Origin of the sequence: Natronoarchaeum sp. GCM10025321 (assembly GCF_042663585.1) — an archaeon.
In the GTDB taxonomy this organism is placed as follows: Archaea; Halobacteriota; Halobacteria; order Halobacteriales; family Natronoarchaeaceae; genus Natranaeroarchaeum.
Window position 1 is genome coordinate 1 of the sequence record NZ_JBHTAN010000001.1, and the last position, 57,671, is coordinate 57,671.

Here is a 57,671-nt window from a genome sequence, read left to right on the forward strand (position 1 = left end):
GATATTAACTACCCAGTGGATTGCACACGGTATTGGCAAAAGAATCCTACATAAAAAAAGACTCTATCGACGTCCTCCACGTTGACGACAACAATCAGATGCGGACGCTCTTCCAGGATAGCCTCGAACAGGTCGACGGGGCGTTTACCGTTACTTCCGTTGGGGATCCAGTTGCAGTCCTCGATAGGCTTGATACCGATATCGAGTGTATAGTCTCGGATTACGAAATGCCGACAATGAACGGCCTGGAGCTTCTCCGGGCAGTGAGTGCCGACCGGCCAGACCTCCCGTTTATTCTTCTGACGGGGAAAGGGTCCGAGGAGGTCGCCAGCGAGGCGATCTCAGCTGGGTTGACAGACTACTTTCGGAAGTCAGATATCGCACAGCAGTTCCCGGTGTTAGCTCAACGCATCGAGAACGTGGTGGAAGGCGAGCGAGCGGAAATGAGCTATCGCGAACTCTTCAAGCTTAGCCGCCGAGGGTTTCGCATTAAACCATCCCGAGACCGGAGCGTTTATCGACGCTAACCCGGCTTTCCTGGAGATTTTTGGCGTAGAGCGAGCGGAATTGTTGTCGATGGGTTTGAACGATCTCTGGAGTATTCCGCGACAGGACCATCAGGAAACGACGTTGAGCGATCACTTCCAGCGAGCGGCGACTGATGGAATGACCAGCACGGAGGAATGCTGTCAGCGAGCGAGCGGCGAGCGCTTCTGGGTGGAATTCAAGTTCAAACCAATCGAGGTGAAGGGTCGCTCGCTGGTCCTGACGCAGGCCCGCGACATCACTGACCGTAGGCGGTACGAACAAACGCTATCGGCGCTACATACAGCAGTCACTGATATCGTCGCCGCCGATCAATCGCGTCAGGTGACCGGAAGCGTCCTGTCCACGGTCGACAACCTGCTTGCTGCCGATCGAGGGGCAGTGTTCCGCCACGTATCGTCAAAAAATTGGTTGGAGGTCGTGGACGCGATGTCACTTCCGAGCGTTGCTAGCGAGGTCCCACTCGATCCGGATCACCCGCTTGCCCGTGCCTTCATCGACGGCCGTCCGATCGAGGTAGATGATGTGTCGACCTTTGGGTCCGCGGCAGGAGACGACACAGGTCACGGACTGACGTTGTTCATGCCGATTGGATCTGCAGGCGTGCTCGCGATCGGGTATGACGACAGGAGATCGGTTGCGCCCCACGATAGCGAGTTCGTGGAGATCCTGGCTAACGCCGCTGCGGCGGCGTTCGAGCGGTTCGAGAGGGAACAGGAGATCAATTCGGGCCAACAAGAGATCAGTCGACAGAGCGAGGAACTCCACCGTCTGGAACGTGTGAATGCAACGCTTCGAGGACTCAACGAGTCCCTGTTACGAGCCGAAACCCGAGACGAGATATTCGAGGCAGTTTGCGACCAGGTGAGCGATATCGAGGGCGTGAAGCTCGCGTGGATCGGCGTTCCGACTGAAGAGAGCGTGCTGGATCGTCGCGCGTGGGCGGGTAATATTCCACAGTATCTCGACAATATTACGTTAGAGCTCGATTCGAGCGAAGAGCCAGCGATAGTCGCCTTCCAGACCGGCCGCTCGGTTCGCGTCGCAAACACGGCGATCGATATCCGTCAACAGCCGTGGAAGCAAACCGCGCTCTCGTACGGTGTCGAATCCGTCGTTGCGATCCCGATCGAGGTAGATGGCGTTACGTCCGGCGTGCTCTCGGTTCTGTCGGCCGATCAGAACGCGTTCAGCGGGCGCTTCGAGAGAATGTTGTCGGCTATCGCATCCTCGGTGGGCGAAACACTTCAGTCCGTCGAGCAGCGTCACGCGCTCCAGTCGGGTGCCACAACTGAACTTGCGTTCGAGATCGATGGCGTTGATCATCTTTTCGGGCGGCTTGCCGCTGACGCCGATTGTGAACTCGACGTGACAGGGGTTATTCCCGAACCGGGTGCCACCTGTCGGGTGTTCGCTGCTGTCGAGGAGGCGTCGCTGAAGAGCGTAACGGAGGTTGCTGCCACGATGAGTGCGGTCCGATCGGCAACTATCGCGACCGACAACGGGCCAGACGGTGTCGTCGAGCTTCATCTCGAAACCCCACTTCTCGGAGCGCAGTTGCGGGAATACCCGGTCAGAATTTCGGAGCTATCTGCATCCCCGAACTCCGTTCAGGTCGGTCTGGAGATCGCACAGACGGATATCCTGCGGGATGTCGCGTCGGATATTCTGGATCGGTATCCGAGCGCACAGTTGGTCTCGAAAGGCACACAGAACGCCGACGGCAGCGATTACGAGCGACTGGTTGCGTTTCGCGAGTCGCTCACGACGCGCCAGCGCGAGGTCGTTCATACCGCGTATCTCAACGGCTATTTCCAGTCCCCGCGTCACTGCACCGGGAAAGAACTCGGGGAGAAACTCGGTATCTCTTCCCAAGCGGTGTACCAGCATCTCCGGGCCGCGGAGCGACAGCTGTTCGACGAGGCGTTCCGCCAGACCCGGACGGTGTCGGCGAACGACGAGTAAACTGTGCTGGCGGGTGATTCAGAGGGGTGGGGGTTTACTATCCAAGCATCTCGACGGCCGGCGCTTGGAACGTCAACGGAGACGCCTGTCCGTCTCCAGCTATAATGGGGTTGTATGCAACGAAGAGCTGTAATCGGAAGCATCGGAGCGATTCTCGGAACAAGCGTCGGTACGGCTGCATACACCAGCGCCAGCGTCACTCGAGATGCGTCTTTCACGGTCGCAACAGACGCTTCTACAGCACTCATCGGCCTCAACGCCGGGACGACCGACGGTATCACTGAAACCGGTGACCTCCTCAAGATCACGCCGGCCGATCTGAATACAGACGGTTCGTTCACTTTCGGCGACTCGACTAGCCTTGATACGGCTCACGCCTTCTCGATCACGAACAACGACGGTAGTGAGCGCAGCTTTACGCTCGGGTACGGAACCGCGGGTGTCACCTTTGATCTCTTCGAGGAGGGCACAAATGGGTGGACAGATGCTGTCTCTCTTGGTACGGTCGACGACACGACAGACGTAACGTGGACGGCCGCTGCCGCTCAGGAGGTCCGCGTTGTCATGACCGTTGACACTACAGGGGTAGCCTTGGGTGCGACAGATCTGGACGGGACACTCACCTTCACGGCGAACTAATTCGACGGTCCAGCGAATGATTCGTCGAGCGCTGGCGTTCGTAGCGGTTGGTGGTCTGCTCCTGCTCTTACTGCCAGGGACGCCGCTCCAGCTCTCGTACGTATACAGCGACAGTATGGAACCGACCATCGGGCAAGGTGACGGCTACGTCGTCGGTCCGACTGGCGACGTCACCTCGGGCGACATCATCGTGTTCGACTCCACAACCCGCGACGAGTACGTTACCCACCGTGTCGTCGCCCTTACCGACGAGGGGTATATTACCAAAGGTGATAACAATCCATCGACTGATCAGGATGCCGGCCATCCTGTCGTGACTGACTCCAGTGTCGTCGGCACAGTCCTCACCATCGGCAACAAGCCGATCGTTATTCCACGGCTTGGAAGCGTCGTCGCCGTGCTGTCGACGTACTGGCCACTCGGCGTGCTCGCGGTGATACTCGCCGGCGGATTCATCGAGCGGAACCCCCGTGCTCGCGATGTCGTTCGCGTCAACGATCTGATGACACCGCTTGTCATCACTGCTGTCCTCGGAAGTGCTCTCGCGCTAGCCTACGGGGCGCCGACCTACGAGATGGCGTTTACTGCGGTCACGACCGACGGTGGAGGCGGTGGCCGCATCATTCCGGTCGGAGAGTCGGTGACTCGGTCCGTCGAGGTGGCAAGCGCCCCACGATTCACCTACCAGTTCGTCGAGGGGGCTGGCGTTACGGTTCTCGATATCGGCGCGAACGGAGGCAGCTCCGACGTTGTCGTCAGGGTCCCCGCCCAGACGAGTACCGGCGCCCTCGAGGGTACGGTGAGTTCCCACTACTATCCGGCCGTCCTGCCCTATGGAATCATGAGCAGCCTTCATACGCTTCACCCAGTCGCGGCGGCGATCGCCTCTGTCGGCACGGTCGTCACACCGCTTTACGGGGTACATTGGCTCGTGGTGGATGGCAAAGCACCGATCGAATTGCGATCCCGGTCACGTACTTCGTGGTGGGAGTTCCGATGAGTAGCGGTCGTTCTCGGGCGCGGTCCCGCCGCGTACTTCCCGCTACCGTGTTACTACTGGTCGTGTTACTACTTGGCGCGACGCTGTTACCTGCGGCCTCGTATTCGACCGCGGATGTCGACCGGGGGGCGACCCTCGGCATCACTGACGACCCACAGGCTCTCATCGCGCTCGACACCGCGACAGGCGTCAGAATCGGTCACACGGACCAGCTCGTCGTCGTCACGAACAACCTCCAAAACACCGCCACGATGACGGTGACGCTAAACGACGCGTCGGCCACGAAAGCAGATCTCGTGGTCGACGGTATCTCTGTCGGGGACGAGTATACTGTCGATCTCGACGCGACCGAGAGTGTCGCTGTTGACGTTGCGATACCGGACGACGACACCTACGTCGATGAGAAAATCGTGTTCGATACATCCGCTGACAGCGTCGGTATCGACGCCGTCGCCACGAATCGGAGTGCAACGATCGAGGATACCACTCAATGATGGCCACTGGCGCCGCCAAAGTTCGATATCTCCTTTCAGAGAACGGCCGGATGCTTAGTCAACTCGGCGCTCTCTTGCTGTTAGTCGGCTTTATCGGTGTCGCCGTCACGATGGTGTTCCCGCCGACGATGGCTGTGACTGAGGTGACCGACCGGTCGCTCGTGGAAACAGGGACCACCACGACAGCGACGGTCGAGAACGACCACGCGATGTACCAGGCTGGCGAGGAGCTAACCAATGAACCTGTGTATCTCCGCGGAGTCTCCCCGAGTGTTACGGTGACCGCGACGACACGAGCACCGCCGGATGACGTCGTTGTCGACCAGCAGGTCTCGATCCTGTACACGGCATCCTCGACCGAGGACGGCGTATTTCGACGGCAGAAACACGCGATAACGTCTACATCCGGAACGATAGAAGGGAACGCCGCCACCGTCGATAGTGTGGCAACGGTTCAGAGCGCGGATCTCGCCGACACGCTGCGGGAGATGCGTGCGGAGATCGGGGATGCTGGCAGTGTCAACGCGTATCTCCACGTCGAAACCACTTATTCCAGTGACGATTATGAAGGATCTCTCGAGGATCGGGCCGAACTCACCGTCAGTCCTGACTCCTACCGTGTCCCAGTTCTTTCGGTTAGCAAGGAACACCGAACGACGGCGTCGTACGCCGCCCCAGTTAGCGACAAAGTGTTCCAGACGACGTCTCCGGTGGCTGGCTCCGTCATTGTCCCCCACATGACCCTGGTCTTCCTGGTCCTCTCGGTGATCGGTGGTGTGGTCCTCGGCGCCGCACGATACGGGCGCAGGGAGTTCGATGCTGATCGCGAGCGTGACAGGATCCATCGCCTGCGCTACGACGAGTGGATCTCTGGCGGAGACCTGCCGACAGCGTTCTCCAAGCATCTAGAAGTTATCCCGATGGATTCGCTCGAAGGCCTCGTCGATATCGCTATCGACTCCGAGACACGCGTGATCCACGACTCACAGCAGGGTCGTTATGCCGTTTTCACAGACGCGGCCGTGTTTGTCTTCCGTCCGGATACCACTGCCGGGTTTTTATTCAATAGGGAGGTGCAAGACACCGACAAATAACGGTATCGAGATCTCACTTCAGACTGCCGAGGCTGATGGACTGGATGCAAGCGATGAGCGTGCAGTACTTCAGTTCGGGACCTATGACGATCTCGTCGACAGCCTCACTCCGCTGCGCCTTGATCTCATCCAGGCGATCGCCAAAGAGCGTCCATCCAGCATGCGTGAGGCTACACGACTCGTCGACCGCGACGTCTCCGATATCCATGCAGATCTGAAACAGCTGGACGTGCTGGGTATCCTCGAGCTCAAGGAGGGAGGCCTTGGCGGAACGATCCAGCCAGTTGTCCCCTTCGATAAAATCGAGATGCACATCGATTACCCACTTCTCGACGACGTCGACGTAGACAGTACTCCCGCTAGCGCGGACTAGCCACTTGTTTTCACCCTCTGAAAGGGTGCGAGGGCTATCAGATGGCTCTCAGTGACACGACCAACGAACGGGAGGTGTCCAGAAAGGAAGCCACGGAACCATCCAGAGAGCGACTCGACCGTCAGCACTGCGAGCGATCAACTGCCCATCGATTCAGTACCCACGACTCGGTCCCTGATGAGACGTGGACGGGGCAACCGATCTGGGAGTGCCACGTATGTAGCACAGCTCGTCACGGGCCCGCTCGCGAATAGTGGAAAACGGACTCGTCGATTAACCAATAGAGACGAACGAGACCGCGTTTTGTTGGTTAACACTGCGAACGCCCGCAAGGCCGACGTCAGTCACGGTGGCCTATCCGCGCCGGCGAGCGGTGAGGCGCTTCCAGTGGAGCAACAGTTCCAACAGGGTAAACGGATGCACTGTGTGCTCAGCAATCTCAATCGGCTCGACGTCGACCGGTTGGACGACGCGGATCGAGAACGAGTCGAGATCACGAGAAGCCTCCTGGGAGAGGTGAGCCTTCTCACACGGCCGGATGCCGGAGACGAGACGAACATTCACGCGGACCCCTCACTGGCGTCTCCATCCACGCTCAGGGGAGGCGTTCCAGAGCCGGTACAACATCCCTCGATGAGGGTGTACGGAGCAGTCGACGCACGCTCGGCAGTTCCAGTATCGGAAAGCGATCCGGTGCGCGCGACACGGTCACGCGGGGTGTCCGGCAGCGTATTCTGCTATCATGTGGGTCGGTACCTCTTCACAGACTAACAGAGACCACAACGGTGCAGTCCCTCGATTAGTCCGAGTTAAACGGGATTAAAACCGTGAATCCGAGGGAAGACGACTGAATCCAGATACAGCGTTTGGACGGTTCATACGGGTTGGCGAGAGAGGTGGCGACATAATGAACACCGAACGTATCGCACTGGTCGTGGTCACGCTGGCGCTCCTCGTCGGTGGGGCCGCGACATTGTTCGCACCGACCATTCTTTCCGAGCCGGGTACCGCCCCCGGCCACGCGGAGGCAACGACCACCGCCGTCATGGATGGTGGGCTCGCGTCGTTGTTCGGATTCACGCTCTGGGGCGTGACGCTCCTTTTCGGGGCCACCGCACTCGTTTGGTTCGTCCTCACGACTGTCGTTGGGGCGGGCTACGAGGCGCCGCCGAACGAATACGGCCTTGAGAACATCCAAGTTCGAATTATGACTGTCGACGCCGCTGAGGTCGTCCAGGAGACCGTCGATTCCCTGCCCGAGGGGCTCGAGGACGTGCACGTGATCGCGGAATCGGCCATCGACGTGACTGGAGCGACAGTCCACGTCGTCCCAGAGGACTTCACGTGTCGTGCAGTCCGGAAGGGCCGCGCACAGGAGTGGGCGCGGCAGGCGCTGGACTGTCAGGAGGAGTTCGTGTTGTATCTCGACGAGGACAGCATCGTCGAGTCACTAGACGGGCTCCCGGATGCAGATATCGTCCAACTCCGCGAGAAACCTCGCCGCACGGGATCGAATCTGAGCTATCTGGCCGATATGTACCGGATGGGCGTCCAGTTCGAACAGCGCGCATTCGCGCGACTCTCGATTCCGCTGTTCGCGTGGGGTGGCGGGATCGCTGTTCGCACCGAGGTCGAAGAGAAGACGACATGGGATCGTGAGACGCTGGTCGAGGACACCGCGTTCGTCTGGGCAGCGTTTCAGGAGTTCGACGTGACGTTCGCACTGGCGGATGCGGTCTGCCGGAACGAGGCGCCGCCATCGCTGTACGAGATCCTGCAGCAGCGTCGCCGCTGGGCGGCTGGCAACGTGCAGGCATCGGCGATGCTCCCGCTGCGGTACGAGGTACTGACGCGGGTGCGGAACTACGCCTGGGCGCTCTCGCCGATCGTCACCCTGCTCGTCGTCCCGCTGTCGCTCCTGAGCGTGACGATCGTCTATAGCGGGTTGTTCTTTGTGGCGTCCATGGGACTAGCGCTGTGTACGCTCGGCTGGTTCCTTCTGGGTGTTATCTACTACGGTGACAACCACCGTCAGTGGATACTGGCACTCCCGCTGGCGCCGGTGATCACCGTTATCCACTCGATGGGGACAATCGCAGGTCTCCTCAACCCACCGGAGACGTTCCGCGTGACGACGAAGGTAGGTAGCAAGTGATCAATTACGTCCAGCAGCTGTCTTGATTTTCAGGCAAGCGACGCATCTGCGGGTTCGGTTGGCGTCGAGTGTGTCGGTATAGCTCCTGATGGGTGAGAGGCGCTGGCCTATCCCGCTCGTGTTCGATAGCGACGGACGAGACAACCGACCGAAAGGGACAACGATACACCAGAAATCGTCCACTGGTCAAACACGACAGCCACAAACGCCTGGTTATCGCTGAGTTGCTGGAGGGGGCGGAACAGACCGACGTACGGCGTCGAAGCCCTCCGCGCGGATTTCAGTTCCCCCGAACCGATCGACGAGTAGTGTTGTTCGTCCCCCGGAAGGGGTGCGGGGCGAACCAGTCGCGGGTTGCCCTGCAAGGTGATTGCTCGATGGGACATCGCGCACTCGTTGCGTACGAACGAACCGACGGACAGTACACGCTTCACTACAGTCACTGAGGTACTGAGAACCTGAAGCTGAAGCACCGAATCTCGGCTGAAACGCCGTTCGGTGGCGAGGACACCGACTCGAAGTGGGTAAAACAGCTCATCGCGGAACTGGCCGATGGCCTCGAGGCAGATGCCGTCGACGGCTACCTCGCCGGCGAAGACCGACCGGCAACTCTCGTCGAGCCGAAGCCCCGCACCACCGGCCTCACGCTGGAGGAGATCATCGCTGACCACCTCGACTACCTCCACCACGAGGCGTTCTACGTGGTGTCGACGACGTTCGAAGTGACTACGTATCGGACGCTGTGGTTCGGCCTCCAGTACGACTCGGAGACAGTCGAACAGGGAGAGACGGTCGGGAACGGCGCGCTTGCGACGGTGCGCTGGTACGACGGCGAGCCGGTCGGCGACGGCCACCTGAAAGGGCAGTTCGCGGCCCTCAAAGACGTCGGCGGCGACATAATCGACAAAGGCGTCTTCACACCGTCGGCGGCGAGGCAGTATCTGAAACGGAAGCTGGCCGAGTGGGTCGCGATCAACAAGAACTGCTCATTCCGACCAGGGAATCGCCGTTCGAAAGGGCGATCCGGCTCTATTGAGATCCTCTGCAGTTGATACGAGTCGCGTACAAGATACAGAGGTTCCGTTCACCACCTGGGGGAGGTATCGCAGCAAGAGGCTCCGTGCAAGTCAGTCGAAGCTATCGGTCCGATATTGCAACGAAACCTGCCATCTGACCGCGCATGTTTTCTTTAGTCGAGTATATCGGGATTGTCCTGGTCAAGTGGGTCTTCGAGGTCACCGATGATCGTCTCCAGCAGGTCGGTGACGGTAACCAGCCCGACCACGTCGCCGTCTTCGATGACGAGGGCAATCTCCTGCCGTTCGGCCTGGAACTGATCGATCGCGTCGCTCACGTCGGTATCCGGTGAGAGTGTCATCGTCGGTGCTGCCAATTCAGTAAACGCACCGTTGCCAGCAGACAGTTCCTTACGGCGGTTGAACAGGGCCGGGCTGTAGACGATGCCACGGAACTCGGTGAGGTCCTCACCGATCAGTGGATACCGCGTGTGTGGGTGCTCTTCGAGTTTCCGGAAGTTCGATTCAGGATCATCCTCAGTAGACAGCGCCACGATTTCCTCGGGCGGAATCATGACTTCTCCCACCGACTGCTCGCCGATGGCCAAGGCGTTCATAACCTCCTCACTGCGTTCCTCGGCCAACTCACCCTCGTTGAGCACCGACCCAAGCTCGTTTCGGAGGTCCGCACGGGTTTCGATAACTTCCTCACCGGTTTCGGTCCACGATTGGGTCATCTTGATGCCGAACAGGCCGAGTGTCGCTTTTGCAACCGAGTCACCGACCCAGATGGCCGGAGCGAGTATTTTGGAGAACCAGTACAGTGGTCGCGCTCCATACTGAGCGACCTGTTTGGAGCGCTCAACGCCGAGGTACGTCGGTGTCTGTTCGCCGTGGGTGAGATGAACCAGGTTGATGAGAAGAAATCCGAGGAGCGAACCAGCCCCGATCGATGCGAGGGTCGTGTTCTCGAACAGGGTTCTGAACAGGGCTGCGAGTCCGGGTTCGGCGATGATCCCCAGCGCAATACTGGTCCCAGAAATCCATACCTGACACGTCGTCAGATAAAACTCCAGGTCGTTAGTCATCTCCCAGGCGAGTTCGAGTCCAGGCGTGTTGAACTCCGATTCGGGATACTGCCTGAGACGGGTCAGGGCGAATTCAATTGCAACAAAGTAGGCGTTTACCCCGATAAGGACGATACCACCGAGAATCCGTAGTCCGATCTCGAGCGGTTCCATCATCTATTATACCGACAGTAGACAGAAAATAGTGTTCACATCAGGACAATGACGAAGGCACAAAAGGCACGGTACACAGGCACAACCAAGGCACGAGGTACGCGCCCTGTATTCAGCAAGCCAGCTGGAATATATAACTGATTGAGGAATTCTACAAGAGCAGCGAGCTTGAATCACTCTTGATCCTGCTTGCTTCGTGAGTGCTGCTGTTTTTCAGGGGCCGGAATGGGTGAGCCCTGCCGTAGGCTCGTGATTCGATGACCTCAGACGACCCGTTTCACGACTGCGAGTTGGATCCCGAGGCGATCCTCGGGACACACCTTCGAAGACGTCCTGTTCACCGACGAGACGGAAACCCCGGTGAACGTGCTCACCGGTGAGACACCGGCGCATTCGCGAGCGACCGTGGAGGAGGCAAAGGAGTTCGCTGCGAGTATCGACACGGAGACGCCCCAGATCGCGCTCCCCGCATCCGTCGAGTCGCAGGTCGAAACCCAGAGCAAGCCCTACACGGCGGCCGCATTCTTCCACTTCAAGGCGACTGGCTCGCTCGAACGCCACCGTGCTTACCATGCCGCCTACGAGGCGGACGAATTCGTCGTCGACTTCGAGGCCGACTACGAATCGGGCGACCTGACCATCACTGTCGAACGAGCGGACGAGTCCTGAGAACCCTCCGTCACGAGGGGAGTTTTTCGAGCGCCGGCGATGGGTGCCGACGCAGCTGGAGCGAGCAACGATCCCCAGAGCGTCGGCGCTTCGAGGTGTTCGAGATGCATATGGTCATTTACACACTGGTAGAAGTATCGACGCACGACGACGCGCTGGCCACCGGAAAGTCAGTGTTCGACCGCCTGGTCGGGGCGGACCCACACGCCGGCGCCGTCTTCGATTACTACGTGACCTTCGATGAGGAGGACACGTCCGTTGCGGGGAAGGCGCGATGGGGAGAGTTGCCGACTGCAGCCCCTGTCGACTCCGATGACGGCCAGGACCTGCTCGAACGTGGGTGGGAGGCGACGAAGGAAGAGTTCGAGCGCAATCTCGACCGGGTGAAAGAGGCCATCGACGAACTCTCCGACGAGGAGATCATGCGCGACGAAGAGCTCGCCCGGCACGCCTTCCACCAGGTCGGCGCCTACGACGGCCCGACGATCTTCCTGTACACCGAACACGCAACCGGTATTCGCCACCGCGAGCAGCTGGATCGAATCCTCGAGGAAAGCGAGGACCTCTGGATCGTGCCCGCCGACGTCCACTTCTGAACAATGCCCCGAATCACCAACTGGCGACGCGAGTGCCGCTCGCCAACACTCGTGTATCGGAACACCGAGACCGGTGCGCGAGCCGTCCTGCATCGAGCACCGGACTCGTACCGGCACAAGTGGCGTGGGGCAATCCTCGTCGACGGCTACCCGATCTGGTCGCGGGGGTACGAGACGAAGGACGCGAAATCGTTCCGTGACGAGCTCCGGGAGCGGCCAGCGCCTGAACTGAGTTGTCCCGAGTGTCCGAACGATGACGTCCTCGTCGGCGAGAAGTCAGCAGACGGGGCGAGGGTACAGCGCTGGTACGACTGTCCCGACTGGCAGCAGCGTTCACCCGAAGGCGGCTGCAAGCACCTGCGTCGCGCCGATCACGAGATCAAACGGGGGCGCGTTCCCCGACCAGACGGCCGCCTTCCTTCCCCGTAGGGCAGCGATTGAGCTACTCCACGGGATGGACTGTGTCGCCATCTCGACGGACCCGGTCGAACGTTGAGAGATACGCGATCCGGTCCCGAACCTCCTCGTCATCCAGCTCCAGTTCCGCGGCCAGTTCGTCGACGGCCATCGGCTCGTCGAGTGCCTGGAGGACTTCGAGCCCCCGGTAGTACCTATTCGTGAGCTCCTGGACGCGGGCCTCGATCGGCGTGGTCACTCCGTACCGCTCCTCGAGTTCAACTAGAGCCTCGTTCGCGAACGTGGCGAACTGATCGTCCCCCAGGCGTTCGATCTGGGCTTCGAGTTCATCCCGGACGACGTCGTAATCGAGGCCGGCCTGCACGAGCATACTCATGTCCTCGATGTCGTCGTCGCGGCCTGCGATTGCCTTGAACAGGAAGATATCCTCGTTGCTAACCAGCCGGACCGTCAGTCGATCCAGGTTGAGGAACGGCTCACTGCGCTCTTGCATACCGTCGGTGAGCACGAGCTTGTTCGCGACTTGCTGGTTGAAGATGTCGAGGCGACACCCATCGTCGTTCTCGACGCAGCTCGTCGCGCCCAGCGCCCGGTAATCTGGATCCAGCGACTGGACCTCCGCATACCCGAGGTCCATCAGGACGGCCCACAGCTGACCGTACGCGTCGCCATCTGGGACGACAAGGTCGATATCTTTCGTCGCCCCCTTGAGGTCGCGTAGCGACATCGCGCCACCACCGATCAGGTAGACCGTGAGCGGTTCAGATAGCCCGTCTCCGATTCGCTGGAATTCGTTCTCGATGTACTCGCGTCCGAATGTTGGTCTCATTGTGGTAGTGGCACCTCGTAGTCAGCCGCCAACTCCTGGAACTCGTCCCACTCCGGGAGCCGGTCGTCGTCGATCTCGCCGTGCGTCTCGAGGTAGCGGAGCAAGGCGTCGATTTCGTCTTCGAGGCCATACTTCGCCGCCTGCTCTCGGAGATCCTCCTCGTCGACGTCGACGTGGCTGAGCAGGAGGAGACAGTACGAGCGGTGTCGGCTGCCGTCGTCGATCAGCAGCGTGTGACAGCAGAGCTCCGCCGGCGAGACTGCGTCGAGGTCTTCGGAGTAGACGTAGTAGCGGTGGCCGGTGAGCAGGAACTGGAGGTCATAGGCCGCGAATCGAGCAAGGCCGGTTTCGTGGAACGCCTCCGCGTCGATCTCCATCTCGGCCTGGAGGAGGAATTCGTCGTAGTCCTCCCAGAGAATCGTGCCCTTCGGGGCGACGGCTTCGAGGCGTTGGCGATGCAGATGGTGTGCGAGTTCACGGGCGAACGCGTGTAGGCGGTCGAAGTCGGCATTGAACTCGTAGCGGCCGTCGGCCGTCCCGACGAGACCACGGTCACGAAACCGCTTGAGGACACGGTTGACCGTGTTGCGGTAGTTGTCGCTCCGGTCGGCGATCTCGGAGACGGTTCGCGGCTGGTCGAGGTAGTACAGCACCTCGAGTGCCTTGCCGGTCAGCAGCTCGGGGAACTCGATGTGGGAGTACTGGCGGACGAGGTCCTGATAGAGTTCGACGGCGCGAGCATCCGACGGGACGACTCGTTTTCGGCGGCCGTCGCGTTCCGTGTAGACGAGCCCCTTCTCGACGAGGTCGCCGACGGCACGAGAGAGGTAGCTCTCGCTGTGGTCGAGCTTCGTCGCGAGTTCGGAGATCGTGTCGCCGCGGTCGACCGTGGCGAGGACCTCGAGTTCGATGCGCCGGAGCACGGTGTAACACAGTACGAAACTTGTATATAAAGAAGTTTCGAGTAGTGTTACAGACAGAGAGGAATAAGAGCTTGCCCCATCGTCTCGCTCTTATGTAGAATTGCGGAAAACCCCGATAACGAGACAATCAACGATTGACTCGACGGATTCACCCGCTATGTTGAATGAGCGAACGATTCCGAAGGTGTGAGCGGCCTGTTCCAAGCCCTGCTTGGACAGGCCGCGGAACTTCCGCAACCACGGCTGGACAAGCGAAAACAGGCACTCAGCTTGGTTAATATGAACGCTTTCTGGCGATACATACCTCTCTTTGTGGATGACCGTTCGGTGGTCAAAGTCCATCTGTCGGTACGCCTGGAGTCCGTCGGTTCAGACCTCTCCCAGCGGCTGGGAGAGGTCTTTAGCCTCCTGTATCACCGGTTCAAGATCGCTGCTGTAGTCGATCCCAAGTTGGCCGCGAATCACGCGAAGCGAGTCGCGGCACGCCGCGACCAGCGTTATCTGATCACCGTGGCGGCCTCGCCAACGAGATCGACCAGTTTGGGACGAGCCGCCGCGAGAACGGCTGTTCCGCGGCGGCTCTTGGCCTTTGTAGCCCGAATAGACCTCGCCAGATTCGTCGACTTGCGTCGGTCCGTCGATGGTTTGATCGAGGAGGCTCCAGACGACGGGGAAGCCGCGCTGAACCGCGGCTTCCACGTCTCGAATGGCTGTGTAGACGGTTCTATAGGCTCGACCGAGAAACGGCGCGATCTGGTTGATACTGAGCAACGTATCGGCGTACAGCGTGAACGCGAGAAGCACCTCCCAGCAGGCGAGGTGTTTCTCGTGGAACGGCGTTCCGTAGGTGAAAACCGGCTTAAAATTGCAGTTACGGCACCAGATTCGGTCGATACTCTCCCAGGTCACGATGCTCTGGTGGCCGCACCGTGGACAGGACGTATTCTCCCAGAATTCCTTGAGTCGCCGCTCGATGCGGACATCGAGCGGCTCCGTGTCGATCTCGACAACGCCCAGCTCGATCAGCTCTCGAAACATCGCTCCGAACGCTGGCTGAGTAGAAGACATATTGCCAGATTAGCGCCGACTCAGTGTAACAATACGGTCTTTCCGCAGCTTTGCATAAGAGCGAGTCCTTCAGCGCCCGCCCGAGGTGGAGGCGTATCCTGATTTTCGTCCGAAACCAACCCTGATATCGAGCAAATCAGTAAGGAATTTCGCTGAGTATCCGCCACACTACACCCCGTGTGCAAAATGAAAAAGCAGAATATTTTGTCTTTTTAATTGATCAACTCGATTTTTCGAGTATTGCGATTACGATGACGATTAACCATACGTAAACTATCTTGAGCAGGTTCCGAGACATTTGATCTGGCACGCGGTGAATTCGCATATCAATCCAAGATCTGGTTAGCATATGTTACTACAACTATGGTATTACTAACAGGAAATCCCGGTTTGCGAGATAAATATATTATGGCTTATAGGAATATACACCCCCCGTGTGCGATATGAAATACCAGATCATCACTCGGACAGGCTATCTTTCTTCGAGGAGGGAATCCGGGCCACTCACTCAAGTATGACTAATAGGTCTTTCAAACCCTTGATCGGTGATAGGTTCCAATGGTCATGCTGAATACAAAGCGTATATCGGTCAACCGTTATCTCCTCCGTGCGTCAACTGGTGGTGAAATACCTTTGTGTACCAAGCAGTAACGTGATATCAGTGGTCTACGTTACTGACTGACATGGACGTGATTATGAACCAAGTCACAGGAACAGTCCACAAACATGAGGGCGGTAAGTCGGATTGTCAGACTCTTTGTGGAATCCACTATCATCTATCGCATGATAATCTTCACCCCACCACAACCGACCAGTCAAATACCGTCACGAGCGCCAGTAAATGCGGGCGGTGCTTCGATGGTGGAGGCGGGTACTGAAACGTCCATCCGCAAAAGTTAGCAGTAACCGCAGAACAGACTCCACAGTGAATATATGCTCTACATCTTGTACACGAATTCTGACAGATAATCAGAACGTTTCGTTGCATCGCCGGAGGGGAACTACTAGCAGATCTCAGTTCCCGTGACCGCACATTTTTAGAGGGACTCTTTCGGAAAGCGGTATTCATCAGCGTTCTCTTCCCGACTTCGATAGCGAGAGTGGCGTTTGGGATTGGCCCTCTGCTGAACGAAAGCAACGGCATTGCGTTCAATCGACGATCTACCCCCCGCTGTACTGTGATTCTGGAGAAAATATTCGTTATGGGCGCTGCAGGCTCGCGTTCGACGATCGAAGGGATCGACCTTTCTGGCGTGAGGTGGCCGAAATCGGCCATTTGAGAGTCGGGTGATCTGTCTGGTTTTGAATATGTCTTGGAGCCTGTGCTGACTACAGCGCGCATATCTCACACAGAATCCTGCACAGATTCCGATCCCTCGGATCGGTCGGTACAGGTGATTCAAGTATCGGTAAGGATAAAATCGCAGGGGAGACCGGTATCTATCTGCTTGGAAAGACAAGAAATTTGATGTTCCTTTAAAATGGTATATGTATGAGTCGGTTTATTGACCACGCAGCATCATCCGGTATATCTGATCATGTCGGCAGGATATGACGCATTTCCGGCAGGTTACATCCGCTTCGACAAAGTCAGGCGGTCAGTACCAGAGCCGACCAAGATACAGGTATCCGATGACGTTGCTCTCGAAACGCTCCATATACCAGGGGCCGATGAGGCGCTTGTTTTCATTCATGGAGGCCTTGGTTCGTTATGGAATCCGTATCCACAGTTGCATGCGTTTGCTGGAGAACGGGACCTCGTGACGTACTCGTTGGCGGGCAATGGCAACTCAACGACCCGACCAACGCAATCTATTAACGGTCACGTGGCCGATCTCCAAGCCCTACTCAAAGAACTCGATATTGATCGGCCAATTCTCCACGGTCACAGCTACGGTACAGCGGTCGCTATCGAGTACGCGAAGCAGCACCCGACAAGCGCACTCGTTCTCCATGCGGGCGGTGATCACGACCTCACACCAGCGTGGGAAAAGCCCTTCTTACGGCTCTTTCTTGCCCTCAGTCTGTACAGGTTACCGTCAAACAAGACCTTGATGCGTCGATTGGCTCACAGCGTCGGTGCACACGAAGAGACCTCCAGGGGTGTCATCGAAGACTTCCTTCAATCGAACCCGATGCCGCACCGCCGTTCGGCGTGGACAACGGTCACGGAGGGGTTTTGGGGGTATGACGGGCGTGATGATATGAGCCTCATCGACTGTCCAGCGCTGGTCATCTATGGACCTGCTGATGGGATCGTCCCTCTTGACGTGGCACGAAGTACTGCCAGCCGGATTTCGCAAGGTGTATTCTGCCAGTTAGAGCGAACCGGTCACATCGGAATGATCGAACGGCCCGCGATATACAACAGTTTGCTTCGGGCGGTCAGTACAACCGTCAAAACAGATCAACCATTAGTAGAATCGATGACGGAGGTACGGGATGCAGAAATTTCAAACGAGTAGTGAACAGAATCGTCGTTATCACTCCACAATTCGATTCCACTAAGATCAATATCTAAGACACTGCTGTAAGAGTGTTGGCTGCGGTAGTTGCCGGTCTCACTTTGGCACCTTCGTTCTCCCAGATCGCTATCGGTCGGAACACCACCCGCTGAGAGAGCAGTCGTATCCCACTATAAGGATCTGATTGGGCATCGATTCAGTCGTTACTTTCCGTAGCTGTCTATTTTATACTGCGACAACCATTGCGATCATCATACCTGTTGACTGGCACCAAGTGGATCTTGGGGCAAGCTAAGTACACAGTATCGAAATTTCTAGCAAGTCGGCAGGGAGAGTTGATGATGTCTCAGGATACACCGCGGTACGACGCGTTTACGAATCGGGCACGTAGCTACGGGGTTGAGATCACCGAGTGTCCTCCGGACGACGTCGCGGCAGCGGTCGATGAGCGGATCGAGGGGCCGGCCATCGGCACACCATTGCCGTGGCCAGACGTCGAGTTGCCGGAGCAAGTAACAACTGCGCCCACGCCAGCGGATCTGGAGAATGCAGCCACTGGTGTTACGGCAGCTTCGCTGGCGATCGCCGAGTACGGGAGTCTCGTTCTCAGGATGGACGAACTCGGGAGCGAGCCGGTAAGTCTGTTCAACGACCGGCACGTTGTCGTCCTTCGGAAGCAAGACATCGTTCCGGATATGGCAGCAGCCTTCGAGTGGCTCGGCGACGAACTCCGGGAAACACGCGGTTCGGCGATTCTCGCAACCGGTCCTTCAGCAACTGCGGACATGGGCGCGCTGGTGCAGGGTGCGCACGGTCCGAAAGAAGTGGAGGTGATCGTTGTTTCATGAGCTCACAGCGAGAGTCGAAAGCAGCCCATATTCGACACATCCTGGAGACGGAGGGCGAGGCAGTCGCCGCTAACACGAGAGGATTTAACGCGGGACGATACGAATCTGTTGCCGATCTCGAGTCGTACGAGCAGCTTCGCGCGGAAGCGAGGGCGATCAAGGAAGACGCCATCGAACGGCTACCTGCTCTTCTCGACGAACTCACTGAAACGGTCGAGGAGAACGGTGGAACCGTCTATATCGCTGATGATGCCGCCGATGCCAACGAGTACATTTCGGACGTCTGTTCGCAAGCGGAGGCCGACCGCCTCGTCAAAAGCAAGTCGATGACGAGCGAGGAGATCACGGTCAACGAGCACCTCGAACGTGAGGGCGTCGACGTCGTCGAGACCGACCTCGGCGAGTGGGTCCTTCAGGTCGCTGACGAGGCTCCAAGCCATATCGTCGCTCCCGCGATCCACAAGTCTCGTGAGGATATTGCGACCCTCTTTAACAAGCAGTTCGAGCCTGCCGACGAACTCGAAACGGCCGAGGAACTGACGATGTTTGCCCGGGAGAAGCTGGGTGAACAGATCCGGGGCGCCGATGTCGGAATGACTGGTGCGAACTTTCTCACGGCGGATTCCGGGACCATGGCGCTGGTAACGAGCGAGGGCAACGCCCGCAAGACTGTGACCGTTCCGGACACGCAGATCACTGTCGCTGGCGTCGAAAAGATCGTCCCGAGCATCGAGGACCTGCAGCCCTTTATCGAACTGATCGGCCGCTCCGGGACGGGACAGGACATCACGAGTTATATCTCGTTGCTCACGCCCCCGATCAACTCTCCACCGGTCGATTTCGACGATCGAGAGACACCGATCGGCGGCGATGGCGAGGGCCGTGAGTTCCATCTCGTCCTCATCGACAACGGGCGGTTGGCGATGCGAGAGGACGAAGATCTCCGGGAGACACTGTACTGTATCCGGTGTTCGGCCTGCTCGAACACCTGTGCGAACTTCCAGTCCGTTGGTGGCCATGTGTTTGGTGGTGAGACGTACTCCGGCGGAATCGCCACGGGGTGGGAAGCTGGCGTACATGGTACCGACACCGCAGCGGAATTCAACGATCTCTGCACGGGCTGTTCGCGCTGTGTCGAGGCCTGCCCGGTCAATATCGATATCCCGTGGATCAATACCGTCGTCCGGGATCGAATCAACACCGAGACCGACACCAGCGCCGAGTTTCTGGTCGATGGATTGACGCCTGATACCGAGAGTTCTGGGCCGGGACTCCAGAAACGCCTGTTCGGCAACTTCGAGACGCTTGCCAAACTCGGTAGCGCGTTCGCACCCCTCTCGAACTGGGCTGCAAATTCTCTGCCGGCTTCGTACCTCCTTGAACGCGTCGCAGGCGTCGACCGGAGGCGGGACCTCCCCGCGTTCCGCCGGACGACATTTGTCGAGTGGTTCGAAAGCCGTGACGATATTCCACCGAGTGATCCGGACTGGACAGTCGTGCTCTATCCCGACCTGTACACGAACTACATGCTAGCCGAGCGCGGAAAGGCGGCTGTCAGAGCGCTGGAAGCACTTGGTGCTGAGGTCGTCGTCCCGCCGGTACCAGGGGCTGGGCGGGCACCACTCTCGCAGGGAATGATCGATACGGCCCGGACGAAAGCAGAACGCGTCGTCGAGCAGCTTGGCCCATACGTCAAGCAGGGAGACGACGTGGTCGTAATTGAGCCGAGTGACCTGGCGATGTTCCGTAACGATTACGCCAGGCTCCTTCCGGAAGAGCAGCACGAACCGCTCGCGGCGAACAGCTACGAGATTCTCGAATACATCTACGGGCTCCTCGAAAACGGTGCCAATCCCGACGAGCTGACTGTCGCTGCCGACGGGGAAACGGTTGCCTATCACGCCCACTGCCAACAGCGTACGATGGGACTCGACGAGTATGGCCTCTCCGTCCTAGACCGACTGGAGTACGAGGTGACAACAAGCGATGTCGAGTGCTGTGGAATGGCTGGATCGTTCGGCTACAAGCAGCAGTACTACGAGCTTTCGATCGACGTCGGCTCGAATCTGGAGACACAGCTCGACGAGGCGGACTGTGAACATACCCTTGCAAGCGGCATGTCTTGTACGGACCAGATTGGAGACCTCGTGGGCGACGAGCCGATGCATGTCGTCGAGCTCATCGCTCCTGATTGAGCTGCTCTTCGCTCGGTCGCTTCATTAGCAAGCTCGCTCTTGAGGAACATCACAACCTCGAAGGATGGAAATGATGCGTGGCTTCAAAGCGCAATATTGTTCGTGAATTGAATTATAGAAGGTACAGGAGAAAACCCACGGCTTTAGCCGTGGGATGAATCCGACAACACGGAACCAATCCACGTTTCGATACCTGTCCGAGAGTTCCAATCCATACTTTCAACTGACAGGCACTCCGATTCAAGAATAGGACTCAGGCGAGAAGAGAGTGATTCTGCCTTGTCCTCCGATGGCGGCTTCGCCGCCCCAAGCAACCAAGCAGTAATCGAAACCAGTTGATGACCGCCCGATTCTCACAGAGTCGGCGTGGAGTTGACTGTTGCACGCACCAGGAAAGTAACTCCGAGTCCGTCGAAGCCTGTCGGACTCTCCGAGGCAAAAACAACTCTGGGAGTCCGAACATGACAGAGGATAGGAGTACCGGGGGCTTGGCACTCCCAGCAGTCTCACTCGTCACAGTCCGTGAACTCTACACGGATTCTGACCGTGTCAGGGTTCGGTGGGACTGCAAACCTGAAATCTCTAACACTCAGGATTCCTCCGCGTTCACGCGGAGGAGGATGTCAATCCGTCCGGGGCCTGATACTGCGCGGTGCGATCAGGGCAAGCGGACTCGAAAGAGAACGGCGGGGTGGTCGTCCGCGAACGTTCTGGGTGCTCTCAAGCGTGGGCAGTGTATCCAGCGTCTTCGACGGCTTGTACAAGGGCCATGACGTCGGCGTCACCATTGACTCTCGCCTGTTCGGCCTCACGATCGGCGGTGGCGTCAGTCACGCCAGATACGTCTTGAAGGGTCTCTTTAACGGTCTGTTCACAGTGTTCGCACGTCATCCCCTCGACGGTGATCGTTTGACTCATTCCGGTGAAAAATACGGACGGCTCCTCTTTGTCATTTGCTGCTTCGATACTGTTGTTCGAACGGTTATGAAACGACGTATTCCAAAGTATCTTCAGGGAAATAGTATTGTATCCTGCGTCCTTTTGGGCCAGTATGCGGGACTTGGATGAAACCGACATGGAGATTCTCTCGCTGTTAGCCGAGAACGCCCGTCGCCCGTTCAGCGCGATCGGCGAGGAAGTTGGCCTCTCGGGGCCAGCCGTCTCAGATCGCGTTACACGGCTCCAAGAGACCGGAGTCATCAACAACTTCACTATCGATGTCGACCGTACTAAACTCAGAGCTGGTGTACCGGTACTCGTTCAACTGGATCTCCCGTCTGAGTCGTTCGACGCGGTACGCGAGCGGGTCAGAAACGACGACGCCGTCGAACACGTGTTCATTACGTCGGAGGGCGACCTCTGGTTCTATGGACGTGCAGAAGCACAGAACGTCCGAGCATGGGTGAACACGCTTCTCGATGGCGCTAACTCGGTTGATTACACAGTCACGTTAGTCGACGAAGTCGAGTGGACACCGTCGATTGACGGCGTCGAGTTCGCACTCACGTGTGCCGAGTGCAGTAATACTGTGGATTCTGAGGGGGAGACGAGTCGTATTGATGGAGAGCTCTATCATTTCTGTTGTCAATCGTGTCAGAGTCGATTCGAAGATCGACACCAGCGTCTCGAAGAGGGCATATAGCGCTGACTTCGGTTTGGAACCGAAAGTAAACGCCGTCGATTACCCTCACTATCCAAGTGAGAACTCACCTAACGGGGTAGCTCCTACAGTATGATATGGAAACACGCACAGCACAACTGGACATCACAGGAATGACCTGTGCCAACTGCTCGGGGACAGTTGGGGACGCCCTGGAGTCACTCGACGGCGTCATCGAGGCGAACGCCAATTTCGCCACGGACGAGGGCTCCGTCGAGTACAACCCTGACGAGGTATCGCTCGCAGAGATCTACGGGGCGATCGAGGACGCCGGCTACGGTGCGGTGTCTGACACGGTGACCATCGGCATCTCCGATATGACCTGTGCCAACTGTGTGCAGACGAACGAGACCGCGCTCGAGAACACGCCGGGTGTTATCGCGGCCGAGGCGAACTTCGCCACCGACGAAGCGCAGGTCAGGTACAACCCCGCGGACACCTCACTCGACGCGCTCTACGACGCTATCGAGGACGCTGGTTACTCGCCGGTTCGTGAAGACAGCAACAGCGGTGAATCGGGTAAAGACGCTCGGGACGCTGCACGACAGGGTGAGATCTGAAAACAGCTTCGACTGACGCTGTTCGGAGCCGCGCTCTCGGCCCCGATGCTGTTTTTCCTCGCAGAGAAGTTCCTGCTCGGCGGGGGAATTCTCCCGGAGACGGTCCTCGGCGTCGAATTCGGATGGGTCGAGTTCCTGCTGGCGACACCAGTTCAGGCCGTGCTCGGCTGGCCGTTCTACAAGAACTCGTACAACGCGCTGATCAACAACAGGCGCGCCAACATGGACGTTCTCATCGCACTGGGTTCGTCCACTGCGTATTTCTACTCAATCGCAGTACTCGCGGAATTGATCGCGGGGGGGCTGTACTTCGACACTGCCGCGTTGATCCTCGTGTTCATCACCCTCGGGAACTACCTCGAAGCCCGCTCGAAAGGGCAGGCAGGTGACGCCCTTCGAAAGCTCCTCGAAATGGAGGCCGAGACGGCCACCCTCGTCGACGAGGACGGTACCGAAGTGGAAGTGCCACTCGAAGAGGTCACCGTCGGCGACCGTATGAAGGTCCGGCCCGGCGAGCAGATTCCGACCGACGGCGTCGTCATCGACGGGCAGAGCGCCGTCGACGAGTCGATGGTCACCGGCGAGTCGGTTCCCGTCGAGAAAGGCGAGGGTGACGAGGTCGTCGGGTCCACTATCAACGAGAACGGTGTGCTCGTCGTTGAGGCGACGAAGGTCGGTGCGGACACGGCGCTCCAGCAGATCGTCCAGACGGTCAAGGAAGCCCAGTCGCGCCAACCCGACATCCAGAATCTGGCGGACCGCATCTCGGCGTACTTCGTCCCAGCGGTCATCGCGAACGCGTTGCTGTGGGGCACTGTGTGGTTCCTCTTCCCCGCGACTTTCGCGGGCTTCGTTGAGGCACTCCCGCTATGGGGACTCGTCGCAGGTGGCCCCGTCGCCGCTGGAGGCGTCTCAGTCTTCGAGTTCGCGCTCATCGTCTTCGCATCGTCCGTGTTGATCGCCTGTCCCTGTGCGCTGGGGTTAGCGACGCCTGCTGCAACGATGGTTGGGACAACGATCGGTGCCCAGAACGGCGTCCTGTTCAAAGGCGGGGACATTCTTGAACGCGCGAAAGACGTCGACACGGTCGTCTTTGACAAGACCGGGACGCTCACAAAAGGTGAAATGGAGCTAACGGACGTCGTGGTCTTCGACGGTGACGGCCAACCTGTCGCTGACGGTGGAGAGCCGGCAGCCGACGGCGGAGCGCTAACTGCACGCGATCGTCTCAGTGAGGACGACGTCCTCCGATTCGCAGCGACGGCCGAAAGTGGAAGCGAGCATCCGCTTGCGCGGGCCATTGTCGATGGAGCTGAAGCCCGTGGTATCGACGTGACCGACCCGGACGCCTTCGAGAACGTCCCCGGCCACGGCATCAAAGCGACGGTCGGTGACAATGAGGTGCTGGTCGGCAACCGCAAGCTGCTGCGCGACAACGGGATCGACCCCTCGCCCGCTCAGGAGACAATGGAGCGCCTCGAGAACGAGGGGAAGACGGCAATGCTCGTCGCGTTGCGCGGTTCGGAGCGAAGCGGCGACCGCGATGCGAGCGGCGAACAGCCGCGAGCGGAGGGCAAACTCATCGGTGTGGTCGCTGACGCCGACACGATCAAAGAAAGTGCAACCGAGGCCGTGAGCCAACTGCAGGAGCGCGGCATCGACGTGATGATGATCACCGGCGACAACGAGCGGACCGCCCTCTCCGTCGCCGAGCAGGTCGGGATCGACCCCGAAAATGTCCACGCGGAGGTGCTCCCCGAGGACAAATCCGATGCCGTCGAGGCCATTCAGGACGAAGGTCGCAAGGCGATGATGGTGGGCGACGGCGTCAACGACGCGCCCGCGCTCGCGGTGGCCCACGTCGGGACGGCCATCGGGAGCGGGACGGACGTCGCTATCGAAGCGGCGGACGTGACGCTGATGCGCGACGATCCACTCGACGTGGTGAAGGCTATCCGTATCTCGGACGCGACGCTCCAGAAGATCAAGCAGAACCTCGTGTGGGCGCTTGGGTACAACACGGCGATGATCCCGTTGGCTTCACTCGGGCTGCTCCAGCCCGTGCTCGCCGCCGGCGCGATGGCCTTCTCAAGTGTATCGGTGTTGTCGAACAGTCTACTGTTCCGCCGGTACACTCCGGATCACGATTACGAGCTCCTCGGTCGACTCCGCTAATCAGCTGGTTTCACCAGCAGCATTCTTCGTCGTGTCCGGAAAAAACGACTCTCTGGAGAGAGACGGCTACTCCTGAGTGACAATTCCACGAAGAACCGGATAGTACGCTGTCCCAGTCCAGACCCCTACATGTGGATGACCGATGTACTGGAATCGGCCGTGGAGGTCGGCGTACGTCCCAGCGACCTCTTCGGCCTGGTGAAATGTCGCATCCTCTCGGGGATGGTTATCGGGCGTGTTGTACTCAAGTCCGTAGTGTTCCTCGGGGTTCGACGCCGTCCAATGGACTGGGTCGGTTACGTACTCCCATACCTCCTCGGACGATGCGTCGATGATGATTTCGGCTTTGTCGGTGACGTACCTGGATTGACACCTAATCTATGATACGAAGGCGTTGTAAAGCCACGCGAAGGCATACATCAAGACGAAGCTGATCACCGCTGCCTCGACCATGCCCGCCACAGTCCCGACGATGGTCGGTTCGAAGAACAGGTGCCACTGCTCCATCGCTTCGACTGCGCCCTCATAGACGCCGATCGCTCCGAACACACCCAGCAGGAGCATCGCGGTGGCAGAGACGACTGCTGCTGCGCCCGCCAGTGCCAACGAATCGAGATGCATCACGTTGGTCGTGGAGTCCATTTCGTACGCATCTTGGTTTGTGGTAGTAGTGCTCATGACTACAGATACGCTCTACTCCTTCAATCGGGTTTCTCTTACAATTCGAAAGGAGCGATTCCTTGGTAACACGGAGGAAAAATATCGTGGGGGAACCAGCGGTCCAACACCCAGATCTGTATGGCCGGTCCGTCGGAAGACCAAGGAGCCACCACCGACTGGAATCAGTGACACGCAAAAACTGATGAGCGCGAACGCAGTCCTCGAACGCTTGACCACCTCTGATAGCATGAGTCACCTTTGAATGCAAGATTTACTCCGCCCACTGCCCCGGTTTCTTAAGAACAAATAACAAAAAAGATGGCTGCGATCGTCTAAATATGCAAGCCGCCCTCGTCGACGGAATCCTCGAGTCGTTGCGGATCGGCGTCGGTTTCCTCTGGACTGCGGCGTGGGCGATCATCATGGGGCTCGTCATCACGAGTCTCGTTCAGGTTTTCAAAATCGTCGTGTTCGCGCTCTCTGGCTTTCTCCTATACGTCTACCGTCGTGGTCTCGGTGTGCCCGGGCAGTACTGCGACCCCGTGGGATGCGAACCGACGATAGTGGACCGAGCCTCACCCACGACGGCGAGCCGATACAGTAGTCGGTGGCTTGGTCGCTGTCGTCCTCATCGTCTCTGGTGTGCTCATCTGGCAAGCATACCAGCAATAGCAGGCCTTCGACCAGATGGGATCGATAATGGGCACGTTGATGGGGTCCGTTCACGGAACGAATCCACTCTGGTACGTCCTCGGAACCTTCCTCGTTTCGGCTGTCATCGATGGGGGGTATCTCGTGATTCGGGATGAGGTCACCAGCATAGAGGTAAACGACCGCTCACAGAGTTAAATGGCGAATCCGACCGATCCTGAGGGTGATGAATCGCCAGAGGTAGCTGTCCAATCGAATCGAGCCATCAATCCGGAGTCTCAGCTACAGGCTCGCGTGTTAGACCTCCTGCCAGATGATGAACGCCGTATCCTCGAACCAGTTATCTCCTCGTCTGGCATCACACAGATCGAACTCAGGGATCGCTCGGACATCTCGAAGAGCAAGGTCAGTCAGACGGTGAGTGCGCTTGAGAAGCGTGGCCTGCTGTACCGCGAGCGCCAAGGGCGGACGTATCGCATCTATCCGAGCGACGACCTATAACGAAAACAGGCGAACTAGTGGGGCGTTCCCACGAGTCCAGCCCCGTCCAAAACGTTGTCCACTATCACGTCTGCACAATCTCGATGCAGGGATGGCGCGTGTCGTAGAATACGTCGAATGACCTGGTTACGGATCGTTCATACTGTTGTTCCTGGGGCCGTGGTCCTGTCCCGGGAGAAGGATTGAGTACCAATCCGGCGAATTCGGGCCGGAGGAACGGTCCTTGTCCTGAAAAACGGTTAGGTCCTCTTATACATGTTCTCGAACGTTCTCCTGTGTGGATTCACACCCACGTCGATAACCCCCCAGCAGTCCTACGAGTAATCGAGGAGAAAGACAATGACCAACTTCAAACTCGGCCGCTGGCTGCTCGTGGCCCTCGCGATCGTCGGACTCGCGTTTGCCGCGCCCGTTGCCAGCGCACACGGCAACGACACGACCGCTGACGACACGCTCACGGACAATACCACCGCAGATGAATTGGCCACTTGGATGGAGGCGCAGATGGCCGAACACATGGGCCCTGGTAGCGTCGAGTGGATGGAGTCGCACATGGGTGTGACCGTCGACGAGATGGCCCAGGACATGTCTGACGAGGAATACCACGACGGAGCTGACGACGACTACAGCGGCGAGATGTACGGGCAGGGCCACTGCTGACAACCCTGACCGTTTCGATCGCTGCAACCGAACACCACAACTCACCAACTCAAGATAATGACACAACTCACCACTCACATCGGACGCACTGCTCGTCGACTCGCAATCCTCGCCGTCCCGCTGCTGGTCGCAACGACTGGAACGGCTGCTGCCCGCGGTGGTGGGAGCTACGGCGGCGGTATGATGGGCGGGAGCGGCTGGGGCCTCTTCGGCGGAGCGATGGGCCTCTGGGGACTTCTCTGGATGGGGCTCCTCATCGTCGTCCCGCTCTACATCGTCTATGCGCTCCTCAACCGAGGATCCGGCGGGAACGAAGAGCAGTCGCTGTCAGTTCTCCGCGAGCGCTACGCCCGCGGTGAGCTATCGGATGAAGAATTCGATCGACGGCGAAAACAGCTCGAACGAACCGGATGACTGGAACAGTTGCTGTTCCAGCCGATACATCACACTCCCAACGCTCGCCGTTGCGGCACCCAACCGTTAACCCCGTGGACGGGGTATAATATTACATGGAATACACAATACAGACTTCAGTCACTGGCGATTTCGACGACGTCGTCGACACGACGATCGCAGCGCTCGAAGACGAAGGATTCGGCGTCCTCTGTGACATCGACATCCAGGCGACACTCAAGGAGAAACTCAACGAAGAATTCCGCCAGTACCGCATTCTCGGTGCATGCAATCCCCCCCTGGCATACGAGGGACTGACCGAAGAAATCGAACTCGGAGCACTCCTCCCGTGTAACGTCATCGTCTACGAAACCGATGACGACGATATCGTTGTGAGTGCCGTCGATCCGCAGCAGTTGATCGACATCGCAGACAACGATGCGCTCGAGTCTATCGCGACCGAGGTCACCGAGCGATTCGAACGTGTTCTCTCGGCCGTCACCGACGAACTAGGATCCAGATCGGAGACCTGATCTTCGATGTCTTCATCAAACCAGCTCGACGTCACGACGATCGTTCTTCTGATCCTCGGAGCGATCATCTTACTCCCGTTGCTCACAATGGGGATAGGATTCGGCGGGATGATGGGGTACGGTGGGATGATGGGTCAGTATGGCGGTACTGGCGGGTGGTGGCCGCTCGTCGGGATGCTCGTCCCGCTCATCTTCCTCCTTATCCTCCTCGGCGGTGGCTATCTCGTCTTCCGGCGTATTAGCGAAACGCAGACATCTCGAAATCCCGCGATGGAGGAACTCCGCACGGCATACGCTCGTGGCGACCTCACTGATGAAGAGTTCGAAGCCCGCCGCGAGAGACTCGAACGGTCGGATTGAGCCAACGAGTACGCACCAAGTGCGTATTCACACGCCTGCGTGATCGAATTTGTGATGCTACTCCCGGTCACCACTGTGTGAACGCCCTTTCAGATCGAAGAGATGGAGTTCTCTCAGCTTACGATTCTGAATAGTAATGTGGTTAAGTCCCAATACCGTATTATACTATGTGACCGAAGTCATCCTCTTCACCCAAGAGACGTGCGGAGCATGCGCAACACAACGAGAGAAAAACGACGGCCTCGAGGAGAAGTATCCGGACATGGAGTTCCGGGAGATCGATATCCAGAAAGATCTGGAAACGGCCGAGGAATACGGCGTCCGGAAGACGCCGACGACACTCGTCTACGCGAGCGGTAAACAGACCGCCGAGTTCATCGGCATTGTCGAGCGGAACGACCTCGAACCAGCCATTGAGAGCGCGACCGAACAGTCGTCTGGACTCGTCCAACGTCTCGTCGATGTCGTGCGAACATAACGACCACCCGACCAATTCAAACCACATGACGAACTATGATCGACGTCAGTTCCTGGGAGTGCTCGGTGCCGGCGCAGTCGCCAGCGCAGGCCTCTCTCAGCCAGTGAGCGCACAGGAGACGCCCGTCGTGAAGATGGGCAACAACTATTTCGACCCGATCGGGCTCCACGTCCAACCCGGCACGACCGTCCGCTTCGAGATAGCAGCCGGTACACACTCGGCGACGGCCTACGAGAACCGGATTCCGCTCGACGCCAGTCCATTCGATAGTGGGGTCATCTCGTCGGGAGGGTACGAGTACACGTTCGAAGAACCAGGTACGTACGACTACTACTGCATCCCGCACAAGACAGTCGGGATGGTTGGTCGCATCGTCGTTGGCAATCCCGGCGGCCCGGCCGAAGAGAGTCCGATTCCGGACGGTGACGTGCCCGAGAGCGACGCGATCGTCGAGCAGGGCGCGATCGCGTATGGATCTGGTACCGGGGGTGATGGGAACTCCGATGGCGGAATGATGGGTCCCGGAATGGGGTCCCGCCCGGGGATGATGAACGGCCGGAACGGTGGATGGTTCGGTGGGCTGCCGTTCGTCGGCGGGGCATTCGGAATGCTGGGGCTGGTCGGCGGACTCCTCTACTGGGCAACGGGTCGAGGTGATGCACCTCCAGAGAGTGACGATTCCGCGATGGAAACCCTTCAACGTCGTTACGCACGAGGCGAGATCGACGAAGAAGAGTTCCAGACGCGTCGTGAACGGTTGGAGGACGGGCAAAACGACCCATCCCTGTGAGGAGAGTCACCGAACCCCGTTGGGAGACGTCGGTAAATCCGTCCGTCTGCGGAGATCGTCCTTTTTCGATTGCGTCGTCACGTCGTTCGAGTTCCTCGGTAGTACACCCATATAGCGAGGAGCCCGATGACGAGGAGATAGCTGAATCCCCAGCTGAGTGACACAGCAGTATCCAGGTCCGTTGTGAGCCCGGTATCGACTATCACGCGGACGGGATGGTAGCCCGGGAAGAGTTTCATCCACCACTCGGGCTCGGACTGGACGAACAATGGGTCCTGAAAGAGCCCGATATCGATCATCGGGAGGATCAACATGATCCACAGGCCGGCCAGTCGATTGAAGACGGCACCGACGAGCATCCCGATCAGTCCGTAGGTCACCGAGAGGACGAGCATCGCGGCGACAAACCACCACAGCTGCTCCGGCCAGAAGTCGACGAGCATCACTCCCACTGAGACGCCGACAACGAGGAGTGTAATGACGACGAGGACGCCGAACCGGGCCGCGATAACCTGCCGTGCTCGATAGCCCACGACCGAGAGGCGGCCGTCCGTATCTCTCGCCTCGCGCATCAGGATTGACATCCTCCTCCGCGTGAACGCGGAGGAATCCCACGGCACCGCTACCGCTGGTTTGGGATATTAGGGTCTACGACATTGCCTGTTCTTGAGGCTCAAACGAGCCAGTTTCCTTGTCAAACAGGTACGTCGATGGCTGTGCCAACCAGCCGTTACTCCTATCACCGCCATCCGTGGCGAGACTCGGAGATACTTGTTTCCGAATATTCTCAGCACCATTCACGTCAGCATTCGCAACCAACTCGCACTCGGCACACACGTACAAGCCACGCTCAACACGATTCGACTCACGCTCACACCCGCACGAAGAACACGACTTTGAGGTGTTCTCCTCAGATACGCGCTCAACGGAAATGCCAGATTCTTCAGCCTTGTATTCGAGCAGGTCAGTGAATCGGTCGAACGCCCACGAGTGCAAGTCCAAGTTACCGTGCTTGCCCCAATCCTTCGTCTCACCGTCTTCATCCTCACGGATCCCGCTGAGGTCACCAATTGCAATCACACTGACGTTCTCGTCAACGCATCTCTCCACGATATGTTTCGAGAGCGTGTGGAAATAGTGCGCACGACGATTAGATTTCTTGGTGTTCAACCGTACTGATTCTTCCGACGAGGAATCATCACAGTGAGCAATATGCTTGCTGTAATAGTAATCGTCCTGTTTGAGGCAGTTCAACGGGTATAGCTCAGACTCTTGGTGTTCAAAGGCGAGAGCGGCGAAGTTACAGATACCCAGGTCGATACCAGCGGTCTTCTCAGCGTCGTTCTCTGATGCATTGATTTCGACATTGCAGACGATGTGGAGTTCCCATTCGTCTCGCTGCTTATTCCAGACAGCGCGTACCTGCTGGACGCTCTCAATCGCAGAGAGGTCAACGTCAGGTCGTGTTTGGATGTTGCAGAGAACGAAGTCCGACCAGTGCTCTTTCAGGTTCTCACCTTTGGAGAGTCGGATTCGACCATTTTTGGTATCGAGCTTGAAGCCAGCGCCTTTGAACGTGAGCGTTGAGCGTGGATGTTCGTCGTTGTGTTTGCGATATGCTGGTGGATTCGCTTTCGAGTCCCCGTTCTGGCGTTTCTTGTACCAGCCAGTGAACGCTTCAGAGAGTTCTTCAAGAACTCGCTGACTTGACTGCGAATGTAGGTCACTATAGCGTTCGTGGGATTTGAGGTACGATTTCAGGTCGCCGTCGTCGGGGATGTGGCCAGTTTCGTTCCAGACACGCCCGCTTGTCCAGCGGGCGACGTTCCAGAGTTTACTGGCGGCGAATCCAAGCGAATCAAGGTCGTCCTGCACTTGCTGATGGTTCTGTATGGAACCAATGAAAGTGCGTTTGACGACCTGTTTCGCCATACATAACCTATGTTTCTTAGCTTATGGACAAGTGTCGGTTTCGGGTCGCGTGGAATATCCAGAAATGCCGAACAACGGTTATTGTATCATCAGTTGGCGGCGCGTATCCACGCCGTAAACGACGTGGTATTGCGCCTGCTCAGCGTATAAACAGACGTTCGATCCGGAGTTTTTTGATGATGCCCACATCGTCACTGCTGGCATTCGGATGGCAGATGGCTCGGTATATGAGGGTGTGGGTTTACCGGCCAGTATCGGACGGGCCTCGGTCTGTGGAGAGCCAGTTGCAGTTGGCTCAGCCATTGCAGACGGGTATGACCATGACGAGATTCAGACGTCCGTAGCCGTATCGTACCCATTGCCCTATCATGACGCAACCGAAGCGCGCGTTATCCCGCCGTGTGGCGTCTGTCGAGAGCTATTGGCTGACTACAACGAGCAAATGCGTGTGATCGTACCCGTCGATGGTGACCATCAGGTCGTCAGTGCAATTGGTCTTCTCCCGACCCGGACCTGGTAAGCCGTTCATCTGTATCGACCATTTCGCCCGTGGTTCTTTCTGACTGAAACCTCCGAGCGGTCGATCTGCAATCTGAGCGGACAGGTGAGAGCAAAGCGGGAGTGGGGGTGGAATTTTGGTATGGAGGCCGTACGTGTACACGTGACAGACCAGAGCCAGAATGCGAATGATGCGGAAGAGCACGAAGAAGAGGAATTCGAGTTGGAGGGCCTCATGACCCGCGAACAGGGAGAGAACGTCCTCCGTCGCCTCGCCACCGGCGTTGCGAGCGGGTCAGTAGAACTGGGCCGCGATGAGGGCCCGGTGACCGTTCCCGAGCAGTTCGAAGTGGAAGTTGAGTACGAGGAAGAAGAGGATGAGGCCGAATTGGAAGTCGAGCTAGAGTGGTCGATGGCTGACGGTGAGGCAGTCTCACCCGAAGAAGACGAGAGCGACGGGACGGAGGAACCCGAAACGAGTGAGCAGGGAGCAGACGACCAGGAATGAACAGCAGGACAGTCGGACGCAGTGAACACTGTGAGGCACTGTCACGGGAGCGAAACCTACTGTCAGAGAAAAAGTGAACCCCACAGGGGAGATACAGGACTATCAGTATCGAGCGTGCCCGCATCTACCGACGTACCGGACGGTCACGTGATTTCAATCTCGAAACGAGCACCACCGTCGGGACCGTTTGTGGCAGTGATCTCCCAGTCGTGTCGGTCAACGACTTCCTTGACGATACCCAGCCCGAATCCGGTCCCGTCGTCAGCGGTCGTATATCCCGCTTCGAACACGTTCGTACTCTCTGAGTCGGGGAGTCCGCCCCCGTCATCAGCAACATAGAAGCCAGTATCTGTGTTCCCAATCGTCACTGTTACGTCTGGCCCGCCGTGTTCGACGGCATTCTGGAACAGATTTAGTACGAGCTGTTGGAGCTGATCGGGATCTGCCTCGATGGTACGGTCTGTCTCAATCGAGAGCGTCGCATCCTTTGTCGATAGTGTTCCCCAGCATAGCTGGGCGACGTCCGGCAACTGGACTGCTTCGAGGTCCATTACTGCTTCCCCGGCCTGCGCGAGCGCCAGTAAATCGTCGATCAGGGCATCCATCCGGCCCAACGCGTAGTCGATCTCGTCGATGTTGTCGCTGTCGCAGTCCTCTCGCAGTAACTCCAGGCGGCCTTTCGCGAGCTGTAACGGGTTCCGGAGATCGTGACTTACGACACTCGTGAATCGGTCCAACCGCTCGTTCTGCTGGACGAGTTCACGCTCGCGTCGCTTCTGGTCACTGATGTCACGGTCCATCGCCACGATCCGATCCTCTCCATCCAAGTTGAGACGGATAAGGTGGATTTCGATGGGGAATGTGGACCCGTCTTTCCGTTCGAGTTTTCCCTCGAATCGACGCGGGGTATTCGGCGGGAGTGACTCCCAGAATGACGACGCGCGCTCCGGATCGGCCGTTGGATCGAGATCCCAGACATACTGTCCGATCAGTTCGTCTTCAGTGTATCCGAGTTCGTCACACAGTCGCTGGTTGGCATCCCGGATGACGCCGTCGAAGTCGTGGATTATAAACATATCCGGCGAATGCTCGAACAGCGCCTCGAGACGCGCGGTATGGGACTGTAACCGTTGTTCGTACCTCTTGTGCTCCGTAACGTCGTCCTGGAATCCGACAAAGAGATCGACATCGCCGTCAGCGTCATACAGTGGTGCGATGCGGACGCGATTCCAGAATTCCGTGCCGTCCTTCCGGTAGTTCCGCACCTCGACGGTTACCGGCTCGCGATTATCAATGGCTCTTCGAAGCTCCTCGACTGGCTCATCATCAGTGCCATCGCCCTGGAGGAATCGACAGTTCTGCCCAAACACCTCGTGTTTCTCGTAGCCAGTGAGTGCCGTGAATTCGTCGTTCGCGTAGATAATCGGGTTATCCTCCTGGTTGGGGTCCGTCAATAGAATCCCGATCGGAGCCTCATCCATTGCTTGCTCTTTCGCCGATAGATGCAGCGTCCCCGCATCAGTCGCTTGTGGTGGCGTGAGTGTACAGATCAGCGAGTTATCGGTAGTAAACGAGAGCGTGTGCTCGAGGTCGATTGGTTCGCCGTGCTTCCGGACGAACGACGTAGTGCCGTGCCAACGCCCATCGCGTGCCTCCGGAAGGAGGACGTCGTAGACGTGATCGACATCCTCGTCGTGGTAGAACGTTTCCCAATGGAGGCCGATAAGCTCCTCGGGTTCGTAGCCGAGAAGCTCCGCACAGGCGGAATTCGCGTACTCGATGTAGCCATCGTCATCAAGAATGCTGATGCCGTCGTGTGCGGTTTCGATGGCTTCGAGACCACGGTTCATGTACCGTTCGGCCCAGTATCCTTCGACAGCGTTCTGCACGCGATTCGCGAGGACGCCATACTGGTCCGTGCTAGTGGTCTTCTGGAGATAGTCAGTGACGCCTGCCGTGATGGCTTCGCTAGCGATCTCCTCACTACCTTTTCCAGTGAAGAGGATAAACGGAAGATCTGGATAGGACTCACGTACTCGTTCCAGTACCTCCAAACCGTCTACGCCCGGCATCTCGTAGTCGCTCACGATACAATCAACAGACGACTCGTTCTCTTTGAGAACGTCTAGGGCATCGCGAGAGTCTGTTATACTGCGGACATTGAAACAGTCACGTTCATGTTCAAGGAAGGTGGCGACAAGCCCGGCGAAACTGGGGTCGTCATCGATATGGAGGATATCGATAGTTTTCGAGTCCGGAAGGATTGTTGAGTTCTTACGGACTCTTCTATCACCGTTCATACTGCTTACTCGTCCGCAAGCATTAATTGGTTTATTGATTAGCTCCGTAGCACTTGAACTTTCTGAGAAGTGGAGAACTCACCGTTGCCACTGCACCGAGTCCCGCTGATCAATCTGGCGTTTCACTCTCATCCATCAGGGAAGATATGATGAGTCGCTTGATTCCACGTCGAAGCAGACCACTTGCTGCAGGTTGAGAGATATCCAGATCAGCGGCGACCTCGCTGAGAGTTGCGTTCCGTGGTTCTTCGAAGTACCCCGATTCGAATGCGGCGAGGAGTGCTTCTCGCTGGCTATCGGTCAACCCGGCGTCCGTATTCCCCAAACTAGCGTATTCATTCACGCGCAGCAAATCGATATCAATGTCGTGCTGTTGTGCATAGTCCCAAAGATGAACTAGATCCGTTCGCTCGGGCATCCATACTGTTAGGATCCAGGCGCTTCCATCGTTTTCCATGTCGAGGATAACACCATTCGCGGCCGAAATTACTGGTGAGAGGATCTTCGCTTTGTCTGTATACTCAAAGCTATATATCGCCTCCTTGTCTCTGGTTTCAATAACTCGTTCAGAATTCGCCAATGGTACTATCATTCCGTAACCCGTCCTCGAACCGCTGGAAATCAGATGATTCTATGTAATAAAAGAACTTCCCCGACGTCGGGTCAGTTCCAGCCTCTGACACCGACTTGACTTTCTGAACTTCGATCGTGACTGACTGACTGTGTGAGCACTATGTCAGGATGCTCGGCCCGGACAACGGCTTTAATATCGGTCATTGTTCTGTAAAGTGATGGTTTCGTACATTAGGTGTTAGGATTATATTTGAGATACTTGATGTAAATATATTGCGATGCTTGTTACCGGGCTTATACGGAGGTCGTGTGGTGGCTTAACTGAGTCGGTCAGTCGTAATTCTTGAATGCGAGGATGGGGTTCAATTTTTTCACGTCTCATGTGTCTCGTCAGAGCGGAAGATCAATTCAGAAATCACACACTTCACTCTTGAATTAGCTGGTTCAACGGACTCGTTCGCAGTTCTATCCCCTTTTTCAGATGCGACGGCTGAACAGCGTTGTCCAGATGTACTCAAACCAACTGGCTTCGGACGACGGGGTGACCCCGGCAGGGAGGTAGATTTTTGATTCAGTAGCTCTGTCTTGATCATCAGCATGGTTTCTCTGTGTCATACAACTGAATAGAAGACTCGTAACCGCATTGTTCTGTAGCTTAAGCGTATAACCTGCTTATAAATAGCAAGGAGAATACCTGCGGCTTTAGCTGCCCCCAGACATCACAGATTTCTGGTGTGGGAACGAGACCTGCGGTCTCGTTAACGCAGGCTGAATCCGACAACTCGGAATCAGTCTACGTTTACTGGCCCCTCCGAGATTTCTCAATCCGTGTTTTGAACTGACAGGCAAGCCTACTCAGGAGCAGGAATCGGTTAGGAACGGACCGATTCCCGCCAGTCCTACGATGGCGGCCTGTCCGCCCCAAACAATGAGACAGTAATCGGAACCAGTCGGGTGAACGGTCGGTTCCTACTTTTCAGCAGCGAGAGAATCCCGCCGTTCACGGCGGGCGAGGATGTCCCCCGGATATTAATCACTCCTCGCGATCGGACAACCGCTCGGACAGCCGATCCAGCTTCTCTTGAGCGGACTCGCGGCGGTCTCGTGTTACCTCCGGTTGGTACTCCATCGAGACGATCTCCCCCGCTTCGAGCGTCACCGAAAGCACGCCCCCATCCGTTTGAGCGGGTTCGGGCAGACGATCAGCCGCGATATCCAGTTGCTCGATTACCTCCCCATCCTCCTCGAGCAGGATCACGGCGATATCGCCATCTTCGATCCGGTCGACAACGGCAGTGTAAGTCCCCTCCATTGTTCACCCCACAACAGACGCGACAGTCCCATCAATCCCACTGCCCGAACTCCCTGCAACAAGCGGGCTGGGTGGCTGAAGGTTCGCCGTGTCGTCGGCGTCGGGCGTCTCCTCGAGGATATCCTCGGGAGCCGTCGAGAACGACTCCTGGGTCTCGATAGCAGTCGCCGTCCCATCGGTTCGGACCACGATATCGCCGTGGACGCCCGTCCAGTACGTCTCGATATCCCGGTCGGCGAATCGGTCGAGCACGACGTCGTTCGGATGGCCGTACTGTGAGTCGTAGGCGCTCGAAATGATGGCCGTCTCGGGAGTCATGGTGTCCAGCAAGGCCTCGCTGGAGGAGGTCGAGGACCCGTGATGGCCGACTTTGTACACGTCGCCCTCGAGATCGCTTCCTTGTTCCTCGATCAGTTGTTGTTCGACATCGGTGTCGATGTCGCCGGTTGTCACGTACTGGAACTCGCCGATATCGAACGTCAGCACGATACTGTTCTCGTTGACGTCGCTGCCGGTCTCCGTGGGCGGGTGCAACACCTGCGCGGAGACGGTCCCCGCAAGCGGCAGTTCGTCACCTCGTTCGACGAGAAGGAGTTCGACGTCGTGCTCGTCGATGGCATCGAGGTAGTTAGTGTAGGTCGCCGAACTCGAGGGCACGCCCGAATCGTACGCGGTCCCAATGCCCTCACCGTTCGTCTCGAAATGCTCGATCACAGCAGCGTGGCCGCCGATGTGGTCGGCGTCGGCGTGCGTCGCGACCAGGTGGTCGATCCGGTCGATCTCCTGTGCTTCGAGGTAGTCGATCACCTCACTGCCGTTCTGGCACCAGTCGCCGCTGTCGATCAGGATCGTCTCGTTGGCCGGCGTGACGATGAGGGTCGAGTCGCCCTGCCCGACGTCGATGTGGTGAACTTCGAGTTCGCCTTCAACAGTACTCTGTGTGTCGCCATCGCTCTCGTCGTCGGTCTCGTCATCGGTGTCGTCGGTCTCATCGCCGGCGTCGCTGTCCGACTCGGTTCCCACCATGTCGCCGTAGGCGTGCTCCATCACGACCTGGCCATCGGCGTCGACGAGTCGAACCACGTCGCCGTCGCCTCGCCAGATGTTGACGTTGTATCCCCAGTACAGCTCGGTCTCCGTTGCCTCGCCGTCTCCGGTCGTTACTTTCACTGTCTCCCCGGGTTCGAGGACGAACTCACTGGGAAACGAAAAGGGCGAGAGGCCGCCATCGACTTGGCCGCCCTCTCGGTCACGGAGCTCGAATCCGGAGAGGTCGGCGGGCTTATCGGCGGTGTTTTCGAGGACGATGGACTCCTCGCCGGGTGAGACGTCCGCGACGTTCAGGTCGACGATTTCGACGGCGTCTCCCACCGCCTGCGGGTCGTCGATCACGTCCTCGGTCTCGCCGGTGCTAGTCGTACATCCGGCAAGACCGACGAGCAGCACTACGGCGATTATGAGGATCGCTCGTTTCATACTCGGTGTATTCAGGGGCAGTGTTTGAGTGTTCCGTCCGGGACGGTAGTAGTGGTAGCGCCAAACCTGTAGCATGGTCCCTTCGGAATGGCTGTCTCTAACACCTCTTTCAGAGACAATGGACTGAGACTACTGTTAAACAGAGCTGCGAACTGACCGGTGAGGGAACTACTAGATAAATATAATAAATGTCTTGGTATGCAAGATGTAAGGCGCGTATGGGTCACTCAGCTTTTTGGACACCGGTAATTTCAGAGCGGGCCCCGCCCCCTTTGCTCTCAGTCACGGTAATCTCCCACCCATGCGCGTCGGCAATTTGTTCGACGATTCTCAGGCCGAACCCAGTTCCGTCCTCATTCGTTGAGTATCCTGCCTCGAAGACCTCCTCACGCTCACTTTCGGGTATGCCGGGGCCCGTGTCCGCCACGTAGAAGCCGTCGTCCATCGATCCGACAGACACTGTCACGCCGTCACCGCCGTGTTCGACTGCGTTGCGATAGAGATTCTCGAACAGTTGCTGGAGCCGGTTCCGGTCGCCTTCGACAGACTGAGACGTCTCGATTTCGAGTACTGCCTGTTCTGTGTTCGCGGTTTGCCAGCTACTCTTGACGATGTTCGCCAGGCCAATCACTTCGGTCTCATCGATTTGCTCAGCCTCTTGTGCCAGTGTCAGCATGTCCTCGATGAGCGTGTCCATCCGGCCAAGTGCCTGTGCGACGTCGTCGATATGGTCACTCTCACACACGTCCCGAATCAGTTCCAACCGTCCTTCGGCCACGCTGAGTGGGTTCCGCAAATCGTGGCTGACTACGCTGGTGAACTCCTCCAAGCGCTCGTTCTGTGTTTGTATTTCGCGCTCTCGTTCGACCTGGTCAGTCACGTTCCGGGCAATACCCACGATCCGAATGACATCGCCATCGATAATGACTGGCGCGAGGCTTGTCTCCCAAATCCGAGCATCTTCAGCGATGTTGAGCTCTTCACGGTACGATATCGGCGCGCGCTGCTCAACGCATCGAGTGTAGTTGGCTTCGAGTTCGGCACCTCGTTCGCTGCCGAAGACCGCTTGCGGTGTTTTCCCTCGAACTTCCTCGGTTGAGATTCCGGTCTGCGTCTCATAGCCAGGACTGAGTCGGGCGAACTCGAACGCTGGATCCTCGCCAGTTGTATCCACATCGAGCATGAATACCGCGTCTCCGGATGTTTCCAGCAGCGCCTCGTATTCTTCGGCAAGCGCTCGATACTCGCGGTTTTTATTCCCGGTTAGATTTCGTCCGATACCGACTATTCCGGTCGTATTCCCATCAGCGTCGATCAACTGTGCGCCGGTGAACTCGTAGGGAAGCCGCTCGCCGTCGGCAGTGAGCAGGTTAGCTTCGACAGTGACTGGTTCACCTGAGACAGCCGTTTGGATCGCGTCGGCGATTGTCGGGCGGTCGTCTTTGGGAAACAATTCGATAGCCTGCATATCGGCCAGTTCCGAGTCGGCATACCCCGTCGTTTCCGGAACCTGGTTGTTCCACCGTCGGAGGCTGCCGTCCGTGTCGAGCACGTAGAACAGGTCATCGAGTGTGTCGAGTGCCTGCTCGATGAACCGTCGTTCCGCTGCGAGTTCCCGTTCGCGTTCTTTGCGGTCGGTGATGTCGTTGCCAGACCCGCGGAGTTTCGTTACCTCACCGTTTTCGACGACTGGAGTGATCGTGATGTCCAGAAGGCGCTCGTTGCCGTCGTCTTGCTGGAGTCGCCACCTATCGTGCAGTTCCTCGCCAGTTTCGAAGGCTCTGTCGAGTGTTTGCTGAATGCCCTCGCGGTCGTCCGGGCGGAACAGTTCGAGCGCTTCCTCAAGAGTGATTTCGAATGTGTCGGGACGCCCGATGATTCGCCGGGTGCCAGCGGTCAACAGAATCGTGTTGCTCTCTCTGTCAAACTCGAACCCGCCGGTGTCGCCTGCGAATTCTGTCAATCGCATCAATTGTTCTTGTCTGTCGGCCCGCTCGGCCTCGCCGCGGGCCCGAACGGCGTTGCGGATCCGGTTGGCCAAGAGTTCATACCGTTCGGTGCCGCTCCCCTTCTGGAGATAGTCGGTGACACCGGCAGCAATGGCGTCACTGGCGACTGTCTCGCTGCCCTCGCCGGTGAAGAGAATAAACGGGAGGTCGGGATACTCCTCTCGGACAGCCTGCAGGAATTCGATGCCATCCGTGCCGGGCATGTTGTAATCCGAGACGACGCAGTCAGGCGGGCGGTCATTAATATTCTCCAACCCCTCGTCGGCACTGGTCGCTGTCTGGACAGCGAAGCGGTCGTCCTCGCGTTCGAGAAACGTCCCTGTTAGGTCCGTGATGGAGGGGTCGTCATCGACGTGGAGAATCTGAATATCTTGATGAGAACTGAGTGGCATAATCTACAAAGTGTTACTATCATCAAAAACCTACTGTAGCAGAATCAGGACTGAAATTGGCCTTGTCGATACCGAAAAATTAATTCATATTTAAATATTCAAAATAAAAACGTTCTGATACTGACTTTACGCTCTGTATGTTACACCAATGTTCTGATCGATTCCAGACAGGTTGTCAATCGTCGCGGTATGTGTGTACGCTATACTGACCGATTGAGGGTAGTTGCGAATCGGTTGTGCGACCGTTCTATGACACCCTATCCGGCTACTCGGATCTACCTGTTCATTCCCAACGTAGGGCTATCAGAGCCTCCTCATTCAGCGTATAACGGAAGGCGTGATTGCGTGCCGTCAAGAAGTCCCGCGAGTTGCTCGAAGTCCCACTGACGAAATTCGTCGAATTCGGGAAGCGATACACTACGTTCGCGGAAGAACATCCGGTCGGCGTCGCTCTCGGCAATCGCCTTCGCCGCGTCAAACAACGCATTTGTGAACGTATTTCGAGTCACCCACAGCACGCTGTATCCATTGACGAGATAATCATACGTAGCGGCGTGGAGATCCTTCTCTTCGTTTCGATGTTGGATCTCGAAGGCGATTCCATCCCCGAACTGATCGTGCTGCGCACCGAATCGAAGAAGCACATCGGCGTGTCGGGTAGTTGGATCCGTTGGAGTATGTGAGACATCGAGCTTCCCTTCCATGCAGAAAAAGAGCGATTCTTGGTTGGGAAGATGCAAATCGTGTAGTGCACGGAACACCAGGTGCTTCCACCGACGATGTTCCTCTGACTCGCCGCTACACTTCCGGCTGTCGGGGTAATGCACGAAGTGACGAAGCCGATCCGTCTGCGGCCCACCTCTGACGAACATCTCTTCCTCGCACTTCGGACAGATAACTGTAGTTCCGTCTGATACCCATCCCGGAAAAACGATAGTTCCTCGAAAACGGCCAACAAAAGGCATTATTGGCTCCAACGTTACTAACCAATGTCAATTTATCGACGATATTGTAGTCTCTGCTATGCTCAACGTTACCGTACGTTTGCTCAAGTGGACTACTGTCCTTCGACGACTTACCAGGGGAGATCACGTCACTTGAGTTGTCTATGTAGACCGGAGCGTATACACATGCAGCTGCGAACCACCGGTGATCAATCGCCACCAATTGTGACAGGGAATCATCTCTGTACACGTCTATCTGTCAGGGAAAGGATCATCATCTGTCCGGGATACCGTTTTTGTATGAGTACGGATCGACTGCGCAGTATCGTACCAATGTTTGGCGGTGCAACACGATACGTTACAACGCTGAATGCGATTCTTCAGTTTGTCGAGGCACATCATCCGACGTCGGATGAGCTCGTCGGATGGCATCGTGGAACGTTTTCGAACGTATCCAGTCGGCAGTCGATCATGCGGCGGGTCAGCTATCTTCAACAGGTCGGCTTCTTGCACCAGGTGGGTGAACAGTGGGTACTGGGAGATGCTGGTCAGGAATATATGGCACAGGGAGAGATAGCGACACTGCTCCGTATAATGTGTGATCGGAACGTTGGGCTACGGAGTCTCCTGTATGCGTTGTCTGCTGGATCAATGACACTCGAGACGGTAAGTGAACAGCAGTTGGACACGCATCCTGAGTTAGGGTGGAGTCGTGGAGAGACCGACATGGCGAGACAGCGAGTGAACTGGTTGCGGAGCATGGATCTCGTCGAGGAGCGCTCGGACATGTTCGCATTGACGGACGAGGGGCGATCGTTCGTGGAGAGTGCGGTTGCGGAATGGAGTGATTCGGACTGGAAACCGTCGATGATCGACGACGAACTGAGTGCTGGGACGTACACGACGACAATTCACGCCCGTGCGGTTGATCCTGAGTTCCGTGCGACAGTGATTTCTCGGTATGACCGAACATGCCCGGTCTCAGGTGTTGACCACCCGGGGCTACTGGACGTCGCGCACGTGTTAGCGTGGAGTGAGCACCCAGATCACCGGGCGGATCTAACGAACGTCTTACCGCTGAGTAAGACACATCACGCAGCGTTCGACCGTGAACTGTTCACGATCGACTGCGACTATCGGTTGCGCGTGAACCCGTCCTTCGAAACGGAAAGCGATCTCTTGCAGCGAACGATTATTCAGCAGGCTGGTGAACGAGTCGCACTTCCCGAGAAGAGTCTGAGCCCCGGATATCTCGCGGAGCATAACGCGGGACTCGCATGGGTGTAGATCTACTTTTGCTCTGGAAAGTGAGAGCCGTGGTACTCTCGTTCGATTAGTTTCATCATCTGACCTTGGAGACGTCTGCTAGATCGAGGTGATAGATGACTCGATCAAGAGAGAGTAAGTAACAACACCGACGACGTCGGTAATCACTCCTCTGCCTTCGTCGAGACGATCTCCTTCGATCCGCATTCCGGGCACTGGTCGTCGGTGGCATTGAACCGCGCCTGACAGGACTGACACTGCCAGTCCGCGTTGTCGTCGGCTGCTTCCTTCGCGGTCTGTTTGAATTGCTCGACCTGTCGCCCGACACTTTCGAAGAATCCCATCGGTTGTTTTCTATTAGCCGGCCGAACGGGATAAGCGTTCATCGGGTGTCGGCCGGTAGTTTCGCACGGGTATCTAGTCCGAGGAGTTCCAAAACGGCAGTGATGGCCCAGATCGTGTCCCCGTTCTCGTCGAAAATACTGATCGGGGCAAGCGCCATCTCAATGCGGCGCTGGTTTCGATTGTGGCGTTCCTCATCGAACAACGACTCCTGGCGAAGGCTCGTACGAATACGAGACAGAATCGGTTCCGTTGCGGCAGGTTGGGGAATCTGATCATTCACCTCAATGACGATCGCGGTACTGGCAAGCAGGTCACTCCCCTCCCACGGTGCCAAGACGAACGGTGGGGTCCGGGTTTGGAAAATCGATGGCCTGTCGCACGTTGAGACCGCTGAGATCGGTACGATCGGAGTCGCTCTCGACGCAGCCCACGGGGTTTTGTTCGACCGGTTGCGACACTCGCTAGCGGTGTCAACGACAGTAACTGTGGCTCCGGTAGCGGCTCACTCAGTTTTCACACTGAGCAATATAGGGTATCGCATGCTGGACTGGACGTCGATGAATATCGGATCATAGCCGGTATGAGCCATCACACGGCGTCAAAACGGTAGCTAGACGCCAGTGCGATAGTCACGTGGTGTTCATAATCGGCATTTTGCACCGCAAGAGCGGTGCTGAAAGGGGTTTGTGAGGGTGAACTAGGACGGATGTCGTGACGAAGTCGTGCTGACGCGATAGCCAGGCCGTGGAGTAAAGCGCATCTCGCGCCTGTTTCTGGCTGTTTCGGACGCTTGGGGTGTCTGCTTGGAGCCGTCGTCGTCGTCGAACATCCCCGAAATCGCACGAGGGGATCCGATTATGAGGCTATGGGTGCCTGTATATCGACGTCGTTGAGCACATGGTGGTACGTCCATTCGAGCGATAGCCGCCCGCTCCAGGCGTTTCTTCGTCGCTCCCCGACTGGGGAGTGGCGTTCGAGCGCCCGTCCTAGTTGGCTTGCAATTGCGGCTGTATCAGTAATTAGCGGTCCGTTGGAACAGATAGGATCGATCTGAAACGCTACATATTCGGTTTAGACTCCAAATAAAGCGATTTCTTGCCCTGAATCTGATTATGATGTATGGGCCGAAGTAGGGATCTGACCTGCCGTCGACGAGGGCTCACGAGCTCCGCCTCCCCCATGAGACCGGCGTCTCGCTGACCACCCGCGAGCACGAAACCGAGTACAAGGAAGTGACGATGGCCGATCTGATGACTGAATGTAACTATCTGAATCCGGACGTCGAAGTGATCGCCGAGATCAACACCGCGGCCAGTTTCGAGACGTTCGCCGAGTTGCTGAAACCAGGTGAACTACCGGTTTGTACCGGCATCAACGGTGTCGAGATCGGGTTCGTCAAACTCGAGTGCTTCTGCAACAGCCGTTGGTAGCTCTGGACGCGGGGCCGATTCGTGGCGTTCGATTTTCTCGGTCTTACGCGTGTTCTCGTAGAGGGCGCGAGCGACCGGGAGCCCCCGGAGATACTTGTAATCGTGAAGGACCTCGACACCTCTCTCTGTGAACCCGTAGAACTGCGAGGGGAGATCGCGTTTGTCTTGACTGGGTTCGTACGTATAGCGTGCAAGGAGCCCGGCGTCGCTCAGTGTCTCAAGCTGGTCTTTGATGGCCGCTTGGCTCTTGCCAGTCATGTATTCGAGTTCAGCGAGCGACATGAGGTGTGCAGGATGGCCCAGCAGCTCCTGGATGATGAGGTGGCGCGTCTCTTGGGACAGCAGCTTGAACAGTCGCTGCTGCTCCGCGAACGGCCCCGCATCGGCCGCGCCAGTGTGGGTTTCGCTCATACATATCCGTACGAGGAGCGAGGCAATAACAGTTAGGGTGATCCAAGTTGGTTATTCTTGAAAATACCAAAGTGATTCAGAAGAGACATAGTGGTGTGGTTCGAACCAGCAGCCAATGACTGATCCCAGCCCCCCGCCTGACGCTGCGAACATTATGGCAGTGGTCCACGAAGCGGTCGGCGGTATCGAACTCGAACCAGCGGAAAAGCGTGAGATCTGGCAGTTCGCCCAACATGAACTGCCGTATCTCTGGAGCCAGCGAACATCGTATTTTATTCTCGGCAGCTATCGTGATCCCTACATCCGCCGTCTCCGTGCTGTGCAGAACGAACTCACCAAGCAACTCGGCGCGTACCCGTTCATTATGGGGGATCTCCTGGAGCTGCCAACTGAGCGGCTCAATACGTTCGATATCATGTTCTCTTTGTTGGCAACCTACAGCGACTACATCGTTGGTGTCTTCGAAAAGGAAGGCGGGGGTGAAGCACCGGAATTAGGCGAGATCGATGACCCGCCGTATTTCGACAAATCGTACGTGTTTCCACGCGACTACGCGTGGGTGACTGACGCAAATCTCACATCGAAACATCACGTCACTCAAGCTGCGCTCGAAATTGCGTTCACGGATGAGTTGAAGCAAGATGAGGTCCATTCGAAGATCGACGCGCTCGTCGACCGCGCACAAGAGTCTGGGATCGACGTTACTGAAAAAGAGGTCTGGGATGTTATCGACGACCGAGCGGTGGAGGGAGACGAACCTGCGAAGTACAGTTGGGTCCATCTGAACAAGTTCCGCAAATTCGAATTACACGCCCAGTGCTTTCCATGGTCTGCTGAGGAGGAACTCCGAACTGCAGTTTCCGAGCTTCCGTCGCCGACACCACGCCCGGAGTGGGAAGCGCGTAACGAACCGTGAACTACCCCACCCTACTTACTGTGTCTATCGGTCGTAGCCAACAGTTCAGTAGCGAAACGCCACTATTTTTTCGCATGCGAACTGACCACATATACACACACACGTGGCAGAATTACTAATTCTCGTGGGATTGCTGGTGGCGGTGTTCGTCGGGTACAATATCGGCGGGTCATCAACCGGTGTTGCCTTCGGTCCGGCAGTCGGCAGTCGGGCCGTTAGAAAAGTCACCGCCGGAGCCCTGTTTACCGTGTTCGCGTTCCTCGGAGCGTGGACGATTGGGCGGAAGGTCATCACGACGATGAGTACCGAAATCGTCGATGCAACAGCCTTTACACCCGAAGCGAGCGTCGGCGTCCTCTTTTTTACCGGGCTCGCACTCCTGATCTCGAACGTCTACGGTGTCCCGGCGTCAACCTCGATGACAGCCGTCGCAGCAATCGTCGGACTTGGATTAGCAACGGGGACGCTCAACACTGCCCTGATGTTCACCATCCTGTCGGCATGGATCGTTGCCCCACTGATCGCTGTCTTTACAGGTGCGTTTATCGGCAGATATCTGTACCCGCACCTCGACGCCAAATTCGAATTTGGTCGCCTCACGAACCCGTTGATCGCAATCGATACCCAGGGGAGGCTCCCACGGCTATCGGTCAACGATAACGTGGCACCTCGGGATCTGATCGGGTCGGCGCTTGTAGTGGTAATTGCCTGCTATATGGGGTTCAGCGCCGGAGCCTCGAACGCGGCGAACGCAGTCGCCCCGCTCGTCGGCAACGGTTCCCTCGACCCCAGCCCGGCGATTCTCCTCGCAGTCGGGGCCATCAGCGTGGGTGGCTTCACAATTGCCCGGCGGACGCTGGCGACCGTTGGCAACGATATTACTGAGATGCCGATTCTGGCAGCGCTCATTGTTTCGACCGTGGGTGCGACGATCATCACCGTCCTCTCGTGGCTCGGAATTCCAGCTAGTCTCGCCGTGAGTACGACCAGTTGTATCATTGGGCTCGGGTGGGGCCGTGCAAGCCGACAGCGGACGCTCGCAGAAATAGTCACACAGTCCCCTGCCGATGAATCCGCTCCAAAGTTTACGACTGGTGCACTCAAACTTCACCCAGTTGAAGGCAACAAGGGGGTCGCTGCGGGCCCGACTGTGGGCGAACTCGCTGAAGGCGAGACTCCTCACCCGGATAGGCAGCAGGCATCCGGGGATGATGTGTCTAGTATCGGTGAAAAAGACCCGGGGGAACTGTCCGCCGAAGGCCTGTTCCACCACGCAGCGGCAGCTCGCGTCGTAACACTCTGGGTGATCACGCCGATGATGTCCCTCGTGGGGGCCTATGCCTTGTTTTTACTTCTCGGCTAAGAGAATACCTCGTCTGTCCATCGGCCTCAGTCGTGGGTAAACAACCTCGGGCGCGGGGCGGTGTTAACTTAGCCATTGATTCCACCAGACGGCGTGAGCTTGTAGCCATGATTCTGCGGTGTCTGGATCAACGTGGCTGAAGCAGTTTGAAAACGAAGATGTTCGTCGTTCTACCTCACGAAAGACACGTTCGACGGCGTTTCGAAAGTCGTGTTGCTGGACGCGGTAGCTGAGATTTTCTCGTCGAAGGCCGGCGATGAGGTCATCTGCGTCATCGACGAGAAACACGGCGTCTGTGACGGCGTGTTTCTCGGTCAGTTCAGTGAGAAACTCTCGTGCAATCGGCACCGTATACGTTGGGAACAGTCGTGAATGGAGAATTTTGTTGGATTCAGGATCAACCGCGGTGTACAGCCAGTATTGCTCGTCGTTGATCCGGATCGATTTTTGATCGACCGCAACTCGATCCAGATTCTCACCGCCGCTCGGCTGTAAATCCGCTTTTTGAACCCAGTTGTGAACCGCAGTGCGACTGCGTTTGACACCCGACTCCTCAAGTAACACAACTGTATTCGAGAGTGATAGGCCCGCAAGATGGTGGCGAATACCCTTTTTAATGAGCTGCGGGGGTGTCCTCTCACGCTGCACAAACTCCAAGTCGATCCAGTCTGTAGATTCGTTGAGGCGGTCGGTTTCGGCCATGAACATCCGAATCTTCGACCGCCTCGTTCCTAACTTAACACGACCGCGAGGGGCGCTGTTAATCTTTTGTGAGTGTATGTCTGGAAGGCATCGAGAGGGTGACGCCTCGGTACAGAGGTGATGGGCTTTCGTCTATGGAGGGCCATAGGTAAGATATGCCGCTGGACGAAATCGCACTGACAATGGGGAAGATCGGCGCGGGGGAATGAGAGCTCCACATTGAGGACGGCGAGACGGTTCGCGCCTTCTTCGATGAGGTCGAGGTGAGCAAAGAGAGCGTATTCCACGCCGAGGGCCGGAACGAAGACCAAGCGATGCTGTACGAACTGACGACCGGGAAGCAGCCCGGCGGCCCCGTCCGTCTGCGTCGACGGGCACTCGATGAGGAGTGGGAGGAGGCCGGGGAGGTCGTCGAGAGCATCGACCGGGACTGAACGACGGGCGTTGGTCCGGCTGCAGACCCCACCGACTGCCCGCCGTCCTAGAGCGGCTCGACCCGCAACGGAAGTCGCTGGGGGTAGCTACCTACATGCCGCCTGACCTGCCCATACGAAACGAACTCGGGGAAGGAATGCTCGGGTGATTACTCATACGATGGAACGACCACCAAAGTTCATATCGAGGCGTCATGTTTCTTCGAGTCAATGGAGTCCGATCACAGATCATCGACGTCAAAGAACCGCGGCACGCAGGTAGACTATGTGCAATCGATCGCTTAGCTCTCGCTGGGGGGCGGTTGCCGTTAGCACAGTTGTGCTTCTCGTCGCCTCAGTTCTGCCATCTCCTCTCAGACGTCATCCGGGATGGAAGTGGGTGGGTCCCGACAAACTCCTGCATCTCATCGGCCATGCAGGCTATGTGGTGGCCCTGGCAAACGCAATCAGCGCTGGTCGACGTACTGACGGAGGGGCCGCCGTCCTTGCAGTGTGTATCTCAACAACGCACAGCCTCGTCACGGGTCGGCTTCAGAAGCGGGTTCCTGGACGAGCGTTCGAGCCGATAGACGTCCTTGCTAGCTTGGTCGGTGCAATCCTCGCCGCTATTGGCTGGTACGCTGTGAACGAGACGTCGACTGACGAATGTCAGTGAGGAGGGCACAGCAGTCAGGATGACTGGGATGGATGTGCCCGTCCGAGGAGCAACACGTCGCCGTCGAGCACTATCACCGTATCGGTCGCAAGAGCTCGAACCTCGACTAGACAGGATAGTCAGTTGATGTATAAAAGGGGATCCGGGTGCGCGTTCGGTGTCGGTTCCCCTCTCGTATGCTCGCATCTCTAACCAGCGTTCTCCCCTCGTTAGTCAACTCGCGAACTCCACCGACCCGGCGGATGAAGCCCAGGGCATCCAGCCACTCCCGGTGCCGGCCTGCCGGTCCCGAAGTAGACGCTTCGCTTCCTCGAACTATTACAGCAATATTGATCTTCGGAGTGATCCCTGCCTGTTGATCGAGAGGTCCCGTGCGCTGTGGCCGTGCGCTTTGCCGCCCCACTACGTAGTGCTCCGAGGTTGTTGGGTTTGTGTACGGCCCCGGCGGGCATAACTCCGAAGAAGGCGGAGTGGAAGTTGACGCGATTCAGGCCCGTCCCCAGAAGTCGTAGAGTTCTGGTGTGCGAACAAATCGCTCTGCGATTTGTTAACGCCCTGTTCGGGGCTCGGTTCCACCAAAGCGTCGGAACAGTCTCGCCTCACGGGAAGGGCGGGACCCTCTCGCTGTTAAAGATAGTGTCAACTGGACCACCCAGTTCGTCCCGAATCCGTGAAACGTAGTCGACGAAGTCGTGAGCTATCAGGCCACCCGAATCCTCAAGGAGGCAGTATGCAACTTCAGAGTATGGAGACGTACGACGTTGCGATCGTCGGTGGTGGCTGTATCGGGTGCTCAGTCGCGTACTATCTGGCGCGAGACTCGGCGTTAGACATCTGCGTCATCGAAAAAGAACACCACCTAGCGGAACACCAGAGCGGCCGAAACTCCGGCGTCCTTCATCCTGGATTCAATTACCCACCCGGATCGTTGAAAGCCCAGTTCGCCTCTGAAGGCACTCGACGAATGAAGGAGTACTTTGATACCAACGATCTGCCCCTCGATGAACTCGGCGTACTGGTCGTCGCAACCGACCACGAAGAACGACGACGTCTCACTGAGATCCAGCACCAGGCCACCGAAAACGGCGTCGAGACCGACCTTCTCGAAAGCCAGGCTGCGATTCGAGAGCACGAACCGCATGCCGTCGGGGAGGCCGCCCTCTACTGTCCCGAAGCCGCATCGGTTGACTCACAGAAATACGTCTACTCGCTCGCTGGTGATGCGGAAAATGCGGGCGTGGACTTCTTTAGCGGCTACGAAGTCGAGACGATCGAGACTAACGACAGCACCCATCAGATCCGAACCTCAAACGGGACGATTACCAGTTCGTACCTAGTCAATACGGCGGGCCTGTACGCGGATACACTTGCTCATCAGATGGGGGTCGGACAGGAGTACAGGATCGTTCCTTTCCGTGGTGAGTATTACGAACTCGTCCCGGAGAAGCGCCACCTCGTACAATCAATGATCTATCCGACGCCTGATCCGGATCTTCCCTTCTTGGGCGTACACTACACCCGGCGGACCGACGATAAAGTTATTATCGGACCGAACGCCGTCCTCGCGTTCGGCCGTGAGGCGTATGCGAACACGCAGTTCGATCTCTCCGAAGTCCTCGACGTGCTTGGCTACAGCGGATTCTGGAAACTGTTCACGTCTCTCAAGATGATCAACGTCGGGATTACTGAACTGAACAAGTCATACCGGAAGACGGCATTCGTCGATGCAGCACAGAAACTGGTGCCCGAAGTCGAACCCGATGATTTCCGAAAAAGCTACGCAGGCATCCGGGCCCAAATCGTCCGTAGTGACGGGACACTCGTCAAAGATCCGCTGTTTAAGCACGGCTCACGGTCCACCCACGTGCTCAACGTCGTGTCGCCAGGACTGACGTCCTCTTTGCCCTTCGGCGACCATCTTGCGAGTGAGGTTCTCAGTCGGTTCGAATGAGTGAGGTGTCGCGTGCTGGGTCGTACAGAACGTATCCAGTCCGATACCGATATCCTCTCGACTGACGATATCGCCGGTCGTCGCGCCCCCTTCACCGGGTGATGTAACTCGCTTAATTAAACACGATGGCGGTATATCCCGACGATCAATACGATGGTCAGGAGAGTAAAGAGCCCGAAGCCAGCGCCCCAAACTGTTACAACGTCGAACTCGACAAGTATCCAAGCCCCAGCAAGTACGTACGCGCCGACAAACATCGCGAGAACGTAGAGCAAACGCCTCTCGATCACGTTAATCCGCTCTTCGATTGGAACGTCGTCCATATTTGGGAACACTATTGCGAAAACAAATATGCTAGGTACTGGAACAATCATTCGCCCGTGGCATCCAGGCGATACAGGACGACTGGGTGAACTACCGCGTCCTTCTCATCCGATGACCCAGTTCCGTTACGACAATGGGAACTTGATTCGAAGACATACTGTCATACGTGCGAACGTTTCGTGTGGTTGTCCTGAAGCGTTCCACCGAGATCATCAAGTATGTCGTAATCTGGATAAGTCAGAGGTCATATAGCGATTCACCACGCCTCCCGGTTTCCGTGGTCATTCGAAGAAAAGGTCTGTCCCTGGTGGTTCCTCTGCCTCATCCGGGAGCTCATCGAACCATCCGATATCCGCTGGCTGTTTTTCAGCAGGAACATCTATCATAGAAAGACTAGACTGCTGACTGCTGTCTTGGGGCGATGCACTGAAGACAACAAAATGACGAGTTGCCGTTTCTCCCGTCTCTTCAGCCGTCAACTCTATTCGCCAGATTCCTTCGACACTCTCCAACTCGATCTCCAAGCCAGTACTCTCAGCAATCCATTCTTTTACAGCAACACCGTAGGGTTCGTCTGTTCTAACGGCCTTACTGGGAATCTTCCATGCACAATCGTCTTCGACACGCATGAGAAGAACCGATCCATCTGAACGCCTGATACCCGTGGGTGCCAAATCATCCATCTCGGAAACTGTTTCGACAATTTCCTGTTCTACGGTGTCGGTATCTACATGAACTGGAACATCGAGTTCTGTGAATCTATCTGGAGTAGCAATCTGATCTATCGACGTATGAGGGCTTTCAGGGCACATTGTTCTATCAAAACCCGATAAAAGCCGAGACTACATGTGAGGACAAAAAATTTACGTATTTATTTAATATGATTTTTGCACAACAGTATCCGACAATCAAACAATCTCAGGGGTGATGAACTCAGAACATATTCGATATTGCTCTCACAGCTCCGTGAAGACGCGATTGCGCGGATGGAAGCCGGTAACATTGAGATGGTCGCTGACGACGCCGTCAACGTCCGTACAGAAACGTCTGAAACCACCACGGACATTCGCGAAGTCGGGTGCGCGTCTCGGGGCTGTTGGCGCTCCACCAGCGAGTCGTAAGCAGTTGCCTGTGGTATCCGCACTGCCCGGGCAGCTCCGAACGGCCAGCGCCCTGTACAGTCTCCCCCGGCACGACAGCGACAGGGTGTTCACTGTAGACGCCTGAGATGTGATGTCCCAGTTATACTTCGGGGCGTCGAATCATCTGACTGATGGCGACGAGAGTACGCTCGTGGTCGACGGGTACGACGACCTGAGCAGGTTCACATACTCGAACTGCCGGACGGCACCACACAGTCGGTGGGAAAGCAGGTGAACTACCCCTGCCTACTCAGCCGCTGGCGCGGCTTCCTTGAGGCAGGGGCTTCCTGTTTCTACGACGCGACTTGCAGACACAGACTCTCGCTGAGTCGGGTCCACAGCGGTCGCAGTCTCCACAGGCGTTGACGAGAGCGGGGCTCTCGTTCGCACACCAGAATCGCCGTGCGATTCTGAGGACGTTGCTTTGGAGTGAACCACTCCTAGTTTCGACAAGCCACGCGATTTCACGTTCAAAGCGGCGTTCCAATCCCTATCAAGTTCGAACCCACAGGACGGACACGAGTGCTCACGCACCCACAACGGCTTCTCTGTTTCTACTCCGCATGACGCGCACTCCTTCGTCGTTCCTCGTGGATTGACCTCGACGGAGTGCGTGCCGTGCTTGTCACAGTGGTGTTCGAGAATCGCTCTGAAATCACTCCAACCTACTTCAGCCTTGTTCCGAGCGTTTCCATCGGCTTCGAGCATCAATTTCACATTGAGGTTTTCGACAAACACGGCGTCGTACTCTGTCGCATAGAAGTGCGCGAGTTTGTGCTTGTAATCGCGCTTCTTGTTCGATATACGAGCGTGAACCTCTGCGACGCGGCGGCGCTGCTTCTCCCAGTTGGTCGACTCGTACTGTTTGCGAGAGAGCGAGCGCTGCTCGCGTTCGAGTCGCTCGCGCTCATCCGACAAGTCAAGACGGTCGATAGACCGTCCGTCGGAGTCGTGGATGAAGTTGAGTACGCCGAGGTCGAGGCCCACGGTGTCTTCGGAATCGATGTCTTCTTGCGCTGGGTTCTCTGGTTCGTCCGTGCTGATGCAGAACGAGGCGTACCACGCTCCCGTTGGCTCTTTCTTCACTGTGACTTCCTTGATCGCGTCATGCTCTGGAAGGTCACGATGTAGTCGGATTGGAACCTCTAGAGTTTGACCGCGGACTTTTTTGAGTCGGAGGATTGTTCGGTCTCGTGGGCCACTCTTTTTGTCGAGTGTGAAGCCCGATTGCCGATACGTGAAACTCCGATACTCACGCGGCGCTTTCCAGTTCAGCGAGCCAACATCGTATCCCTTGGCTTTCAGTTTACCGAGATTCTTAATGTTGGTTCGAATGCGTTCGACAGCTTTCTGCAACACAGTGGAGTAGACCTGTTGTATGTCGGTCCACCGTTGCTTAAGTTGTGGCAGAGTGTCGCGGACCTGCCAGACGCGCTGTCGAAGCGTGCCTTCGTCTTCTGGTATCGTGTTGAATTCGTGGAGCGAGTGGTTGTACACTTGTCGCACGATGTCACGAGTCCAGTCAAGACTCTCCCGCTGTTCGGTCGAGGGAAATAGTCTGTATTTTGGACTGTACTCCATGCGACGTGTCCCCTGCTAGTGGTTGTGGTTTGTTAAAAATTTTGATTAGAGTGGTTGAGAATCGTGCGGGTGCTGTATCCCCGCCCTACTGTGCTCCTCACTCGCTTCGCTCGTTGCGGTGCTCCTTGAGGACTGGGGCTTAGCGCCCTATTCTTCAGCTAAGCCGTCCACGACGAGGTCCGCCACCGCCCGGGAGAGGTAGCTACCGACATGACCGGTCTTCGTGGCGGACTCGGAGATGGTGTCGACGCGTTCGACGGTGGTGAGGACATCGAGAACTTCCGCAAACTGTCAGGGAGGTCCACATCAGCAGGCTTATTTTATTTGTTCGTCGAACTGTATTGTGATACGTAGTTCAATATGACGAGCGAACTGATTCCACTGGTGGCAGCGATTATCGCCATCGGGGTTATTGCGCAGTTGCTTGCCGATCGCTTCGAGGTGCCCAGCATCGTGTTTCTGCTGGTCGCGGGGGTTATACTGGGTCCGGAGGGTCTCGGATTCATCACGCCGAACACCTTCGAATCGCTCCCGGCTATCGTCGGTCTCTCGGTTGCCATTATCGTTTTCGAGGGGGCGTTCCACCTCCGAATAGAGAATCTCCGCCAGGCGACGACGGAGAGCCTCCGCCTCGTCTCGATCGGGGCAGCCATCTCCTTGCTGGGAACGGCACTTGTCGTTCGGTTCGCCCTCGGTGCCGACTGGCTAGTGTCCTTTCTCATCGGCTCACTGTTGGTCGCGACCGGTCCGACCGTCATCACACCGATCATGCAGGTCGTTCCTGTCCGTGATCGGGTGGCGACGGCGCTGGAGACGGAAGGCATCGTCAACGACGTGACGGCGGCCATTCTCGCCGTCGTAGTGTTCAAGATTATGCAACTTGAGGAGCCGACGGTGAGTGCGTTCCTCCAACTGTTCATCGAGCGGATCGGGACCGGCGTCGGTGTGGGCGTTATCGTGGCCGTCATTATCTGGGTCGTTCTCCGATACATCGATCTCTCGCCGGGCGATGCACCACGAAACGCTCGTCTGGTCGTTCTTGCCGGCGCTCTTGTTGCGTTCGGGGCCGCCGATACCGTCGCCAGTGAGGCCGGAGTCGCTGCCGTCGCGACGGCCGGGATCATCCTCGGCAACACGGAGATCCCGTACGAGGAGGAGATAGCCGATTTCAAGGGCGACATCACACTTATCGTACTCTCGTTCGTCTTTATCGCGCTGGCGGCGTTACTCGAGTTTAGCGATCTGCTCTCGCTTGGTGTCGGTGGACTCATCGTCGCCGCCGCTGTTATCTTGCTCATCCGGCCGCTGGACGTGCTCATTTCGACGCATGGGGGCGGATTCAGCACCTCCGAGCGGTTGTTCGTCAGTTTCGTCGGACCGCGTGGTATTATTCCAGCATCAGTCGCGACGCTGTTTGCGGTCGAACTGCAGGCGGCCGGCCAGACCGAGGCCGCAACTCTGCTCGTTGGCACCGTCTTCCTTGTCATCTTTTCTACTGTTGTCATAGAGGGCGGATTCGCTCGTCAGATCGCGGAATACCTTGACGTGATACCAATGCGTGTACTCATCATCGGCAGCGGGCGGGTCGGCCGCGAAGTTGCCACTCGACTGGAGGACAGGGGAGAGAACGTCGTCTTGATCGAAAACGACGAAGCAGCCGTCCAGCGGGCACGTAGTGAGGGGCTTACGGTGCGCATTGGTGACGGAACCAATGTTGAAGCGCTCCGTTCGGCCGGTATCGAGAACGCCAAGACCATTATCGCCGCAACCGGCGACGACAAGGTGAATCTATTCATCGGTCAGCAAGCGACCACGAACTTCGACGTCGATCGGGTGGTCTGTCGGGCGAACGACCCGGACAATCTCGAAGCTTTCGAGGATCTCGGCGTCGAGACGATCTCGTCGACGCACGCGACGGCGCAGGCTATCGACGATTCGATCGAGCGTCCTGCAATGGCCCGGTGGGTCGATATGCTCGGCGAGGAAGGCGACGTCCAGGAGGTAACGCTCCAAAACGAGGAGTTCGTCGGCCAACCGCTCAACGAGGTTGGGCCCGAACTGCCGGGGCGCTGTCTCATCACCCTGATCACGCACGGCGAAGATACGTTCGTTCCGGAGGCGACTTACACCCTCCAGCCGGACGACCATCTTACGCTCGTCGGTGAACGCGATGCCGTCCAGTCGGCAGTGTCGCTGGTCCGCGGAGAGCGAGCAGGCGTCCCCTGACTTGCCAGTTCAGGAGGTAGGTCGATCGATTCTACAGCAGCTATTTCGACAGGTTTTGGATACAAGGTTTCAGAGACCACTTCTCAAGGTGTTTGAATTCAGGCCTTTGGGGAATAATCACCTAGTCAGTACGTTTGCGTATCAAACGATGGTGGTATATTGAGATTGGACTCACTGAGATAGTTCCCTGCAAATCCCATCTCTGGATTCTCCATGTGAATTTGTAGCAAGGATTCAAAAGGTTCGCTCACGAACGGGACGACATGGTCGACAATCAATTGGACAACCTCGACCGTCGTATCCTCCACATGTTACAGCTCGATGCTCGTGGTGCCAGTGACACAGATATTGCTGAGAAAACCGACGTAACCGGGACGACTATCAACAATCGCATCAACGAACTTGAGGAGCAAGGAGTCATTGTCGGATATAATCCGGAAATCAATTATGAGGAGGCAGGCTACCCGATGAACGTCCTGTTTATCTGTTCGACTGATCTTTCCCGACGGTCGGAGATGGCCGAGAGAGCACTCGACGTGCGGGGGGTCGTCAATGTCAGGGAGATGTTGTCCGGTGAACAAAACCTTCACATCGAAGTCGTAGCCGAAGCAACTTCGGACATCAAGCAAAGCACCAAACAGTTAGATGAACTCGGTCTACGCGTTATTAGTAGTAACATCTTGGCGGAGGAGCATATCCAGCCCTGGAACCACTTCCACCAGGAGATGACGGGCGAGCGCGATAGGCTCTCGGAAAGCGAATCTACAGAGTAATAGCGTGTGCCAGTAGGAGTCCATTAGTTGGACTACTGAAGCTATCCCGTACCGCTTGACTGCCACTCCGCATTTTGCTTGAATAAGTCAATCGCTTACCCCGATCCGTTTAGAAATATCAATAGTGTAAAATTACAGTTAACGAGACATTATACCGCTTCGGACGTACCAATAGATGATGGCAGCACTGAATACATCACGACTGAACGAGACCTTCGATATAATGACACATCCGCACCGGCGATACGTGTTGT

Annotated in this window: 49 protein-coding genes and 9 pseudogenes (1 of these 58 running past the window's edge); 37 read left to right on the forward strand and 21 right to left on the reverse strand. The window is 57.1% G+C overall.

Annotated features, from left to right (window positions below):
- Positions 1 to 32 precede the first annotated feature (32 nt).
- From ACFQL3_RS00005 to ACFQL3_RS00050, 10 genes and pseudogenes are all read left to right on the forward strand, one after another.
- Positions 33 to 527 (forward strand): response regulator, encoded by a 495-nt coding sequence (locus ACFQL3_RS00005; protein WP_377050252.1) that lies wholly within the window; start codon positions 33 to 35, stop codon positions 525 to 527.
- Positions 528 to 537: 10 nt separating this feature from the next.
- Complete coding sequence (locus ACFQL3_RS00010) at positions 538 to 2,511, forward strand: bacterio-opsin activator domain-containing protein (protein WP_377050829.1); 1,974 nt, start codon at positions 538 to 540, stop codon at positions 2,509 to 2,511.
- A 114-nt stretch (positions 2,512 to 2,625) separates the two neighbouring features.
- Positions 2,626 to 3,150 carry a hypothetical protein gene (locus tag ACFQL3_RS00015; protein ID WP_377050254.1) on the forward strand — a complete coding sequence of 175 codons (525 nt, stop codon included), beginning with the start codon at positions 2,626 to 2,628 and terminating at the stop codon, positions 3,148 to 3,150.
- A gap of 16 nt (positions 3,151 to 3,166) precedes the next feature.
- Complete coding sequence (locus tag ACFQL3_RS00020) at positions 3,167 to 4,150, forward strand: signal peptidase I (protein ID WP_377050256.1); 984 nt, start codon at positions 3,167 to 3,169, stop codon at positions 4,148 to 4,150.
- On the forward strand, positions 4,147 to 4,644 hold the full coding sequence (locus tag ACFQL3_RS00025) for a hypothetical protein (protein ID WP_377050258.1): 498 nt from the start codon (positions 4,147 to 4,149) through the stop codon (positions 4,642 to 4,644). Before ACFQL3_RS00020 ends, ACFQL3_RS00025 begins: the two co-directional genes overlap by 4 nt.
- Positions 4,641 to 5,738: a DUF5305 family protein gene (locus tag ACFQL3_RS00030; RefSeq protein ID WP_377050259.1), complete on the forward strand. Its 1,098-nt coding sequence runs from the start codon at positions 4,641 to 4,643 to the stop codon at positions 5,736 to 5,738. The genes ACFQL3_RS00025 and ACFQL3_RS00030 overlap by 4 nt, the downstream gene beginning before the upstream one ends.
- A 4-nt stretch (positions 5,739 to 5,742) precedes the next feature.
- Entirely contained in the window at positions 5,743 to 6,111 is a 369-nt protein-coding gene (locus ACFQL3_RS00035) for a transcriptional regulator (protein ID WP_377050831.1), read from the forward strand.
- A gap of 387 nt (positions 6,112 to 6,498) precedes the next feature.
- Positions 6,499 to 6,681 (forward strand): annotated as a pseudogene (locus tag ACFQL3_RS00040) (hypothetical protein); the annotation flags it as partial.
- Between the two features lie 337 nt (positions 6,682 to 7,018).
- Entirely contained in the window at positions 7,019 to 8,266 is a 1,248-nt protein-coding gene (locus ACFQL3_RS00045; RefSeq protein WP_377050261.1) for a glycosyltransferase, read from the forward strand.
- A gap of 377 nt (positions 8,267 to 8,643) precedes the next feature.
- Positions 8,644 to 9,302, forward strand: a pseudogene (locus tag ACFQL3_RS00050) (DUF6735 family protein).
- A 153-nt stretch (positions 9,303 to 9,455) separates the two neighbouring features.
- Here the strand turns inward: ACFQL3_RS00050 and ACFQL3_RS00055 are convergent.
- Positions 9,456 to 10,523, reverse strand: coding sequence for a CNNM domain-containing protein (locus ACFQL3_RS00055; RefSeq protein WP_377050833.1), 1,068 nt, complete (start codon positions 10,521 to 10,523; stop codon positions 9,456 to 9,458).
- A 257-nt stretch (positions 10,524 to 10,780) separates the two neighbouring features.
- Between ACFQL3_RS00055 and ACFQL3_RS00060 the strand changes: the two are divergent.
- The 3 genes and pseudogenes from ACFQL3_RS00060 to ACFQL3_RS00070 all read left to right on the forward strand — a co-directional run.
- A pseudogene (locus ACFQL3_RS00060) lies at positions 10,781 to 11,192 on the forward strand (hypothetical protein).
- Positions 11,193 to 11,296: 104 nt separating this feature from the next.
- Positions 11,297 to 11,788: a hypothetical protein gene (locus ACFQL3_RS00065; RefSeq protein ID WP_377050263.1), complete on the forward strand. Its 492-nt coding sequence runs from the start codon at positions 11,297 to 11,299 to the stop codon at positions 11,786 to 11,788.
- Positions 11,789 to 11,791: 3 nt separating this feature from the next.
- Positions 11,792 to 12,127: pseudogene (locus tag ACFQL3_RS00070) on the forward strand (hypothetical protein); the annotation flags it as partial.
- A gap of 103 nt (positions 12,128 to 12,230) precedes the next feature.
- On the opposite strand, the gene ACFQL3_RS00075 reads toward ACFQL3_RS00070, so the two are convergent.
- From ACFQL3_RS00075 to ACFQL3_RS00085, 3 genes and pseudogenes are all read right to left on the reverse strand, one after another.
- Complete coding sequence (locus ACFQL3_RS00075; RefSeq protein ID WP_377050265.1) at positions 12,231 to 13,034, reverse strand: DUF6036 family nucleotidyltransferase; 804 nt, start codon at positions 13,032 to 13,034, stop codon at positions 12,231 to 12,233.
- The gene (locus ACFQL3_RS00080; protein WP_377050267.1) at positions 13,031 to 13,957 is read right to left on the reverse strand and encodes a helix-turn-helix transcriptional regulator; all 927 of its coding nucleotides are present in this window, start codon (positions 13,955 to 13,957) and stop codon (positions 13,031 to 13,033) included. Before ACFQL3_RS00080 ends, ACFQL3_RS00075 begins: the two co-directional genes overlap by 4 nt.
- 90 nt (positions 13,958 to 14,047) lie before the next feature.
- Positions 14,048 to 15,025: pseudogene (locus tag ACFQL3_RS00085) on the reverse strand (IS1595 family transposase).
- 1,505 nt (positions 15,026 to 16,530) lie between these two features.
- On the opposite strand from ACFQL3_RS00085, the gene ACFQL3_RS00090 reads away from it, so the two are divergent.
- From ACFQL3_RS00090 to ACFQL3_RS00100, 3 genes are all read left to right on the forward strand, one after another.
- Positions 16,531 to 17,490, forward strand: coding sequence for an alpha/beta fold hydrolase (locus tag ACFQL3_RS00090; RefSeq protein ID WP_377050269.1), 960 nt, complete (start codon positions 16,531 to 16,533; stop codon positions 17,488 to 17,490).
- A gap of 338 nt (positions 17,491 to 17,828) precedes the next feature.
- Entirely contained in the window at positions 17,829 to 18,338 is a 510-nt protein-coding gene (locus tag ACFQL3_RS00095; protein ID WP_377050271.1) for a LutC/YkgG family protein, read from the forward strand.
- On the forward strand, positions 18,335 to 20,533 hold the full coding sequence (locus ACFQL3_RS00100) for an LUD domain-containing protein (RefSeq protein WP_377050273.1): 2,199 nt from the start codon (positions 18,335 to 18,337) through the stop codon (positions 20,531 to 20,533). Before ACFQL3_RS00095 ends, ACFQL3_RS00100 begins: the two co-directional genes overlap by 4 nt.
- 720 nt (positions 20,534 to 21,253) lie before the next feature.
- Here the strand turns inward: ACFQL3_RS00100 and ACFQL3_RS00105 are convergent.
- Positions 21,254 to 21,451, reverse strand: coding sequence for a heavy-metal-associated domain-containing protein (locus ACFQL3_RS00105; protein ID WP_377050835.1), 198 nt, complete (start codon positions 21,449 to 21,451; stop codon positions 21,254 to 21,256).
- Positions 21,452 to 21,584: 133 nt separating this feature from the next.
- Here ACFQL3_RS00105 and ACFQL3_RS00110 point away from each other — a divergent pair, with 133 nt between their 5' ends.
- A complete protein-coding gene (locus tag ACFQL3_RS00110) occupies positions 21,585 to 22,175 on the forward strand; it encodes an AsnC family transcriptional regulator (protein WP_377050275.1) in 591 nt (196 codons plus the stop codon).
- Between the two features lie 95 nt (positions 22,176 to 22,270).
- Positions 22,271 to 24,928, forward strand: a pseudogene (locus tag ACFQL3_RS00115) (heavy metal translocating P-type ATPase).
- 378 nt (positions 24,929 to 25,306) lie between these two features.
- Here ACFQL3_RS00115 and ACFQL3_RS00120 read toward each other — a convergent pair.
- Complete coding sequence (locus ACFQL3_RS00120; RefSeq protein WP_377050277.1) at positions 25,307 to 25,606, reverse strand: hypothetical protein; 300 nt, start codon at positions 25,604 to 25,606, stop codon at positions 25,307 to 25,309.
- A gap of 594 nt (positions 25,607 to 26,200) precedes the next feature.
- Here ACFQL3_RS00120 and ACFQL3_RS00125 point away from each other — a divergent pair.
- From ACFQL3_RS00125 to ACFQL3_RS00155, 7 genes and pseudogenes are all read left to right on the forward strand, one after another.
- Positions 26,201 to 26,740, forward strand: a pseudogene (locus ACFQL3_RS00125) (helix-turn-helix transcriptional regulator).
- A gap of 339 nt (positions 26,741 to 27,079) precedes the next feature.
- On the forward strand, positions 27,080 to 27,400 hold the full coding sequence (locus ACFQL3_RS00130) for a hypothetical protein (protein WP_377050279.1): 321 nt from the start codon (positions 27,080 to 27,082) through the stop codon (positions 27,398 to 27,400).
- A 57-nt stretch (positions 27,401 to 27,457) separates the two neighbouring features.
- Positions 27,458 to 27,814 carry an SHOCT domain-containing protein gene (locus ACFQL3_RS00135; RefSeq protein ID WP_377050281.1) on the forward strand — a complete coding sequence of 119 codons (357 nt, stop codon included), beginning with the start codon at positions 27,458 to 27,460 and terminating at the stop codon, positions 27,812 to 27,814.
- A gap of 95 nt (positions 27,815 to 27,909) precedes the next feature.
- On the forward strand, positions 27,910 to 28,326 hold the full coding sequence (locus ACFQL3_RS00140; RefSeq protein ID WP_377050283.1) for a DUF302 domain-containing protein: 417 nt from the start codon (positions 27,910 to 27,912) through the stop codon (positions 28,324 to 28,326).
- A gap of 6 nt (positions 28,327 to 28,332) precedes the next feature.
- Entirely contained in the window at positions 28,333 to 28,686 is a 354-nt protein-coding gene (locus tag ACFQL3_RS00145) for an SHOCT domain-containing protein (protein WP_377050285.1), read from the forward strand.
- A gap of 169 nt (positions 28,687 to 28,855) precedes the next feature.
- Entirely contained in the window at positions 28,856 to 29,164 is a 309-nt protein-coding gene (locus tag ACFQL3_RS00150) for a thioredoxin family protein (RefSeq protein WP_377050287.1), read from the forward strand.
- 25 nt (positions 29,165 to 29,189) lie between these two features.
- Entirely contained in the window at positions 29,190 to 29,954 is a 765-nt protein-coding gene (locus tag ACFQL3_RS00155) for a plastocyanin/azurin family copper-binding protein (protein ID WP_377050289.1), read from the forward strand.
- A gap of 77 nt (positions 29,955 to 30,031) precedes the next feature.
- Here the strand turns inward: ACFQL3_RS00155 and ACFQL3_RS00160 are convergent, their stop codons facing one another.
- Together ACFQL3_RS00160 and ACFQL3_RS00165 are read right to left on the reverse strand one after the other, a co-directional pair.
- On the reverse strand, positions 30,032 to 30,526 hold the full coding sequence (locus ACFQL3_RS00160) for a hypothetical protein (RefSeq protein ID WP_377050291.1): 495 nt from the start codon (positions 30,524 to 30,526) through the stop codon (positions 30,032 to 30,034).
- A gap of 76 nt (positions 30,527 to 30,602) precedes the next feature.
- On the reverse strand, positions 30,603 to 31,886 hold the full coding sequence (locus ACFQL3_RS00165) for an RNA-guided endonuclease InsQ/TnpB family protein (protein WP_377050293.1): 1,284 nt from the start codon (positions 31,884 to 31,886) through the stop codon (positions 30,603 to 30,605).
- A 640-nt stretch (positions 31,887 to 32,526) separates the two neighbouring features.
- On the opposite strand from ACFQL3_RS00165, the gene ACFQL3_RS00170 reads away from it, so the two are divergent.
- Positions 32,527 to 32,892 carry an amphi-Trp domain-containing protein gene (locus tag ACFQL3_RS00170; protein WP_377050295.1) on the forward strand — a complete coding sequence of 122 codons (366 nt, stop codon included), beginning with the start codon at positions 32,527 to 32,529 and terminating at the stop codon, positions 32,890 to 32,892.
- A gap of 143 nt (positions 32,893 to 33,035) precedes the next feature.
- Here the strand turns inward: ACFQL3_RS00170 and ACFQL3_RS00175 are convergent, their stop codons facing one another.
- The 6 genes and pseudogenes from ACFQL3_RS00175 to ACFQL3_RS00200 all read right to left on the reverse strand — a co-directional run bounded on the left by ACFQL3_RS00175 (position 33,036) and on the right by ACFQL3_RS00200 (position 41,919).
- Positions 33,036 to 35,192 carry a PAS domain S-box protein gene (locus ACFQL3_RS00175; protein WP_377050297.1) on the reverse strand — a complete coding sequence of 719 codons (2,157 nt, stop codon included), beginning with the start codon at positions 35,190 to 35,192 and terminating at the stop codon, positions 33,036 to 33,038.
- 109 nt (positions 35,193 to 35,301) lie between these two features.
- Positions 35,302 to 35,969 (reverse strand): annotated as a pseudogene (locus tag ACFQL3_RS00180) (helix-turn-helix domain-containing protein).
- A gap of 829 nt (positions 35,970 to 36,798) precedes the next feature.
- Positions 36,799 to 37,077 carry a DUF3006 domain-containing protein gene (locus ACFQL3_RS00185; RefSeq protein ID WP_377050299.1) on the reverse strand — a complete coding sequence of 93 codons (279 nt, stop codon included), beginning with the start codon at positions 37,075 to 37,077 and terminating at the stop codon, positions 36,799 to 36,801.
- Positions 37,078 to 37,080: 3 nt separating this feature from the next.
- Complete coding sequence (locus tag ACFQL3_RS00190; protein ID WP_377050301.1) at positions 37,081 to 38,553, reverse strand: MBL fold metallo-hydrolase; 1,473 nt, start codon at positions 38,551 to 38,553, stop codon at positions 37,081 to 37,083.
- 223 nt (positions 38,554 to 38,776) lie between these two features.
- Positions 38,777 to 40,954, reverse strand: a complete 2,178-nt coding sequence (locus ACFQL3_RS00195) for a PAS domain S-box protein (protein ID WP_377050303.1) — start codon at positions 40,952 to 40,954, stop codon at positions 38,777 to 38,779.
- Between the two features lie 314 nt (positions 40,955 to 41,268).
- Positions 41,269 to 41,919 carry a hypothetical protein gene (locus tag ACFQL3_RS00200; RefSeq protein ID WP_377050305.1) on the reverse strand — a complete coding sequence of 217 codons (651 nt, stop codon included), beginning with the start codon at positions 41,917 to 41,919 and terminating at the stop codon, positions 41,269 to 41,271.
- A gap of 705 nt (positions 41,920 to 42,624) precedes the next feature.
- On the opposite strand from ACFQL3_RS00200, the gene ACFQL3_RS00205 reads away from it, so the two are divergent.
- Positions 42,625 to 43,185, forward strand: a complete 561-nt coding sequence (locus tag ACFQL3_RS00205) for an HNH endonuclease (protein WP_377050307.1) — start codon at positions 42,625 to 42,627, stop codon at positions 43,183 to 43,185.
- 143 nt (positions 43,186 to 43,328) lie between these two features.
- Here ACFQL3_RS00205 and ACFQL3_RS00210 read toward each other — a convergent pair whose 3' ends face one another.
- Complete coding sequence (locus ACFQL3_RS00210; RefSeq protein ID WP_377050309.1) at positions 43,329 to 43,508, reverse strand: hypothetical protein; 180 nt, start codon at positions 43,506 to 43,508, stop codon at positions 43,329 to 43,331.
- Between the two features lie 38 nt (positions 43,509 to 43,546).
- Complete coding sequence (locus tag ACFQL3_RS00215) at positions 43,547 to 43,843, reverse strand: hypothetical protein (RefSeq protein ID WP_377050311.1); 297 nt, start codon at positions 43,841 to 43,843, stop codon at positions 43,547 to 43,549.
- Between the two features lie 810 nt (positions 43,844 to 44,653).
- On the opposite strand from ACFQL3_RS00215, the pseudogene ACFQL3_RS00220 reads away from it, so the two are divergent.
- Positions 44,654 to 44,858 (forward strand): annotated as a pseudogene (locus tag ACFQL3_RS00220) (hypothetical protein); the annotation flags it as partial.
- A gap of 3 nt (positions 44,859 to 44,861) precedes the next feature.
- Here the strand turns inward: ACFQL3_RS00220 and ACFQL3_RS00225 are convergent.
- The gene (locus ACFQL3_RS00225) at positions 44,862 to 45,350 is read right to left on the reverse strand and encodes an ArsR family transcriptional regulator (protein WP_377050313.1); all 489 of its coding nucleotides are present in this window, start codon (positions 45,348 to 45,350) and stop codon (positions 44,862 to 44,864) included.
- Positions 45,351 to 45,465: 115 nt separating this feature from the next.
- Between ACFQL3_RS00225 and ACFQL3_RS00230 the strand changes: the two genes are divergently transcribed.
- Both ACFQL3_RS00230 and ACFQL3_RS00235 read left to right on the forward strand, forming a co-directional pair.
- The gene (locus tag ACFQL3_RS00230; RefSeq protein WP_377050315.1) at positions 45,466 to 46,266 is read left to right on the forward strand and encodes a hypothetical protein; all 801 of its coding nucleotides are present in this window, start codon (positions 45,466 to 45,468) and stop codon (positions 46,264 to 46,266) included.
- A 103-nt stretch (positions 46,267 to 46,369) separates the two neighbouring features.
- Positions 46,370 to 47,629 carry an inorganic phosphate transporter gene (locus tag ACFQL3_RS00235; RefSeq protein WP_377050317.1) on the forward strand — a complete coding sequence of 420 codons (1,260 nt, stop codon included), beginning with the start codon at positions 46,370 to 46,372 and terminating at the stop codon, positions 47,627 to 47,629.
- Positions 47,630 to 47,692: 63 nt separating this feature from the next.
- Here the strand turns inward: ACFQL3_RS00235 and ACFQL3_RS00240 are convergent, their stop codons facing one another.
- Positions 47,693 to 48,331, reverse strand: a complete 639-nt coding sequence (locus tag ACFQL3_RS00240) for an IS6 family transposase (RefSeq protein ID WP_377050319.1) — start codon at positions 48,329 to 48,331, stop codon at positions 47,693 to 47,695.
- A 263-nt stretch (positions 48,332 to 48,594) separates the two neighbouring features.
- On the opposite strand from ACFQL3_RS00240, the gene ACFQL3_RS00245 reads away from it, so the two are divergent.
- The 3 genes from ACFQL3_RS00245 (at position 48,595) to lhgO (ending at position 51,371) form a co-directional block, all read left to right on the forward strand.
- A complete protein-coding gene (locus tag ACFQL3_RS00245; RefSeq protein WP_377050321.1) occupies positions 48,595 to 48,765 on the forward strand; it encodes a hypothetical protein in 171 nt (56 codons plus the stop codon).
- A 379-nt stretch (positions 48,766 to 49,144) separates the two neighbouring features.
- A complete protein-coding gene (locus tag ACFQL3_RS00250; RefSeq protein WP_377050323.1) occupies positions 49,145 to 49,420 on the forward strand; it encodes a VanZ family protein in 276 nt (91 codons plus the stop codon).
- A 730-nt stretch (positions 49,421 to 50,150) separates the two neighbouring features.
- Complete coding sequence (lhgO, locus tag ACFQL3_RS00255) at positions 50,151 to 51,371, forward strand: L-2-hydroxyglutarate oxidase (RefSeq protein ID WP_377050325.1); 1,221 nt, start codon at positions 50,151 to 50,153, stop codon at positions 51,369 to 51,371.
- Positions 51,372 to 51,487: 116 nt separating this feature from the next.
- On the opposite strand, the gene ACFQL3_RS00260 is transcribed toward lhgO, so the two are convergent.
- Both ACFQL3_RS00260 and ACFQL3_RS00265 read right to left on the reverse strand, forming a co-directional pair.
- Positions 51,488 to 51,694, reverse strand: a complete 207-nt coding sequence (locus ACFQL3_RS00260; protein ID WP_377050327.1) for a hypothetical protein — start codon at positions 51,692 to 51,694, stop codon at positions 51,488 to 51,490.
- 282 nt (positions 51,695 to 51,976) lie between these two features.
- On the reverse strand, positions 51,977 to 52,507 hold the full coding sequence (locus tag ACFQL3_RS00265; protein WP_377050329.1) for a hypothetical protein: 531 nt from the start codon (positions 52,505 to 52,507) through the stop codon (positions 51,977 to 51,979).
- Between the two features lie 75 nt (positions 52,508 to 52,582).
- Here ACFQL3_RS00265 and ACFQL3_RS00270 point away from each other — a divergent pair, with 75 nt between their 5' ends.
- Positions 52,583 to 52,816 carry a heavy metal-binding domain-containing protein gene (locus ACFQL3_RS00270; protein WP_377050331.1) on the forward strand — a complete coding sequence of 78 codons (234 nt, stop codon included), beginning with the start codon at positions 52,583 to 52,585 and terminating at the stop codon, positions 52,814 to 52,816.
- Positions 52,817 to 53,083: 267 nt separating this feature from the next.
- On the opposite strand, the gene ACFQL3_RS00275 is transcribed toward ACFQL3_RS00270, so the two are convergent.
- Positions 53,084 to 54,418: an RNA-guided endonuclease InsQ/TnpB family protein gene (locus tag ACFQL3_RS00275; protein ID WP_377050333.1), complete on the reverse strand. Its 1,335-nt coding sequence runs from the start codon at positions 54,416 to 54,418 to the stop codon at positions 53,084 to 53,086.
- 360 nt (positions 54,419 to 54,778) lie between these two features.
- Between ACFQL3_RS00275 and ACFQL3_RS00280 the strand changes: the two genes are divergently transcribed.
- The 3 genes from ACFQL3_RS00280 to ACFQL3_RS00290 form a co-directional block, all read left to right on the forward strand.
- Positions 54,779 to 56,644: a cation:proton antiporter gene (locus ACFQL3_RS00280; protein WP_377050335.1), complete on the forward strand. Its 1,866-nt coding sequence runs from the start codon at positions 54,779 to 54,781 to the stop codon at positions 56,642 to 56,644.
- Positions 56,645 to 56,907: 263 nt separating this feature from the next.
- Complete coding sequence (locus tag ACFQL3_RS00285; RefSeq protein ID WP_377050337.1) at positions 56,908 to 57,417, forward strand: Lrp/AsnC family transcriptional regulator; 510 nt, start codon at positions 56,908 to 56,910, stop codon at positions 57,415 to 57,417.
- Between the two features lie 175 nt (positions 57,418 to 57,592).
- On the forward strand, positions 57,593 to 57,671 hold the start of the coding sequence (locus ACFQL3_RS00290) for a DUF7344 domain-containing protein (RefSeq protein WP_377050339.1). It continues 281 nt past the right edge of the window; 79 of the gene's 360 nt are visible here — the first part of the coding sequence; its start codon is at positions 57,593 to 57,595; its stop codon lies off the right edge, out of view.

What these genes read in the sequence shown, in the direction of transcription:
- ACFQL3_RS00015 (WP_377050254.1), top strand. Translation starts at nt 2,626, where the DNA reads ATGCAACGAAGAGCTGTAATCGGAAGCATCGGAGCGATTCTCGGAACA.
- ACFQL3_RS00020 (WP_377050256.1), top strand. Translation starts at nt 3,167, where the DNA reads ATGATTCGTCGAGCGCTGGCGTTCGTAGCGGTTGGTGGTCTGCTCCTG.
- ACFQL3_RS00025 (WP_377050258.1), top strand. Translation starts at nt 4,147, where the DNA reads ATGAGTAGCGGTCGTTCTCGGGCGCGGTCCCGCCGCGTACTTCCCGCT.
- ACFQL3_RS00030 (WP_377050259.1), top strand. Translation starts at nt 4,641, where the DNA reads ATGATGGCCACTGGCGCCGCCAAAGTTCGATATCTCCTTTCAGAGAAC.
- ACFQL3_RS00045 (WP_377050261.1), top strand. Translation starts at nt 7,019, where the DNA reads ATGAACACCGAACGTATCGCACTGGTCGTGGTCACGCTGGCGCTCCTC.
- ACFQL3_RS00055 (WP_377050833.1), bottom strand. Translation starts at nt 10,523, where the DNA reads ATGGAACCGCTCGAGATCGGACTACGGATTCTCGGTGGTATCGTCCTT.
- ACFQL3_RS00065 (WP_377050263.1), top strand. Translation starts at nt 11,297, where the DNA reads ATGCATATGGTCATTTACACACTGGTAGAAGTATCGACGCACGACGAC.
- ACFQL3_RS00075 (WP_377050265.1), bottom strand. Translation starts at nt 13,034, where the DNA reads ATGAGACCAACATTCGGACGCGAGTACATCGAGAACGAATTCCAGCGA.
- ACFQL3_RS00095 (WP_377050271.1), top strand. Translation starts at nt 17,829, where the DNA reads ATGATGTCTCAGGATACACCGCGGTACGACGCGTTTACGAATCGGGCA.
- ACFQL3_RS00100 (WP_377050273.1), top strand. Translation starts at nt 18,335, where the DNA reads ATGAGCTCACAGCGAGAGTCGAAAGCAGCCCATATTCGACACATCCTG.
- ACFQL3_RS00105 (WP_377050835.1), bottom strand. Translation starts at nt 21,451, where the DNA reads ATGAGTCAAACGATCACCGTCGAGGGGATGACGTGCGAACACTGTGAA.
- ACFQL3_RS00110 (WP_377050275.1), top strand. Translation starts at nt 21,585, where the DNA reads ATGCGGGACTTGGATGAAACCGACATGGAGATTCTCTCGCTGTTAGCC.
- ACFQL3_RS00120 (WP_377050277.1), bottom strand. Translation starts at nt 25,606, where the DNA reads ATGAGCACTACTACCACAAACCAAGATGCGTACGAAATGGACTCCACG.
- ACFQL3_RS00130 (WP_377050279.1), top strand. Translation starts at nt 27,080, where the DNA reads ATGACCAACTTCAAACTCGGCCGCTGGCTGCTCGTGGCCCTCGCGATC.
- ACFQL3_RS00135 (WP_377050281.1), top strand. Translation starts at nt 27,458, where the DNA reads ATGACACAACTCACCACTCACATCGGACGCACTGCTCGTCGACTCGCA.
- ACFQL3_RS00140 (WP_377050283.1), top strand. Translation starts at nt 27,910, where the DNA reads ATGGAATACACAATACAGACTTCAGTCACTGGCGATTTCGACGACGTC.
- ACFQL3_RS00145 (WP_377050285.1), top strand. Translation starts at nt 28,333, where the DNA reads ATGTCTTCATCAAACCAGCTCGACGTCACGACGATCGTTCTTCTGATC.
- ACFQL3_RS00155 (WP_377050289.1), top strand. Translation starts at nt 29,190, where the DNA reads ATGACGAACTATGATCGACGTCAGTTCCTGGGAGTGCTCGGTGCCGGC.
- ACFQL3_RS00160 (WP_377050291.1), bottom strand. Translation starts at nt 30,526, where the DNA reads ATGCGCGAGGCGAGAGATACGGACGGCCGCCTCTCGGTCGTGGGCTAT.
- ACFQL3_RS00165 (WP_377050293.1), bottom strand. Translation starts at nt 31,886, where the DNA reads ATGGCGAAACAGGTCGTCAAACGCACTTTCATTGGTTCCATACAGAAC.
- ACFQL3_RS00170 (WP_377050295.1), top strand. Translation starts at nt 32,527, where the DNA reads ATGGAGGCCGTACGTGTACACGTGACAGACCAGAGCCAGAATGCGAAT.
- ACFQL3_RS00175 (WP_377050297.1), bottom strand. Translation starts at nt 35,192, where the DNA reads ATGAACGGTGATAGAAGAGTCCGTAAGAACTCAACAATCCTTCCGGAC.
- ACFQL3_RS00185 (WP_377050299.1), bottom strand. Translation starts at nt 37,077, where the DNA reads ATGGAGGGGACTTACACTGCCGTTGTCGACCGGATCGAAGATGGCGAT.
- ACFQL3_RS00190 (WP_377050301.1), bottom strand. Translation starts at nt 38,553, where the DNA reads ATGAAACGAGCGATCCTCATAATCGCCGTAGTGCTGCTCGTCGGTCTT.
- ACFQL3_RS00195 (WP_377050303.1), bottom strand. Translation starts at nt 40,954, where the DNA reads ATGCCACTCAGTTCTCATCAAGATATTCAGATTCTCCACGTCGATGAC.
- ACFQL3_RS00200 (WP_377050305.1), bottom strand. Translation starts at nt 41,919, where the DNA reads ATGCCTTTTGTTGGCCGTTTTCGAGGAACTATCGTTTTTCCGGGATGG.
- ACFQL3_RS00205 (WP_377050307.1), top strand. Translation starts at nt 42,625, where the DNA reads ATGGCGAGACAGCGAGTGAACTGGTTGCGGAGCATGGATCTCGTCGAG.
- ACFQL3_RS00210 (WP_377050309.1), bottom strand. Translation starts at nt 43,508, where the DNA reads ATGGGATTCTTCGAAAGTGTCGGGCGACAGGTCGAGCAATTCAAACAG.
- ACFQL3_RS00225 (WP_377050313.1), bottom strand. Translation starts at nt 45,350, where the DNA reads ATGAGCGAAACCCACACTGGCGCGGCCGATGCGGGGCCGTTCGCGGAG.
- ACFQL3_RS00230 (WP_377050315.1), top strand. Translation starts at nt 45,466, where the DNA reads ATGACTGATCCCAGCCCCCCGCCTGACGCTGCGAACATTATGGCAGTG.
- ACFQL3_RS00240 (WP_377050319.1), bottom strand. Translation starts at nt 48,331, where the DNA reads ATGGCCGAAACCGACCGCCTCAACGAATCTACAGACTGGATCGACTTG.
- lhgO (WP_377050325.1), top strand. Translation starts at nt 50,151, where the DNA reads ATGCAACTTCAGAGTATGGAGACGTACGACGTTGCGATCGTCGGTGGT.
- ACFQL3_RS00260 (WP_377050327.1), bottom strand. Translation starts at nt 51,694, where the DNA reads ATGGACGACGTTCCAATCGAAGAGCGGATTAACGTGATCGAGAGGCGT.
- ACFQL3_RS00265 (WP_377050329.1), bottom strand. Translation starts at nt 52,507, where the DNA reads ATGTGCCCTGAAAGCCCTCATACGTCGATAGATCAGATTGCTACTCCA.
- ACFQL3_RS00275 (WP_377050333.1), bottom strand. Translation starts at nt 54,418, where the DNA reads ATGGAGTACAGTCCAAAATACAGACTATTTCCCTCGACCGAACAGCGG.
- ACFQL3_RS00280 (WP_377050335.1), top strand. Translation starts at nt 54,779, where the DNA reads ATGACGAGCGAACTGATTCCACTGGTGGCAGCGATTATCGCCATCGGG.
- ACFQL3_RS00285 (WP_377050337.1), top strand. Translation starts at nt 56,908, where the DNA reads ATGGTCGACAATCAATTGGACAACCTCGACCGTCGTATCCTCCACATG.